Raw genomic sequence first — 42,450 nt, 5'->3', positions numbered from 1 at the left:
ACTCAGAAGTGAAACGCCGTAGCGCCGATGGTAGTGTGGGGTCTCCCCATGCGAGAGTAGGGAACTGCCAGGCATCAAATAAGAGAGAGCCCTTTGCGTATGCGAAGGGCTTTTTTCGTTGTGGCAAACCGCGATAAAACTCCCTCTGAAGAACGTATCTGTCTGTTTATTCATAACAGCAACAGGTCAGTAAGCATATTAAAGCGGCTGTTCAGTCCATAAAAAACCCGGCACCAGGCCGGGTAATGAGATAACTGAACGTCTGATCAGTGAATAACCTGCGATAAAAACGCCCGGGTACGCTCCGATTTTGGATTCGCAAAAAACTCCTGCGGTGGCGCGACTTCGACGATCTCTCCCCGATCCATAAAGATCACCCGGTCAGCCACCGTTCGGGCAAAGCCCATCTCATGGGTGACGCACAGCATGGTCATCCCATCCTCCGCCAGACCAATCATCGTATCCAGCACCTCTTTAACCATCTCAGGATCCAGCGCTGACGTGGGCTCATCAAACAGCATAATTTTGGGCTTCATACAGAGTGAGCGGGCGATGGCGACACGCTGCTGCTGTCCGCCAGAAAGCTGGCCCGGAAACTTATGTGCATGCTCGGCAATACGTACGCGTTGCAGATAGTGCATGGCCAGCTCATCAGCTTCCTTCTTTGGAATCTTTCTTACCCAGGAAGGTGCCAGCGTGCAGTTTTGCAGTACGGTCAGATGCGGAAAGAGATTGAAGTGCTGGAAGACCATACCGACTTCGGTGCGCACGCGCTCAATGTTACGAACGTCATCATTAAGATGGATACCGTCAACAACAATGCGGCCCTGCTGATGCTCTTCCAGATGGTTGATACAGCGGATCGTCGTCGATTTGCCGGAGCCGGAAGGTCCGCACAGTACGATGCGTTCACGGGGTTTAACCTGCAGGTTGATGTCTTTCAGTACATGGAATTGCCCGTACCATTTATTCACGTTCTCAAGCGAGATCATCAACGCGTCGGAAGAGTGTGTCATAGAGTCAGTCATGTAAAACCTCAGTGCGATGTACGCCCGGTGTGAAAGCGCTTTTCCAGATACTGGCTGTAGCGCGACATGCTAAAACAGAAGATCCAATAGACCAGTGCAGCAAAGACATAACCTTCGGTCGACATCCCCAGCCAGGTCGGATCGACCGTTGCCTGCTGGACGCTGCTGAACAGATCGAAAAGACCAATGATGATGACCAGGCTGGTATCTTTAAACAGTGCGATGATGGTATTGACCAGGCCGGGAATAGTGAGCTTCAGCGCCTGGGGCAGAATAACCAGCATCTGCGTCTTCCAGTAGCCCAGCGCCAGAGATTCGGCTGCTTCGTACTGACCTTTCGGCAGTGCCTGCAGGCCACCGCGAACCACCTCTGCCACATAGGCGGACTGGAACAGAATGACGCCGACCAGCGCGCGCACCAGCTTGTCGATGTTAGTGCCTTCAGACATAAACAGCGGCAGCATCACGGATGACATAAATAGCACGGTAATCAGCGGCACGCCGCGCCAGAACTCAATAAAGATAATCGACAGCGTGCGCACGACCGGCATGCGTGAGCGACGGCCCAGCGCCAGCAAAATACCCAGCGGCAGCGCACCGGCAATACCCACTGACGCAATAATCAGCGTCAGCGTTAATCCGCCCCATTGACGTGTTTCGACACGTTCCAGCCCCAGATAGCCGCCATACAGCAGAAACCAGACAATCACCGGATAGATGACAGCCCAGGCAGCAATGTAGCGTCCACGATACGGCAGGCTCTTCAGGAACATCGGCACAATCGACAACAGGCCGATCACCAGCGCCAGGTTAATACGCCAGCGCAATTCATGCGGGTAAAGCCCATACATGAACTGGCCGAAACGAGCATGGATAAAGACCCAACAGGCACCCTCTTTGGTGCAATCGGCGCGCGTGGTGCCGATCCAGTTTGCCTGAAAGACCAGCCAGTTCAGCGCGGGTGGAATGACGTGCCAGATAACCCAGATGCAAAACAGCGTCAGTAGCGTATTAAACCAGCTGGAAAACAGGTTTTTACGAGCCCAAAACCAGGCGCGACTGACCAGAGTCGTCGGGACGGGGGGCGTTTCATGCGTAGTCACAGACATAGTTATCCCGTTCTCTTAACGCTCAACCAGCGCAATTTTGCGGTTGTAGAAGTTCATAAGCATTGATATCAGCAGGCTGATAATCAGGTAAACGCCCATCGTGATAGCAATCGTCTCAATGGCCTGACCGGTCTGATTCAGTACCGATCCGGCGAACAGCGACACCATATCGGGATAACCGATAGCGGCGGCGAGTGAGGAGTTCTTCACGATGTTCAGATACTGGCTGGTTAGTGGCGGAATAATGACGCGCATGGCCTGCGGAATAATCACCTGGCGCAGCGTAACCGGATTAGGCAGCCCCAGCGACCGCGCTGCTTCATGCTGACCATAGGGGACCGACTGGATCCCGGAGCGGATCACTTCAGCAATAAACGACGACGTATAAATCGACAGTGCCAGCGTCAGGGCTGCCAGCTCCGGTATCATCACCGAGCCACCACGGAAATTGAAACCGCGCAGTTGTGGCACATCCCAGTGCGTGGCTGGGCCAAACCCAAGGTGTGCAAGCAAAGGAAAGAGAATCAGCATCGCAACGGCAGCGGGCCATGTGCGACGTAACTGACCGGTTTTCAGCTGATGTTTACGGTTAAAGCGGTACAGGCCATAGCTCACAGCCGCGGCCAGAAGCAGTGCAATAACAAACGGCCAGCTGCCTGCTGCATAGGTCGGCCATGGAACGTAGAGTCCGCGATTACTGACATATGCCAGGTCAAAAGCATTCAGCGCCTGACGTGGGCCCGGTAGATTGCGTAAGACTGCAAAGTACCAGAAGAAGATTTGCAGCAGGGGTGGGATATTACGGAAGGTTTCGATATAGATATTCGAGAGTTTCCGCAGCAGCCAGTTGTCAGAAAGGCGGGCAAGACCGACCGCGAATCCGAGAATCGAAGCGAAAACAATACAGAGTGCAGAGACCAGCAGCGTGTTGGTTAATCCGACCAGAAACACGCGCGCGTAGGTATCTCCCTCAGTGTACTCAATCAGATGCTGAACGATGCCGAAACCGGCAGTGCGCTCAAGAAATCCAAACCCCGATGTAATACCGCGATTAGCAAGGTTAATAATGGTGTTATGCACCAGATAACCCACCACACCAAGCACCGCGACGACGGCGATGAGCTGATAAATCCAGGCGCGAACCGTGGGATTACCAAATGAAAAATCCCTTTTCACGGTTGGGCGTTGTGACATGTTGAAACCTCAGTAACGAAAGCTGGGGTAGGGCACCACAGAATAGGGTGCCCGATTAGTGAGGTCTGTTAACGTACCGGTGGTGCGTACTGAATACCGCCCTGGTTCCACAACGCATTCTGACCACGTGCAATCTTCAGTGCGCTGTCTTTACCGACGTTACGGTCAAAGCTTTCCTGATAGTTACCCACCTGCTTGACGATGTTGTAGGCCCACTTGTTATCCAGCTTCAGATCCTTACCAAAATCACCTTCGGCGCCCAGGAAGTGTGCCATGTCTGGTGTGGTTGGCTTGGCCGTCATCTGGTCAACGTTCTTCGAGGAGATGCCCATCTCCTCCGCATTCAGCATGGCGTAGAGCGACCACTTCACGATGGTGAACCAGTCATCATCACCACGACGCACCAACGGCCCCAGCGGCTCTTTGGAGATCACTTCGGGCAGAACAATAAATTCGTCCGGTTTGCCCAGCTTAATGCGTAATGCGTAAAGCTGAGACTGGTCAGATGCCAGCGTATCGCAACGTCCGCTATCCAGCGCTTTAGCCGATTCATCAGAGCGGTCAAAGGTCACAGGCGTATATTGCATTTTGTTGGCTTTAAAGAAGTCCGCTACGTTCAGCTCGGTGTCGGTTCCCGCCTGAATACAGACAGTGGCACCATCCAGCTCTTTCGCACTTTTCAGGCCGGCCTTCTGGTGAGTCAGGAAGCCGATACCGTCGTAATAGTTCACGCCCGCAAACAGGAAGCCCATGCCGCCATCGCGCGATGAGGTCCAGGTGGTATTACGTGAAAGCACATCCACCTCGCCGGACTGCAGAGCGGTAAAACGCTCTTTCGCGGTCAGCGGGGTATATTTCACTTTGGTTGCATCACCAAACACAGCGGCAGCCGTCGCACGACACACATCCACATCGATACCGGTAAACTTGCCGCCAGCATCTGCATAGGAGAAGCCCGGCAAGCCGTCACTGATACCACATTGAACAAAACCTTTTTTCTTTATCGCATCCAGTGTGGTGCCTGCGTGTGCTTGCTGAGCAACGGCAACCAGCGAGGCAGCAGCGATCAGCGTAGAGAGCATCATCTTTTTCATAAAGCATCCTGTGTGGCGGGATCATGTTGTTATGTTTGCGCACTTTAGTGTGCGTTTTTCCTGTCTGTGGCGGTCAGCCATCCACGACTCTGCAAAGCTGATGCCAGGTTTGCAGGTTCCTGAATTCGTATGAAAGAACGGTTAATAATCGGAAGCACTTAGAAAGTTCCGCTAATATGGCGCACCAAAAGGAAGCAATGCGAGTCGACCCGATCACATTTAGTGCAAATAGTTTCACTATGTGGGAGCAGTGTGAGCATTCACTCAGGCAGAAATGTATTAAGAGATTGCGTTGCTTTTTAATGCGCAGAAAGTCACATACCCAGCAGTGGCGGGGATGTGAAGCAAGGTGAGGGTCAGGCAGGCACTAAGTCAAATCACAGCGGGCGAAAGCGAGAGGGTGAAATATCACGCCAGCGATTGCAACTACAGTTACCATATTATCGGAAACTGTTTCACTATCATTACTGTGGCTTTGTGCGTCGACGCACAAATAAAAACGCCAGCCCGAAGGCTGGCGTGATTTACAGACAGAACTAAAAATCAGTTCATGCCGTATTTTTTCAATTTCTTACGCAGCGTACCGCGGTTGATACCCATCATCAGGGCAGCACGGGTCTGATTGCCACGGGTATACTGCATCACCATGTCCAACAGAGGCTGCTCGACTTCAGCCAAAACCAGCTCATACAGGTCGCTCACATCCTGACCATTCAGTTGAGCAAAATAGTTCTTCAGTGCCTGTTTAACCGAATCACGCAAAGGTTTTTGAGTTACCTGATCCTGTGAGTTAACGGTTGAAACGGTCAGTACGTCAGAATTTACGCGTTGTTCGAACATAGTTCTTTCAGCTCTTTATTTCGTTACGCAAGATTTTCGAAGTATGCCTCCAACGCCTCCAGCTGTTCGCTGGCATCCTCAATGGCGTTGAATGTGCGCCGAAACTGGTCATTCGGGGCGTGCTCCTGCAGGTACCAGGAGACGTGCTTTCGCGCTATACGGTATCCCTTGCCTGAACCGTAAAAGTCGTGCAGCTCACGTATATGCGAAACAAGCAAGCGCTTGACCTCTGCCATCGGCAGCGGGGCAAGCAACTCCCCAGTGTCCAGATAATGCTGGATTTCCCGGAAGATCCACGGTCTTCCCTGAGCAGCACGTCCTATCATCAGAGCATCGGCCCCTGTATAGTCGAGCACCGCTCTGGCTTTATGCGGGTCAGTTATGTCTCCATTCGCGATAATCGGAATGGAGACACTCTGCTTAACTGTCCGAATGCTGTCATATTCAGCTTCTCCGTTGAACAGGCAGGCACGAGTGCGACCATGTATCGTCAGAGCCTGTATACCGCAGCGTTCAGCCAATTGGGCAATCGCGACACAGTTCCTGTTTTCAGGATCCCAGCCAGTACGAATTTTCAGCGTAACCGGCACATTCACTGCATTAACCACTGCGGAGAGAATTGACTCCACCACGGTGGGATATTGCAGCAAGGCTGAACCCGCCATTTTGCGGTTAACCTTCTTGGCAGGGCATCCCATATTAATGTCGATGACCTGTGCACCAGCCTCAACATTAATGCGTGCAGCTTGCGCCATTTCACTGGGATCGCAACCGGCAATTTGCACGGTGCGAATGCCTGGCTCATCGCTGTGAACCATACGTAATCGAGATTTGTCGCTAGCCCAGACTTCCGGGTTTGAAGACAACATCTCAGAAACTGCCATGCCTGCACCCATTTCGTGACACAGCGCCCTGAACGGCCTGTCGGTAATACCGGCCATCGGTGCTGCAATCAGTCGATTTCTCAGCTGGAGGTTTCCAATACGCATGAAGTCAGAATGGCCATACTGTGTCTGCAAGGCGGCGTATATTACGCATTTTTGCAGGAAGATGAAAGGCCAAACTTTGAACAATCAGCAAGAAAGATCAATGAAATCCGGGTCATGATCGATGCGCATATTTATTAAGCTTAAATATCAATGAGTTAACAATTTATGCTGAAATTGTGAGCAAAAGTTTTTCCAGAAAAGTACGTCAATTCGCCAGATAAAAAACGTCACATGCCGTGATTAACGATACAAGCATCCATTTCAAATCGGGAAAGCCCGCAACTTACGCTACGGGCTGGCTGAATGTTCTGTTAAGGCACTTTGTTCCGGGCAGAGCGATATCAGAGGCGGCAGACAGGCGCCATATTCAGGATTTAATCCCGGTTATCCGGCACCACTCCTCTTTAACCGCAACCGGGTCGAGCGTGAACTCGCTGACATACGCTTCGCAGACGCTCTCTGCCTGGCTCTCTAACACGCCCGAGAGGCCCAGATGACCGCCAGACTTCGGCAGTACGCTGATCAGCGGTGCCAGTTCACGTAGCGGGCCGGCCAGGATATTGGCCACCACCACATCAGCCTGCAGATTTTCGGGTTGCTGGTGGGGTAGATAGAGCGACAGGCGATCAGAGACGCCGTTGCGCTCAGCATTATCCCGGCTGGCCTGAATAGCCTGCGGATCGATATCAATCCCGATCGCCTGAGCCGCGCCCAGCTTCAGTGCGGCGATCGCCAGGATCCCCGAACCACAGCCGAAATCGATCACCGTTTTGCCCACCAGATCCAGCCCGTCAAGCCAGGTAAGGCAGAGTGAGGTGGTCGGATGCGTGCCGGTCCCAAACGCCAGGCCGGGATCGAGCATCACGTTGACGGCATCAGGATCCGGCACATCACGCCAGCTCGGACAGATCCAGAGCCGCTCACCGAAGCGCATCGGATGGAAGTTTTCCATCCATTCGCGCTCCCAGTCTTTATCTTCGATCTGCTCGATCCGGTGACGAAAACCGGCGCCCAGCAACGGATGCTGCGCCAGTTCGGCGGTAATCGCGGCCATATCAGTTTCTGCATCGAACAGGCCGATAACATCGGTATCGCCCCACAGGCGGGTTTCACCTGGCAGCGGCTCATACACCGGCGTGTCGTTGGTATCCTGAAAGGTCACTGAAACCGCACCGATGTCCATCAGCGCATCGCTCAGCGTTTCCGCGTGTTCACCTGAGCTATTAATTTTGATTTGAATCCACGGCATAACGTCTCTCTTTCCGTCAATGTTGCGGCGCGTCGACCGTTTGCGGCGCGCGTCCAAACAGGTTGCCCACTAAAAATGCCAGCAGGCTTAAAAGCAGTGAGGGCACAATGGGATGAAAACCCAGAATCTGCAGGTTCAGGCTCGCCAGAAAAGCGTAGCAGCCTCCACCCACCACCATGCCGGTGATGGCGCCTGCGGCATTAGCGCGTTCCCAGTAGAGACCCAGTACCAGCGGCCAGAGGAAAACCGCCTCAAGGCCGCCAAAGGCCAGCAGGTTGAGCCAGATAATCATATCGGGTGGATTCCAGGCCGCAATCAGCAGCAGGAGACCGAGTGCGAACGTAATGGTGCCAGATAACAGCCGCAGCCGCGTCTCATTTTCCATCTGCTGTGGGGCAACACGCAGATAGAGATCTTTGATCAGCGTAGCCGAAGCCTGTAACAGCTGGGCATTAATGGTCGACATAATGGCGGCCATGGGGGCTGCCAGAAACAGTCCGGCAGCTAACGGTGGCAGCACAGTGATCATCAGGGTGGGTATAACACTATCCGGCACGGTCAGATTCGGCAGTATCGCCCGGCCCAGCGCACCGGCCAGATGCATTCCCAGCATCAGGATCACCACCACAATGGTACCCAGAATAATGGCCCGATGGACTGCCTTGCTGTCTTTATAAGAGATGCAGCGCACCGCAGTATGCGGCAAGCCAATCACCCCAAAGCAGACCAGCACGACAAATGAACTGAGGAAGGTCGGCGTTATAATCTCACCCGGTCCCTGCGGCGACAGCAGAGCGGGATCAATGTCATGCAGTTTCTGCACGGCCGTGCTCAGGCCGCCAGCCTGATGAATCACCGCGAACAGCAGCAGAAATGTGCCAATCAGCATCACGATGCCCTGCATGGCGTCATTGAGAACGCTGGCACGGAACCCGCCAAAAGCGGTGTAGAGCGCAATAGTGCCGCCAAAAATCAGCAGACCCGTGTCATACGGGATGCCTGCGGCGGTTTCGAGCAGCCGCGCGCCGCCAATAAACTGCACCGTCATGGCACCGATAAAGGCAACCAGCAGGCTCAGACTTGCCAGCCAGATCAGCAGCGGGCTCTGATAGCGGGCGTAGAGCATGTCATTCAGCGTCACCGCATTATGCTTGCGCGCCAGGATGGCAAACTTTTTCCCCAGCACACCCAGCGAGAGCCAGACGGCGGGCACCTGCACCATCGCCAGCAATACCCATCCCAGCCCATATTTGTAGGCGGCACCGGGACCACCAATAAACGAGCTGGCGCTGATATAGGTGGTGGTGAGCGTCATCGCCAGCACAAATCCGCCCATGGAGCGGCTGCCAAGGAAATATTCAGTGAGGAAGCTACCCTCGCGCCTTTTGCGCACGGCAAACACCGACAGCGCGGCAATCAACACCAGATAAATCAGTAACGGCAGGATAATTTCACTGTTCATTTGTGTCCTCCAGCGGCATGTCGCGGAAAATTAACCGCACCATCATCCAGCACAGGAATATGAACAACAGGGGAGCAAACAGGCAGGAGAGTTCAAACCAGCGCGGCAGGCCGGTGATACCAATTTCACTGCCACCCAGCCAGGCTGAAAGCCCCCAGGCAGCAAGCCAGAGCAGGGTGAGGTAGAGCGACCAGCGCGCCTCTTTATGTGCCTGTATAAAACGAGCATCCATGATTCAACCTTAACGCCAGCGGCAAAAGAAAAAGGCCGGATTAACCGGCCTCTGACTGACTCAGCGTTGCGTTTACTTCTCGTGCAAGCCGAGTTTTTTCTCCAGATAGTGGATATTGGTTCCACCGTGCTGGAAGTTTTCGTCGGACATGATTTTCATCTGCAGTTCAACGTTGGTTTTGATACCGTCGATGATCAGTTCCGCCAGCGCATTCTTCATGCGGGCGATAGCCACGTCGCGCGTTTCGCCATAAGTGATCAGCTTACCGATCATGGAGTCGTAATACGGCGGTACGGTGTAGCCTGAGTAAATATGCGACTCCCAACGCACGCCAAAACCGCCTGGCGCATGGAAGCGGGTGATTTTACCCGGACTTGGCAGGAAGGTGACCGGATCTTCAGCGTTAATACGGCACTCGACCGCATGTCCGCGAATAACCACTTCGTCCTGTTTGATCGACAGTGGCTGACCCGCAGCAATGCGCAGCTGCTCTTTGATCAGATCCACACCAGTGATCATCTCGGTCACCGGATGTTCCACCTGAATACGGGTGTTCATCTCAATGAAGTAGAACTCACCGTTTTCGTACAGAAACTCGAAGGTACCTGCGCCACGATAGCCAATCTCAATACAGGCTTTGGCACAACGATTGCCGATAAAGCTGCGCTGTTCTTCAGTAATACCTGGGCCTGGCGCTTCTTCAACCACTTTCTGGTGACGACGCTGCATAGAGCAGTCACGTTCGCCCAGATAGATCGCGTTGCCCTGGCCGTCAGCCAGAACCTGAATCTCGATGTGGCGCGGATTCTCCAGATACTTCTCCATGTAAACCATGTCGTTGCTGAAAGCCGCTTTGGCTTCCGCTTTCGTCATGTTGATGGATTGTTCCAGATCTTTGTCGCTGCGCACAACGCGCATACCACGACCGCCGCCGCCGCCAGAGGCTTTGATGATGACCGGATAACCGATGCGCTTCGCAAAGGCACGGTTTTTTTCCATATCATCGGTCAGCGAACCGTCAGAACCGGGTACGGTTGGGACGCCTGCTTTCTTCATCGCATTAATCGCAGAGACTTTGTCGCCCATCAGACGAATGGTGTCTGCTTTCGGACCGATAAAGATAAAGCCGGAGCGCTCAACCTGCTCAGCAAAATCGGCATTCTCAGAGAGGAAGCCGTAGCCAGGGTGAATCGCCACCGCGCCGGTGATCTCTGCAGCAGAGATCAGCGCCGGGATGTTGAGGTAACTTTTAACTGACTGCGCCGGGCCGATGCAGACGGTTTCGTCTGCCAGCAGCACGTGCTTCAGGTCACGATCCGCGCTTGAGTGTACCGCAACAGTCTTGATGCCCAGTTCTTTACAGGCACGCAGAATGCGCAGCGCAATCTCACCACGGTTAGCAATAACAATTTTATCCAGCATGATCTGCCCCGTTACTCGATGATAACCAGTGGCTCGTCAAATTCGACCGGCTGACCGCTTTCAACCAGGATAGCTTTCACTACACCTGATTTGTCAGCTTCGATCTGGTTCATCATTTTCATGGCTTCGACGATGCACAAGGTATCGCCGGCATTCACTTTCTGGCCGACTTCCACAAAGGCTTTCGCATCCGGGCTCGGCGTACGGTAGAAGGTCCCTACCATTGGTGAACGCACGATGTGACCGCTGATTTCAGCCGGTGCCGCTTCGGCAACCGCTGCAACAGGAGCAACAGCTGTTGCCAGAGCAGGCTGTTGAACCGGCGCAGCGTAAGTCTGCTGCATCATCGGGTAACCCACGTTTGCAGGTGCACGGCTGATGCGAACGGACTCTTCACCTTCAGAAATTTCCAGCTCTGAAATGCCAGACTCTTCAACCAGTTCGATCAGTTTTTTAATTTTACGAATATCCATGAGTGGGGTTCCGTACTCAGTTTGATTAATTAGTTTGAGACAGGCGTTTTACTGCCGTTTGTAAAGCCCATGTGTAGCCGTCAGCGCCAAGCCCACAGATCACGCCAGCAGAGACATCAGAAAGATAGGAGTGATGGCGGAAGGGCTCGCGGGCATGCACGTTGGAGAGATGAACCTCGATAAACGGTATTTCTACCGCCAGCAGGGCATCACGTAGTGCGACACTGGTATGGGTAAACGCGGCAGGATTAATAATGATGTAATCCACATTGCCTTTGGCCTCATGAATGCGATCAATCAGCTGAAATTCAGCATTGGTTTGCAGGTGGCTCAATTCCACATTCAACTGGTCTGCCTGACGTGTCAAATCGTCAACGATCTGACGCAGCGTGGTATGACCATACTTCTCAGGTTCACGCGTTCCCAACAGGTTCAGGTTGGGCCCGTTTAAAAGCAGAATATGTAATTTATGCGCCATCGTGCTGCCATCTCCCGCAATCATTGAGGCATCGCGTAAAATACCTTGCGAATCTTCATTTGTCACCTTTGAGAATGAAAAAGAAGACCCGACGAGCAATAAAGCCGGGCATTATATCCGTTTCGTGTCATTTCGCAGCAAAATACTGGTCTTATCTGCGAAGATGATCGGATGTGGCCTGCGGGCCACATCTTTTATCAGAAAAGTGCAGAGGAAAACAACGGGTGAAGCGCTAGCGAGGCCACCATTTGAGAAATTTTTTGTAACGCCAGGCTAACAGTATTGCAGCAAGTAGTGCGTAGATAAGTGGCTGGGGTGACACGGTTTTCACTGACCAGATATAGTGAATCGGCACCAGAATGACCACCAGATAGACCGCGTTGTGCAGGGTTTGCCAGCGCTTACCGAGCTTGCGCTGAGCGCGCTGAAACGACGTCAGCGCCAGGGCCAGTAATATCAGCCAGCTGATAATCCCCAGTGTCAGATAGGGACGGGAAATCAGCTCGCTGCCCAGCAGACGCAGATTGTCAGCGCCCAGCTCCAGCAGGTAATAGCTCAGCAGATGAAGAGAAGCCCAGACAAACGTCCAGATGCCAAGCAGACGCCGGGTGCGGATTAACAGCGGTTGCCTGCCATAACGTGCCAGCGGTGAGACCAGCAGCGTACCCAGCAGCAGTTTCAGCGCCATGCGGCCGGTAAAATGCTGAATATCTTTTGCCGGATCCGCACTCAGGCCGCCCTGCATCGCGGCAAGAACCAGATAAACCAACGGCAACAGGGCCGCCAGATGCAGAATCACCTTAAGCCAGGTGATCTGTTTTATCGACAGGCGTACCACCTAGTAATTCCCCCGTAAATCCAGGCCACGATAGAGCGACGCAACCTGTTCGGCATAGCCGTTAAACAGCAGCGTTGGCTGACGTTCGACCTTCAGACTGCCGCCCGGGCCAATAAATCGCTCAGTGGCCTGCGACCAGCGTGGATGATTAACATGCGGATTCACATTGGCATAAAAACCATATTCATCTGCGGCGATCTGGTTCCAGGTCGTTGGTGGCTGATTTGCGGTCAGGGTGATTTTGACAATCGACTTAATGCCCTTAAAACCATATTTCCACGGCACCGTCAGGCGAATCGGCGCGCCATTCTGCGGCGGCAGCGCTTTGCCATAGACGCCGGTAGTCAGAATGGTCAGCGGATGCATGGCTTCATCCAGACGTAAACCTTCGACATAGGGATAATTGAGTCCGCCGCCAATAAAGCGATCTTTCTGACCTGGCATCTGCTCAGGATCGTACAGCGTCTGGAAGGCGACAAAACGCGCTTTGCTGGTGGGTTCCGCCAGAGAGATAAGCTTATTCAGCTCGAAGCCTATCCAGGGCACTACCATCGACCAGGCCTCCACGCAGCGCATGCGATAGATTCGCTGCTCCATGGCAAACCGTTTAAAGATGTCATCCATATCCAGGGTCACGGGCTTAGCCACTTCGCCATCAATGGTCAGTTTCCAGGGCTCTGTTTTCAGCGTACCGGCATTGGCGGCCGGATCGGCCTTATCCAGCCCGAACTCATAGAAGTTGTTATAGCCGGAAACTTTATCCGCAGGCGTTAAGGTCAGATCGGCCTGATATTGCGCTGGTTTGGTAAAGTCCAGCGGCCGGCCTGCTGGCGCGGGTGGGCGATCGTTGCCTTTGAACCAGCTGAGAATATCGGCTTGCGCCACGCCCGGCATACCCATCGCCGCTGCGCTCAGTCCCAGCGTTTTCAGCACCTGGCGGCGCTTCATGTTAAAAATGCTTTCCGGCGTTACGTCGGCTTCGGTCAGACGGGGTGTGCGTTTCATGGTGCCTTCTCCAGACAGGATGTCATTAACCAGCATGATGACTATTACTGATATCAGCCAGTTTCGCCCTGAAAATGTGAAATTTCCTGGCTGGCCGGTACGATGAGAATGCACCGAAAAGTGCCAGGATCAACGTCAGCGATGATATCCCGACGATATACTTCGGCTTCATACGTCCCGGCGCTGTCGGCAACGGCAAATTATGCTATTTTTGCTCGCGTTTTCGTCAGGCTGACGGTACAAGGTTGGGTGATCCGGTTATCACCGCAGTAATACAGGCACAGGGATGCGATTAACCACAAAATTATCTGCGTTTATTACCTTTTTAAGCCTGCTGGCCATGTCGTTGATGCTGGCAGGCTGTGCATTCAGTGTTTTCTGGTTCAGTCATCAGCGGGTTGAACATCGGGCGCAGATACTGGCGACCGAAGTGGATCAGGCGATGTTCACCCAGACGCCGGCAGAGCTGCATGTCTGGCTCACGCGTATGATGCCGATAATGAATGCCGAGCAGATTTCTCTTCACAACGGCAGGCAGACTTTCCTTACCCTCTCCCGACACGAAAACCAGATGCTGGAAGACGAGCCTAATCGTTTTATCCAGGTCGATGTGCCTTTGATGCACCAGACGGGGTTAGAGCTGCGGGTCGTCACCCTTGATCCTGCCAAAACCTGGCTGCGCTCCATTACCGGCACCTCTACGCTGGGCATCCTGTTTACCGTCATGCTGGTGATGAGTCTGGTGCTGCTGCTGATGCATCGCTGGCTCAGTCGGCAGTGGCGCGGTATGGAGCATCTTGAAGTACGGGCAGAGGCGATTATCAGCGGTGAGCGCGGCGTAATGCCGAAACGCGGTGCGGATGAGTGGCCACCGAGAGCGAGCCGCGCACTGGATGTGTTGCTGGCGGATCTGCAGGAGGCGGGCGAGCAGCGTCTGCGTATCGACACGCTGATCCGCACCTTTGCTGCGCAGGATGGACGCACCGGTCTCAACAACCGGCTGTTCTTTGATAACCAGCTCGCCACCCTGCTGGAGGATCAGGAAGCTGTCGGCACCCATGGTGTGGTTATGATGGTGCGCCTGCCCGATCTGGACACGCTGAAGGATTCGCTGGAGCCGGGGCTGGTTGAGGAGTACCTCTTCAATTTCGTCAACATGCTTTCCACCTTTGTGCTGCGCTATCCTGGCGCCCTGCTGGCACGCTATTTCCGCAGTGATTTTGCCGTGCTACTGCCGCATCGGAGTCTTAAAGAGGCAAACAGTATTGCGGATCAGCTGATCAATGCTGTTGATTCTCTGCCGCCGATGCGGCTGGTTAATCGTGATGATCTCATCCATATCGGCATCAGCGCCTGGCACAGCGGGCAGACTGTGCCGCAGGTGATGGAAAATGCCGAAATGGCTACCCGACGTGCGGCACTGCTGGGCGGCAACAACTGGACCAATGGTGCCGGAAATCCGCAGGACGCCGGGCGGGGTAGTGTGCGCTGGCGAACCTTGCTGGAGAACACGCTTAGCCGTGGCGGCCCGCGGCTCTATCATAAACCCACCGTCAATATTGAGGGTAAGGTACAGCACCGGGTGATGCTGACCCGCATCTTCGACGGCGATAAAGAAGTGCTGGCCGCAGAATATATGCCCCTGGTACAGCAGCTCGGCATGGCTGATGGCTGGGATCGCCAGTTAATGACTCGCATTGCGGCACTCTCTGAACTCTGGCCAGAAGAGACGCTGGTGATCCCGGTGACGATTACCTCGCTTCTGCAGCGCTCTTTTGTCCTCTGGCTGCAGAACATGCTGCTGCAGTGCCCGAAAGCGCAAAGAAAACGATTTTTATTTGAACTTGCCGAGGCAGATGTTTGTCAACACATCAACCGTTTAACGCCAGTTTTCCGCGCACTTAAGGCTTTTGGCTGTCGGGTTGCGGTAAATCAGGCGGGTTTAACCGTGGTAAGCAGCGCCTACATACGACAGCTGCCGCTGGAACTGATCAAGCTTGATGCCGGTCTGGTACGCAATATTGAGCGCCGGACTGAAAATCAGCTGTTTGTGCAGAGTCTGCTGGAAGTCTGTAAATGTACGGGCATTCAGGTGTTTGCTACCGGTGTCCGCACTAAAGCGGAGTGGCAAACCTTAGTCACGTTGGGCGTAGCAGGTGGGCAGGGCGACTTTTTTGCTCCCTCGCTTCCGGTTAACAGTAACGTGAAGAAGTATTCACAACGTTACCGTATTTAATGAATTGCGGTCGTACTGACGGAAATTTACGGTCTTTTTTAATGTTTATCCGCGTCTGAACCTCTGAACTTACTGCCGGAAATGTTAGATTTTATGTCGGACAGGGCAAGGGGAAATAGCGTGAAATGCAGTGCTGATGGCGTCTGGTCGCCATTCTGCTGTTGTGGATCGCCAGTTCAGATGACTTAAACGCAATCAGGCGTCTTTTTTCACCGAAGCAGAACGTTTTTGCGCCTTGTGGCAGCTTCGTGTGGTTGGTAAAGTAAGCGGATTTTATTTTCCGCCCCCAGCTTGCAGGATTACCCCTTAGTATGTTTAAAAAATTTCGTGGCATGTTTTCCAACGACTTGTCCATTGACCTGGGTACCGCGAATACCCTGATTTACGTGAAAGGACAGGGCATCGTACTGAACGAGCCCTCCGTCGTCGCTATTCGACAGGATCGTGCCGGTTCACCGAAAAGTGTTGCGGCCGTGGGTCATGAGGCCAAACAGATGCTTGGCCGTACGCCAGGCAATATCGCAGCGATTCGTCCGATGAAAGATGGCGTTATCGCTGACTTCTTCGTGACCGAAAAGATGCTGCAACACTTCATCAAGCAGGTTCACAGCAACAGTTTTATGCGTCCCAGCCCGCGTGTGCTGGTCTGCGTACCCGTCGGGGCAACACAGGTTGAACGCCGCGCGATTCGTGAATCCGCTCAGGGCGCAGGCGCGCGTGAAGTGTTTCTGATTGAAGAGCCGATGGCTGCAGCAATTGGTGCGGGTCTGCCCGTTTCAGAAGCGACCGGCTCAATGGTGGTGGATATTGGTGGCGGTACCACAGAAGTGGCGGTGATCTCGCTGAACGGTGTGGTCTACTCCTCGTCAGTGCGTATTGGTGGCGATCGTTTCGATGAAGCTATTATTAATTATGTGCGTCGTAACTACGGTTCATTGATCGGCGAAGCGACCGCAGAACGTATTAAGCATGAGATCGGTTCAGCCTATCCGGGTGATGAAGTCCGTGAGATCGAAGTGCGTGGTCGTAACCTGGCAGAAGGTGTACCGCGCGGCTTTACACTGAACTCTAATGAAATTCTGGAAGCGCTGCAGGAGCCATTAACCGGCATCGTTAGCGCGGTGATGGTTGCCCTTGAGCAGTGTCCGCCTGAGCTGGCTTCAGATATTTCGGAGCGCGGCATGGTGCTGACCGGCGGTGGTGCGTTACTGCGCAACCTGGATCGTCTGCTGATGGAAGAGACGGGCATTCCGGTTGTGGTTGCTGAGGATCCACTGACCTGTGTGGCTCGCGGTGGCGGCAAAGCGCTGGAAATGATCGACATGCATGGCGGCGATTTGTTCAGCGAAGAATAATTGCCTCAACCGGCTAAGAACGCAATGATCATGCGAGGGAGTGGCATGTGAACCGGCGCAATCTGTGCCGGTGCAGTGCGTTCAGCCCAGGGAAGCACGGTGTTACGCCGTCGCTTCCTCTCCTGTTGTCGAGGATCACGCAGATTATATGAAGCCGATTTTTAGCAGGGGACCTTCCCTGCAGTTGCGTCTATTCCTGGCGGTTATCGTGGCGATTGCCATTATCATTGCCGACAGCCGTGTGGGTTCTTTCACCCAAATACGCAACTATCTGGATACGTCGGTCAGTCCGTTTTACTTCCTGGCCAATGGGCCACGTCAGTTGCTGGATGGCGTGTCAGAGTCGCTGGCGTCACGTCAGCAACTCGAGCAGGAAAACAAAGCGTTACGTCGTGAGCTCTTCCTGAAAAACAGTAACCTGCTAATGCTGGGGCAATATAAGCAGGAAAACGCACGCCTGCGTGAACTGCTGGGTTCACCGCTGCGTCAGGATGAGCAAAAGATGGTGACACAGGTCATTTCTACCGGCACCGATCCTTACACCGACCAGGTGGTAATCGACAAAGGCAGCGTTAACGGCGTCTATGAAGGCCAGCCGGTCATCAGTGATAAAGGGGTAGTCGGTCAGGTCATCGCTGTCGGACAACTCACCAGCCGTGTTCTGCTCATCTGCGATGCGTCACATGCCCTGCCGATTCAGGTGCTGCGTAATGATATTCGTGTCATTGCCGCAGGTAACGGTTGTACTGAAGATCTTCAGCTTGAGCATCTGCCGGGTAATACGGACATTCGGGTCGGCGATGTGCTGGTGACTTCAGGTATCGGTGGCCGATTCCCTGAAGGCTATCCGGTGGGTGTGGTTTCCTCGGTAAAAGTGGATACCCAACGCGCCTATACGGTGATTCAGGCGCATCCGACCGCGGGTCTGCAGCGTCTGCGTTACCTGCTGCTGCTGTGGGGTGCCGATCGCAATGGTGATATGCCGCTGCCGCAGGATGAAGTTCATCGCGTTGCGAACGAGCGTCTGATGCAGATGATGCCGCAGGTCTTACCGCCTGCGGGAGAAATGGGCCCGCCTGCGCCTGCCGTACAGATGGGACCGCCTGCACCGTCAGCTACCAGCAGCAGTGGACAAAGCAACTCCTCGCGTTCACGCGGGGGGCAGCCTTGAGTCGATATCGCAGCCAGGGACGTTGGGTCATCTGGCTCTCCTTCCTGGTTGCGCTTGTCCTGCAGATCATGCCCTGGCCGGATGAAATTTATATGTTCCGGCCCTCATGGCTACTGTTGATCCTTATCTATTGGGTGCTCGCACTGCCGCATCGGGTCAATGTCGGTAGCGGATTTGTGCTGGGTGCCATCATGGATCTGATTGCGGGTTCCACACTCGGCGTGCGTGCGCTGGCGCTCAGTATCATCGCCTACCTGATTGCCTTTAAGTTCCAGTTATTCCGCAACTTAGCGTTGTGGCAGCAAGCGTTAATGGTTATGGTGCTGTCGCTGGCGATGGATGTGATTGTCTTCTGGGCTGAATTCCTGGTAATCAACGTTTCATTCCGACCTGAAATTTTCTGGAGCAGTGTCGTCGACGGTATTCTCTGGCCCTGGCTATTCTTATTAATGAGAAAAATTCGTCGTCAGTTCGCTGTTCAATAAGGAAATTTATGGTAACCCTCTATCTTGCTTCCGGTTCACCGCGTCGTCGTGAGCTGTTAACTCAACTTGGGCTGACATTCGAGCGCATCGTGACTGACGTTGAAGAGCAGCGTCAGCCGAACGAAGCGGCGGAAATCTATGTCCGCCGTCTGGCCAATGATAAAGCGCAGGCGGGTGTCAAACTGGCCGCGCAGGATCTGCCGGTACTGGGCGCGGATACGATTGTGGTGCTGAATGGCGAAGTGCTGGAAAAGCCGCGCGATGCCGCTGATGCCCGCGCGATGCTGTGCAAACTCTCTGGTCATACGCATCAGGTGATGACGGCGGTAGCGCTGGCCGACAGTCAGCAGGCGCTGGATTGCGTCGTAACCACTGATGTGACATTCCGCACCTTAACCGCCACCGACATCGACGACTATATCGCGACCGGCGAGCCAATGGATAAAGCGGGTGCATACGGTATTCAGGGCAGGGGAGGAAACTTTGTCCGCAAAATTAATGGAAGCTACCATGCAGTGGTCGGATTACCCTTGGTTGAGACAGGGGAGTTGATCAGCCATTTCGAGTCACTGCGTGCCGTAAGGGGTCAACATGACGGCTGAATTACTGGTAAACGTGACGCCTTCTGAAACACGTGTTGCCTATATCGACGGCGGCATACTGCAGGAAATTCACATTGAGCGTGAGGCGCGGCGCGGCATCGTTGGCAATATTTATAAAGGCCGTGTAAGCCGTGTTCTGCCCGGCATGCAGGCCGCCTTTGTTGATATCGGTCTGGAGAAAGCGGCCTTTCTGCACGCCTCAGATATCATGCCGCATACTGAATGTGTGGCGGGCGACGAAAAGAAAAACTTTATCGTGCGGGATATCGCCGAGCTGGTGCGGCAGGGACAGGATCTGGTGGTTCAGGTCGTCAAAGATCCGCTTGGCACCAAAGGTGCCCGGCTGACCACTGACATCACGCTGCCTTCGCGTTACCTGGTCTTTATGCCAGGCGCATCGCATGTGGGTGTCTCTCAGCGTATTGAGAGCGAGAAAGAGCGCGATCGGCTTAAAGCGGTCGTGGCTGACTACTGCGACGATCTGGGCGGCTTTATTATCCGTACCGCCGCAGAAGGCATCGGGGAAGAGGAGCTGGCGCAGGACGCGGCTTTTCTCAAACGACTCTGGACCAAAGTCAGCGAGCGTAAAAAGCGCAATCAGACCCGCTGCCTGCTCTACGGTGAGCTGGCTCTGGCCCAGCGTATTCTGCGTGATTTTGCGGGCGCGGCGCTGGATCGCATCCGGGTCGACTCCCGCCTGACCTGCGATATGCTGGTGGAATTTACCGGTGAATATATCCCGGAAATGGCCGGTAAGCTGGAGCTCTACAACGGTAAACAGCCTATTTTCGACCTGTTTGACGTCGAAAATGAGATTCAGCGCTCGCTGGATCGCAAAGTTGAACTAAAGTCAGGCGGATATCTGATCATCGATCAGACCGAAGCGATGACCACCATCGATATCAACACCGGTGCGTTTGTCGGCCATCGTAACCTTGATGAGACGATCTTTAATACCAATGTTGAAGCCACTCAGGCGATCGCACGTCAGCTGCGACTGCGTAATCTTGGTGGCATCATCATTATCGACTTCATCGATATGAGCAACGAAGACCATCGCCGCCGGGTATTGCATTCGCTGGAAAGCGCGCTCAGTAAAGATCGGGTTAAAACCGGTATTAATGGTTTCTCGGCGCTGGGTCTGGTGGAGATGACGCGTAAGCGTACCCGTGAAAGCATTGAGCACGTTTTGTGTCAGGACTGCCCGGTCTGCAAAGGGCGCGGCACGCTGAAAACCGTTGAAACGGTCTGCTATGAAATCATGCGTGAGATTGTCCGGGTTCATCACGCTTATGATTCTGACCGCTTTCTGGTCTATGTTTCACCGACGGTGGGTGAGGCGTTAAAAACTGACGAGTCTCATGCACTGGCTGAAGTCGAAATCTTTGTCGGCAAGCAGGTTAAAGTTCATGTCGAAGCGCTCTACACTCAGGAGCAGTTCGACGTAGTGATGATGTAACGCCAGCCCGGTCACCGGTTTCTTCGGATATCGGGCTGAAAAATCGCCCTTGTTTGAGATAAAATGCGCGTTTTAACGCTTTTATCGGGAGACGGTCGGGTATGAGAACCAACTATCCGTCGTTTACGGAACACAAGGAGAGGCGTGAGTGAGGCAGTTGCCGAGGATTTTGTTACTGCTGGTCGCGGCAATCATCGTGATTGTCGCGCTGCTGGTCAGCGGATTGCGTCTGGTGATGCCGCATCTCGACAGCTATCGCAGCAACCTTCTGCAATACATCTCCGACAGCAGCGGCGTGCCGGTCAACGCCAGCCAGTTACAGGGTAAATGGGAGAATTTTGGCCCAACCCTGCAGGTTCGCGATCTTAGCGTCGATCTGCATGAGAACGGCAAACTCACTATCAAACGCATCAATCTGGCTCTCGACGTCTGGCAGTCCCTGCTGCACTGGCGGTGGCAGTTTCGCGATCTGACCTTCTGGCAGTTGCACCTCGATACTAATCGCCCGCTGCTGGATAACGACAAAGAGAAAAACAGCTTCCGTCCGGCGCAGATAAACGAACTCTTCCTGCGTCAGTTTGACCACTTTGACCTGCGTGACAGCACCATCCGTTTCCGCACCCCTTCCGGTCAGCATGCTGAGCTGGCGATCCCGCGACTCACCTGGGTCAATGAAGATAACCGCCACCGGGCCGAAGGCGAAGTCAGTCTGTCGAGCTTCACCGGCCAGCACGGCGTGGTCCAGGTGCGGCTTGATCTTAACGACAGCAACGGTTTACTCAATGATGGCCGCATCTGGATGCAGGCCGACGACGTCGACATGCGCCCGTGGCTGGGCCGTTGGGTGCGTGACAATACCCGGCTGGATAGCGCACGATTTAGCCTGGCGGCCTGGGTTAACCTGCGCGATGGCGACATCTACGCCGGTGATCTGCTGCTGCGCAAGGGCGGAGCCAGCTGGCAGGGCGAGACCGGACGACACCGCATTGAGGTCGATGGGCTGACCGCGCATCTGTCACGTTTCCAGAATGGCTGGGTGGTCAATGTGCCACAAACCCGGCTCAGCACCGACGGCCACGCCTGGCCCGCCGGTCACTTCTCTCTGTTATGGCGTCCTGAAGATAAGCAGATGCTGGGACCGGATGGTCAGCCGGAAGTGCGCGTTCGCGCCACACAGCTGGTGCTGAGTCATATTGCGCCGATCGTTCCGCTGTTTGCGCCGCTCTCTCCGGCACTGTTTGAAAACTGGCAGACGCTGCAGCCACAGGGCACCATCGATGGCCTGGCGCTGGATATTCCGTTACAGCAGCCTGAAAAAACCCGCGTACAGGTGAAGTGGCGTGATTTCAGCTGGCAGCACTGGAAACTGTTGCCGGGCATCAGCCATTTAAGCGGGGAAGCGCGCGGCAGCCTGAGCAATGGTCAGGTCAGTGTGGATATGGGGGCGGCGACCGTTCCCTATGGCGACATGTTCCAGGCTCCGTTAGAGATTAAGCGGGTGACCGGTGCGCTGCGCTGGCTGAATGATGATCATGGCCTTACGCTGGCGGGCGAAAATCTTGACCTGGAGGCACGCTCGCTCTGGGCGCGCGGCGACTTCAGCTACCAGCAGAATAGCGGCGGTGAGCCTCGTCTGGATATTCTGGCCGGTATCCGGCTTACCGATGCGGGCGATGCCTGGCGCTACTTCCCGGTACCGCTGTTGGGTAACAGCCTGACGCACTATCTGAGTGGGGCAGTGAAGGGTGGCAAGGTGGACAACGCCACACTGCTGTTTGCCGGTAATCCGGCGCTGTTCCCGTTCAAGCATAATGATGGCATGTTCCAGGTCTGGGTGCCGCTTCGCCAGGCAACCTATGCGTTTCAGCCCAAATGGCCAGCGTTAAGCAATCTCGATATCGACCTTAACTTCCTGAATGACGGTCTCTGGATGAAAGCGCCGGTGGCGAAACTGGGCGAGGTGGACGCGCGCAACGTCACTGCGGTCATCCCCGACTACCTGAAAGAAAAACTGATCATTGAGGGTGATATCAGTGGTGAAGGCCAGCAGATCGCGGACTATTTCGGGCAGACTCCGCTGAAACCTTCACTGGGTGCCGCGCTGGAACAACTGGAAATCAAAGGCCGCGTCGGCGGCCACCTGAATCTGGATATCCCGCTGGATGGTGAGCAGGTTCATGCCCGTGGCAATGTGGACCTGAACAATAATTCGCTGTTTATCAAACCGTTAAAAACCACCATTAACAATCTCTCCGGGCGCTTCCGTTACGACAACGGCAATCTGGCCAGTCAGGATCTGCGTGCGAACTGGTTTGGTCAGCCGATGGGCGTGCGTTTCAGCACCAAAGAGAATCCGGACGACTTTGGCGTGAACGTCAAACTTCAGGGCGACTGGCAGCCTGCTAAAATCAGCCAGCTTCCTGCAGCCGTCAGCAAGCAGCTGGGCGGAAATCTGCCGTGGCAGGGCGACGTCAATATTACGCTGCCCCATCATGGCGGCGCGCGTTATGACGTGACGCTGAACGGTAATGCAAAAGAAGTAAGTAGTCACTTACCTGCACCGCTCAATAAGAAAGCCGGTGAGGCGATGCCAGTCGCAATCAAGGCCAGTGGCGACCTGCACCATTTCGATCTCAGTGGCAGCGTCGATGCAAACCATCGCTTTAACAGCCGCTGGTTGCTGGAGCCGACGCTGCGCGTCGATCGTGGCATCTGGCTGAATGATGCGCAGAAAACACCTGCTCTGCCCGATCATCCCGGCATGGTACTGAACCTGCCCGCGCTGGATGGCGAGGCCTGGGTGGCGATGATGGCCGCAGGGGGAGCATCCGGGGGCAGCGAGTCAGGCGGCGGCCTCAAAACGGGTGGCGTCACGCTGCCCGGCAATATCACTCTTCGTAGCCCGGCGGTCACCCTGGCCGGGCAGCAATGGCATGAGGTTGAAGCGACACTGGCTCAGAGTGCGGGCGGCAAGGGCCAGGTCGGCGTCAGGGCTAAAGAGCTGCGTGGTGCGCTGGCAATGGCACCGAAAGCACCGTGGCAGGTGAACCTGGATTACCTTTACTACAATCCGCAGTGGGATAACGGTGAAGGCAAAGGCGGCAAAGCGCCACCTCAAAAAGCCACGAACATTAACTTCAGCCAGTGGCCCGCTTTACAGTTGCGCTGTAAAGAGTGCTGGGTGCTGGGTCAGAAATATGGTCAGGTCTCCGCGATGCTGCAACCCCGCGGAGATACGTTAGCGCTTACTAACGGAAAAGTGGATACTGGCAGCTCACAGCTGAAAATCAACGGGGAATGGGTTAACCGCCCGGACGACCAGCGCACTTCGCTGAAGGGCACGCTGAAAGGCCCGAATATTAATAACGCGACCAACTGGTTTGGGGTCAACACGCCGCTGCGCGATGCGCCATTTGATATTGCGTATGACCTGCACTGGCGCTCTGCCCCCTGGCAGCCCTCGGCAGAGACGCTGAGCGGCACCCTGAAGACCCACTTTGGCAAAGGCCAGATCGCCGATGTGAATACCGGTGCCGCCGGGAAAATTCTGCGGCTGGTGAGCTTTGATGCGCTACTGCGCAAGCTGCGCTTCGACTTCAGCGACACCTTCACCAATTCTTTCTACTTCGACTCGATTAACGGCACCGCCTGGATCGAAAACGGCATGATGCGCACCGATAATCTGCTGGTGGATGGCCTGGAAGCGGACATTGCGATGCAGGGTAATCTCGATCTGGTGAAGCGTCAGATCGACATGGAAGCGGTGGTTGCGCCGGAAATATCCGCCTCGGTCGGTGTGGCGACAGCTTTTGCCATCAATCCGGTAATTGGCGCGGCGGTGTTTGCCGCCAGTAAAGTTCTGGGACCCCTGTGGAACAAGATATCGCTGCTGCGTTATCACATCAGTGGCCCGCTGGATAAACCAGAAATCAATGAAGTGCTGCGTAAACCGCGTGAAACTGACAACAAGTGAATTTGACGCCGTACCGGAATTACCGCAGGCTATGATTATCTGAGCACATAATGAGTGAGAAACGATGACTCTGAACCTGGTAAGTGAGCAGTTACTGACTGCTAACGGCATTAATCAGCAGGACCTATTTTCCCTGTTAGGGCAGCTTTCAGAACGTCGTCTGGATTATGCCGATCTCTATTTTCAGTCCAGCTTTCACGAATCCTGGGTGCTGGAAGACAAAATCATTAAAGATGGCTCCTACCATATCGATCAGGGTGTGGGCGTGCGTGCGGTCAGCGGGGAGAAAACCGGCTTCGCCTATGCAGACCAGATCACGCTGAATGCACTGCGTCTCTCCTCTGAAGCCGCACGCAGCATCGTACGCGAACAGGGAAATGGCAAGGCACACACGCTCTCTGCCGTGATGAACCGTTCGCTCTATCAGGCTATCGATCCGCTGAGCAGCCTGACACGTGAAGACAAAATTGCCCTGCTGCATCGCGTTGATAAAGTGGCTCGTGCGGCTGATCCGCGCGTGCAGGAAGTCAATGCCAGCCTGACCGGCGTTTACGAGCAGGTATTGGTAGCCGCGACTGACGGCACGCTGGCGGCAGATGTCCGTCCGCTGGTTCGCCTCTCTATTAGTGTCCAGGTGGAAGATCAGGGCAAACGTGAACGCGGCGCAAGCGGCGGCGGTGCGCGTACCGGTTATGCGTTTTTCCTGGCAGATGAAGATGGCGAAGTCCGCGCTGACGCCTGGGCGCGTGAAGCAGTGCGTATGGCGCTGGTGAATCTCTCCGCCGTGGCCGCACCTGCTGGTGCGTTGCCAGTGGTACTGGGTGCGGGTTGGCCGGGCGTGCTGCTGCATGAAGCGGTCGGTCACGGTCTGGAAGGCGACTTCAATCGCCGTGGCACCTCGGTGTTCAGCGGTAAAATTGGTCAGCAGGTTGCGTCTGACCTCTGTACCGTGGTGGATGACGGCACCCTTGAAGGGCTGCGCGGTTCACTGGCAGTAGATGATGAGGGCGTTCCCGGTCAGTACAACATGCTGATTGAGAATGGTGTACTGAAAGGCTACATGCAGGACAAGCTGAATGCGCGACTGATGGGGGTTAGCCCTACCGGTAATGGACGTCGTGAATCCTACGCGCATCTGCCGATGCCGCGCATGACCAACACCTATATGCTGGCTGGCAAGTCATCGCCGCAGGATATTATTGAAAGCGTTGAGTATGGCCTCTATGCGCCGAACTTTGGTGGCGGTCAGGTGGATATCACCTCCGGCAAATTTGTCTTCTCAACCTCAGAGGCTTATCTGATTGAGAACGGCAAAATCACCAAACCGGTTAAAGGCGCAACGCTGATTGGTTCCGGCATCGAAGCGATGCAGCAGATCTCGATGGTGGGTAATGACCTGGCGCTGGATAAAGGCGTCGGCGTCTGTGGTAAAGAGGGACAGAGCATGCCGGTCGGTGTCGGTCAGCCGACCCTGAAGCTGGATAAACTGACCATCGGCGGCACCGCCTGATGTGACCCCAACAACCCGCCGCCCGGCGGGTTGTCAGAATGCTGACAAATCCATAGCCGGATGAACCTGGCAGCAATGCAATAGCTGAAAGCGCAGGGAACACGGGCAGAGGAGGAAAGCGTCCCGCGCCACGGATGGCGCGGGCCGAGCGTGTCAGGGATGACGGATTTTGCGTCTTTCCGATCTGACCGTGTTCCCTTCGCTGGCTGGGTCTTACAGCTGGTCGGGACAGATGTTGTCAACAATTTATTGTTAGCTTTTACGGTGCTGCTGATACTGCTCAGCCACCTGTTCAAAATAGCCGGTCAGATAATCGATACAGACCTGCACCTTAAGCGGTAACTTATCCTTCTCGGTATAGAGCGCGTAGACCGGGCGCGGATCGGACTGATACTGCGGAAACAGAATATCGATCTCGCCTGCGGTGATCTCATCAATCACCCACATCATCGGCACATAGGCGATGCCATTGCCCGACTTCAGCCAGCAAATCAGCGTCAGGGAATCATTGGTCACAAAACGTCCCTGGGGTGCCAGGCGTGTCACTAATCCTTCCGGCGCAATCAGTTCGAAATTGTTGTCGGGCCGTACGCTATATTCCAGCCAGGAAAAATTATCGATATCACCCGGCTTCTCCGGCGTACCATGCTGCGCCAGATAGCTTTTTGCGGCGCACACCACCATCGGCATCGCACCCAGGCGACGCGAAAATAAGCTGGAATCTTTTAACGCTCCCACCCGAATCACCAGATCCAGACCATCCGCGATCAGATCCGGGGCCGGAACGCCGGTGACCAGATTCACACTCAGCCCCGGATATTCCCGCAGCATATCGCTGGTCATGCCGGCTAACACGTTCTGCGCCATGGTAGAGGAGCTGCCAATTCGCAGTACGCCAATGGGCGTATTGTTAAAAGCGTAAAGTTGTTCATGCACCTGCGTCGCTTCGGCCAGCATACGGCGACAGCCCTGATAATAGATTTTGCCCGCTTCGGTCAGCCCGATACTGCGGGTACTGCGATTCAGCAGTTTCACCTGCAATGCATCTTCCAGTTTCGCGACGATCTGGCTGATTGATGAGACGCTCAGATGAAGCTGACGCGCCGCAGCGGTAAACGAACCCAGTTCCACCACTTTAGCGAAGACAGACATGCCTTTCAGTCGTTCCATTATTTACTCTGACTTAAAAGTGATTTAGATCACATTCTGTAGAAAACTTATAGTCAGGCGCGTTATTATAAGCGCGCCGGGGTATTTCCCGGTGATTCTTCATTGCCTGATACCCTTCGATGATACGCTATTATTAAGCCAGCTGCGGTTCGGATAACGCTTCCAGAGGGTTTTCCTGCGACATCTGAAGAGGCATGAGTATCCCGGCAAGGTCGAACTAAGGATTTGTGATGAGTGTGCTTCCGGTATTTGTCATGTTTGGGCTCTCTTTTCCGCCCATTTTCATCGAACTTATTATTTCACTGATGCTGTTCTGGTTAGTGAAACGCGTGCTTACGCCGAGCGGTATCTACGATCTTGTCTGGCATCCGGCACTTTTTAATACAGCGCTTTACTGCTGTGTGTTTTACCTTGTCTCCCGTTTATTAGTCTGAGGTTTAAGTGAAAGCACTCATAAGAAAAATCGCGCGCTACGCGATTACTATCCTGCTGGTCATCATCGCAGTGGTCATTATTTTCCGTGCCTGGGTCTTCTATACCGAATCGCCCTGGACCCGTGATGCGCGTTTCGCCGCTGACGTGGTGGCGATCTCCCCTGACGTCACCGGCCTGATTACCGAGGTTCCGGTACACGACAACCAGCTGGTGAAGAAGGGCGATACGCTGTTTGTGGTTGACCGGCCGCGCTATCAAAAAGCGCTCGATCAGGCGCAGGCGGATGTTGAATATTACCAGGCACTGGTCAGTGAGAAACGTCGCGAAGCCGGGCGCCGTAACCAGCTGGGCACCTCCGCCATGTCGCGCGAGGCTATCGAGCAATCCAATAACGATCTGCAAACCAGCGAACATCAGCTGGCGAAATCGGTGGCGACACGCGATCTGGCGAAGATTGACCTTGAGCGCACCACGGTGAAAGCGCCATCCGATGGCTGGGTCACCAACCTGAATGTCTACCAGGGTGAGTTTATTACCCGTGGTTCGGTTGCCGTGGCGCTGGTTCAGCAGCACTCTTTCTATGTGCTGGCTTACCTGGAAGAGACCAAACTGCACGGCGTGGAGAAGGGCTTCCGCGCGGAAGTCACCCCACTTGGCAGCAACATCGTGTTGCGTGGCACCGTAGACAGTGTGGCGGCTGGCGTCACCAATAGCAGCAGCTCGGTCGACAGCAAAGGCATGGCCACAGTAGATTCCAATCTGGAGTGGGTCCGTCTGGCGCAGCGTGTGCCGGTGCGCATCCGGCTTGATCAGCAGCCCGGCAATCGCTTCCCGGCGGGCACGACAGCGACAGTGGTGATCACCGGTCAGGCCGATCGTCAGCCTGAACAGGTTTCCCCGATGGTCCGACTGTTTAATCGCCTGCGTGAGTTTGGTTAAGAGGGCGATATGATCGAGTTCCTGCGGTTCCCGGTAAAGCTCACCTTTGCGCTGGTATTAGCGCTGATGGTGGGTTTTCACTTTAACCTTGAAACGCCGCGCTGGGCGGTGATGACCGCCGGTATCGTGGCCGGCGGCACCGCGTTTGCGGCCGGGGGTGACCCCTATTCAGGGGCGCTGCGCTATCGCGGCGTTTTGCGTATTATCGGGACATTTATTGGCTGTATCGCCGCGCTGACCATCATGATTGCCACCGTGCGTGCACCGGTCGTGATGCTGCTGCTGTGCTGCATCTGGGCAGGACTCTGCGTCTGGCTCTCTTCGCTGATCAAGGTAGAAAACTCTTACGCGCTCGGACTGGCGGGCTACACCGCGCTGATTATTGTGGTGACGGCTAATGCCAGCGGCGGTCTGACGCTGGTGCCACAATATGCGGTAGAGCGCTGCAGTGAAATCGTACTCGGCATCCTGTGCGCCATTCTGGCCGACATGATTTTCTCACCCCGTTCGATTAAAAAAGTGATCGACGCTGAGGTCGATTCGCTGCTGGTAGCACACTATAACCTGCTGCAACTCTGCGTCGCTCACGGTGATAAAGAAGAGGTCGACAAGGCCTGGAGCGCGCTGGTAAGGCGCACCACGGCATTGAACAGCATGCGCAGCCAGCTGATGATGGAATCCTCACGCTGGAAGAACAGCAATCGCCGTTTGCAGATGCTCAATACGCTGTCACTGACGCTGATTACACAGGCAGCCGAAACCTTTCTGATCCAGAATTCCCGTCCTGATTACATTCCGCCCCAGTATCGTCTGATGGTTGAAAAACCAGCCTCGACCGTTGAAGAGGTGCATAAGCGGATGAAAGTGATGCGGCGGGTGATTGGTGCCAGCGGCAAATCAACGCCGGTCACGCTGGCCAGCTGGGTAGGCACTGCTACCGAATATCTGCTGCTACTGAAAGGGATCAAAAGTAATAGCCGGATCACCTCGCTGGAAGAGGAGATTCTGCAGCGCGAGGTGGTGATCCAGGCGCGTTCCGCTGAAACGCATCATGCGATGATCAATGGTATCCGTACCTTTGTGGCGACCGCGCTGGGTTCGCTGTTCTGGCTCTATACCGGCTGGACCTCTGGCAGTGGCTGCATGGTCATGCTGGCTGTCATCACCGCACTGGCGATGCGCATGCCCAACCCGCTGATGATGGCAAAGGACTTTCTCTACGGCATGACGGTCGCGGTTCCGCTGGGGGCGCTCTACTTTATGTATGTTCTCCCGGCGACGCAGCAGAGCGCGCTGCTGCTCTGCATCGCAATCGGCCTGCTCGGTTTTATCGGTGGTATCTTCATTCAGCGGCGTCAGCTCGGCACGCTGGGGGCATTGATTGGCACCCTTAACGTTCTGGTGCTGGATAATCCGATGGAATTCCACATTAACGTCTTTCTCGATAACGTTCTGGGCCAGGTCATCGGCTGCTTCGTGGCGATGATGGTGATCCTGCTGATTCGTGATAAATCAAAAGCGCGCACCGGCCGCAAGCTGCTGAACCGCTTTATGTATGCGGCTGTCTCTGCCATGACGACCAATCAGGCGCGCCGGCGTGAAAACCATCTGCCAGCGCTCTATCAGCAACTGTTTCTGCTGCTGAACCTGTTTCCGGGCGATATCAACAAATATCGCATCGCCCTGACGCTGATCATCGGTCATCAGCGGTTACGCGACGCAGAAGTGCCGGTGAATGCCGACCTCTCTGCTTATCACCGGCAGTTGCGTTACACCGCTGACCGGGTGATCTCCGCCAGCAGCGATGACAAGCGGCGTTACTACTTTGAACGTCTGCTGAAAGAGCTGGATGTCTATCAGGAAAAACTGGCCCATTACGAGGCTCCCGCCAGCGTAACGGAACCGGTAAAACGACTGGCTATGATGCTGGATAAGTACCAGAACACGCTCATCCAAATCTGAATCTGGCCGCTGTGACCTGCAGCGGCCTGCGCAATCCCCACCCATCACAAAATCTGTCGCTTTTGCCAACTATACTCTCCAGACGGAAGAGCAAAACTGACAGGAGCGAATCAATGAAATCACTGCAAGAGAGCGAACTGTTCCGGACCGGCTATTTAGCGGACGGCCAGTGGCATCAGGCGGCTTCTACCTTTGACGTGACCAATCCGGCGACCGGTGAGGTGATTGCACAGGTGGCAAAAGCGGGTAAAGCTGAAACGGAACAGGCTATCGCCGCAGCGGAGCGCGCATTTCCCGCCTGGCGGGCGCAGACTGCAAAAGCGCGAGCTGAAATTCTCACTCGCTGGTACCAGCTGATCATTGAGAACAAGCGCTGGCTGGGACAGCTGATGACGACCGAACAGGGCAAGCCCCTGAAAGAGGCGGAAGGGGAAGTAGAATACGCCGCCAGTTTTATTCAGTGGTTCGCCGAGCAGGCGAAACGGACCAATGGTGAAATTATTCCGCCAGCTAAACCCGGCTCCCGTATTCTGGCAACCCGCGAACCGATTGGCGTTGTGGCTGCCATTACGCCGTGGAATTTCCCGATGGCGATGCTGACCCGCAAACTGGGGCCAGCTCTGGCTGCCGGCTGCACCGGCATTATTAAACCTGCCAATAACACGCCACTCTCCGCCTTTGCCCTGCTGGCGCTGGCGAAGGAGGCAGGCGTGCCTGATGGTGTACTGAATGCGGTAGCCGGTGATACCCATGCTATCAGCGATGCCATCATGGCCAGCAAAGCGGTACGTAAAATCTCGTTCACCGGCTCCACCCAGGTGGGCAAGCTGCTGATGCGTAATGCTGCCGAAACCATGAAAAAAGTGTCGATGGAGCTGGGGGGTAATGCCCCTTATATCGTGTTTGACGATGCCAATATTGATGCCGCCGTGCAGGGCGCCATTGCCAACAAATTCCGTAATGCGGGCCAGGTGTGCGTCAGCGTAAACCGCTTCTACATTCATAATGCAATCTATGATCGTTTCACTCAGCAGCTGGCTGCCGAAGTGAACAAGCTGAAGGTGGGCAACGGCATGGAAGAGGGCGTGATTGTCGGGCCATTGATTGAGGCATCGGCGGTGGAAAAGGTTGAGCAGCACGTCAATGATGCGGTAGCAAAAGGTGGCAAATTACTGGCGGGTGGCGAGCGACATGCGCTGGGTGGCAACTTCTGGCAGCCCACTGTGATTACTGAGGCGCACGAAGGGATGCAGCTCGCGCAGGAGGAGACCTTTGGTCCGGTGGCTGCCTGTTTCCGCTTTGATGATGAAGATGACGTCATCCGCCGTGCTAACGATACGCCGTTCGGCCTTGCCGCATATTTTTACACGCAGAATCTGCAGCGGGTATTCCGTGTTTCAGCCGCGCTGGAAAGCGGCATGATCGGCATTAATGAATGTGCCGTATCAACCGAGCTGGCGCCGTTTGGTGGTGTGAAAGAGTCGGGGCTGGGCCGCGAAGGTTCGGTACTCGGCATGGAAGAGTATCTGGAGGTCAAAGCGCTGCACCTGGGCGGTTTGAGCTAGCGGACAGTAACGGGCGGCGCAGGTCGCCCGCAGACGGAGCATGGGAGCCGTCAGCATGAAAATCGAGCGTTTTGATTTTAATGAAATTGTCGATCAGGCCCATTTCTTCCGCCAGTTCAGCGAGCGATTTGCGCTGGAGGAGCACCGCATCTGCGATCTGGATGGATTATGGGATGTGGTGACGGGCGATCTGTTACCGCTGCCGCTGGAGATTGAGTTTGTTAATCTGGGCAGGGGACAGCGACGGCGTTATGGCGCGCTGATTCTGTTATTTGATGAAGCGGAAGAGGAGCTGGAAGGTCAGCTTCACTTTAATGTCAGATAAAACGTCAGATGAAAAAAGGCCCCGGCGAGCGGGGCCAAAGGGTTCGTCATACATCTGACGAGGAATTACTTATAAAGCTGTGCGGTGATGTGATAGTTATCACCGGTGCGCGCCTCAATAACTTTATAGGCGCTGGCACCCTGTTCATCCGCTTTCTGAGAAAGCTCAGCGCGGTAATCCATTGGCGATCCCGCGGTTCCACTGATGGTCACGGTGCCCGCAGGCTGCAGGTTCTGCGTCTGATCGCCGGTGACCAGCTGTGCGGCTGATGCGCCGAACGCCATAACGGAAAGCAGACTGACTGTAGCGATGGTTGTTTTGATATTCATGATTATCTCCTCAATACTTTCAACAACCTGCGGTTACTCGTAAAGGCGGGTCGTCGATATCTTCTGACGCCCTTCAGGCGTCATCACGGTTAATTATTTATAAAGCTCAGCGGTGACATGCCAGGTGTTATCCTGGTTGTTTTCGATGATGCGATAGTGGCTTGCGCCCTGGGCATCCGCTTTCTCTGACAGCACCTGACGGATATGCGTCTGGTCGCCATTTCGTCCACCAATGCTGATGGTCTGATTCATTGGCTGCAGACCCTGTGCCTGTTCATTGGACACCAGGCTGGCGGCGTTAGCACCCACTGAGAACAGGGATGCCAGACTCAGTGCAGCGATAGCTAATTTCATTTTCATGGTCAACTCTCCTGAAATTTCTGCTTCAGCTCTCCGGAGCGCAAAAGGGCGCGTCAGACAGAGAGCAGATGGCATTATCGGTTACGCCTTAGTTATACAGTGCGGCGGTAGCGTGATAGTTGCCGTTGTTGTATGCCTCAATCACGCGATAGGCTTTTGCGCCCTGCTGATCGGCTTTGTCGCTGAGTTTCTGTTTGATATCCATCGGTGAACCCGCCACGCCGCTGACACTGATGGTGCCGACAGCCTGCAGATCCTGTGCCTGTGACGCATCAATAGATTCTGCTGCCACAGCACCAAATGAGAGGGCGGAGAGAATGCTCAGGGTAGCAATAGTAGTTTTTACGTTCATAGATTTTTCCTCGTCGTCTATTTTTATCTTTTTATTTAGTGTGATTTGCATCACGAAAAGAAGTATAGAACTAATAACGTCAGAAATTAATACCCCGCTAATAATGTTTTTTTGTGATTCTTTATCCTTATGGCTACTTTTAATAACTTAACGTTATAAAAAAAGGGCAAAAAGTAACCTTTAAGCCACTTTTAATTGCAAAAACAGTGAGATAGATCACTTTAACTTTTAGTGCGAAAGTCGGGCGTGCATCGGGCTGGAGTTTGATCTGGATCCGGGCAATGGTGCCGGTTCAGTGATGTAAAGCAGTGTAAAATAGCGCAGAAAGTGAAGCAGAGTTATCGATCTGACCAACAGCCGGGCGTGTTAAAGCAGGCTTATTACTTATCCAGAGCGGGTAATTGTTGTGGAAAGGGGTGAGCAGAGAGAACGAACTGACGATCTGGCGCATGATGGCCGGTCGTCAGTCCGCGATCAGAGTTCCTGTTCAAACAGGGTGAGGATGGCGCCGTGCAGCTGCTTAACGGTGAAGTCGCGCGCGCGGGTAATAAAGATTGTGTCATCGCCAGCGATGGTACCCAGAATCCCGTGCGACTTACCCAGTGAATCCAGCATACGTGCAATCAGCTGCGCTGCGCCGGGACTGGTATGAATCACTACCAGGGCATCGTTGTAGTCGATATCCAGTACCAGGTTTTTTAACGGGCTGGTGGTGGTCGGCACACCCAGCTCAGCGGGCAGGCAATAGACCATCTCCATCCTGGCATTCCGGGTGCGCACTGCGCCAAACTTGGTCAGCATCCGCGAGACTTTGGACTGATTGATATTTTCAAAGCCCTCGTCCTGAAGCGCCTGAACAATTTCGCCCTGGGAACTGAATTTTTCTTCTTTTAATAAGGCTTTGAAAGCCTTAACCAGATCGTCTTGTTTCGATGGGTTTCGCATAGGTTACCAATAAATAGAGAGAATAACCGCGCATCCGCCCGCGGCAGAGTGGTGATTATGCATTTATATGCATTTTTATGCAATCGTTCGATTGATGAGCAGCGTCCGGGCGGCTAGCGGGCGGCGATAATAGCAAATAAATCCGCTCAGACCAAAACACGCGTCACAGCCCCGGAAGGCGAAGGTTGCAAAGTTGTTATATTATTGGTGGTGTAGTAACAGAAAACGCACGTAGCCGTTCTCTGTCTGACGACGGCAAAGTTGTCGGTCATTCAGGTGCAATGATAAGTAACTTTTGAATCCGGAGATTAAGTGTGAAAACACGTAGAATTAACAACGGATATTTATCATCGCCTGAGCAGTTGATTAAGGTCTGACACAGATAGAATTTCGGCCCATCTCTGCCCCACCTTAATAAGGAGTTAAGAATGAAAGTTGCCGTTCTCGGTGCCGCTGGCGGCATAGGCCAGGCGCTCGCACTTCTGCTCAAAACCCAGCTTCCCGCAGGTTCAGAACTCTCGCTGTATGACATCGCGCCGGTTACGCCGGGTGTTGCCGTTGATCTCAGCCATATTCCTACCGCAGTGGCTATTCAGGGATTCAGTGGAGAAGACGCCACGCCTGCCTTACAGGGTGCCGATGTGGTACTGATTTCCGCTGGTGTCGCACGTAAGCCCGGTATGGATCGCGCCGACCTGTTTAACGTTAACGCAGGTATCGTCCGTAATCTGATCGAACAGGTTGCCACAACGGCACCTAAAGCGTTGATTGGTGTCATCACCAATCCGGTCAATACCACCGTGGCCATTGCGGCAGAAGTGCTGAAAAAGCACGGTGTTTACGACAAAAATCGGCTGTTCGGCGTGACCACGCTGGATATCATTCGCGCCAATACTTTTGTGGCTGCATTGAAAGGCAAGCAGCCTGACCAGGTGGAAGTCCCGGTCATTGGTGGCCACTCTGGCGTAACCATTCTGCCGCTGCTGTCGCAGGTTAAAGGCGTCAGCTTCAGCGATCAGGAAGTGGCCGATCTGACCAAACGCATCCAGAACGCCGGCACCGAAGTGGTGGAAGCCAAAGCGGGTGGCGGCTCGGCCACGCTGTCGATGGGCCAGGCAGCCGCACGTTTCGGTTTGTCACTGGTACGCGCGCTGAAGGGTGAAGCTAATGTGGTGGAGTGTGCTTACGTAGAAGGCGAGGGTGAACATGCGCGCTTCTTCTCCCAGCCGCTGCTGCTGGGTAAAAACGGTGTGGCTGAACGCAGGCCGATTGGTACCCTCAGCGCTTACGAACAGCAGGCGCTGTCAGGCATGCTGGATACGCTGAAGAAAGATATCGCCCAGGGCGAAGAGTTCGTTAAGCAGTAACTGACGGCTCAGACTTGCAATAACGCCCGGCTTTGCCGGGCGTTTTGCATTACAGTCCGCCAGACTTATAGGCGCGGGCAGCGGGTGTACCGTTGCTGGCAGGCAGCTTCTTACCCAGGGTTTCCATACGCATCTGGAACGGCGGGAACGGCATCTCAATACCGTGCTGATCAAATCCGCTCAGAATCAACTGATGCAGTTCGTGACGCAGCGGCATACGGTGTCCCATCTCAGCAGCATGCACACGAAGTTCAAATAACTGAATGCCCTGCTGCAGATCGACCAGGAAGGCTTCCGGTTGCGGCGTGTCCAGGACATAGCTGCAGCGCTCAGCCGCCTGGATCAGAATGGTGGTCACCTGTTCACTGCTGACTTTCGCCGGAGCCGGAATGGTGAGCACCACGCGCGTCACGGAATCGGACAGCGACCAGTTAATAAACTGCTCGGTGATAAAGGCCTTGTTCGGCACGATGATCTCTTTGCGGTCCCAGTCGGTAATAGTGGTCGCGCGGGTATTAATTCGCGTGATACTGCCGGTCAGATCGCGGATCGTCACGGTATCGCCGATACGAATCGGCTTTTCGAACAGGATAATCAGACCTGAGATAAAGTTGGCAAAAATCTCCTGCAAACCAAACCCCAGTCCCACACCCAGCGCGGCAACCAGCCACTGCAGCTTTGACCACTCAATACCAATCATTGAGAAACCAATCAGCCCGCCAATCAACAGCAGCAGATATTTGGTCAGTGTGGTGATGGCGTAACCCGTACCTGGCGTCAGATTAAGATGCTGCAACAGCGCCAGCTCAAGCAGCGCGGGCATATTGCGCACCAGCTGGGTGGTGATAATAAACACCAGAATGGCGATCAGCACCGACCCCAGGGTGATGGGCTGAATCGACTCTACGCCCTGCACTGAGGTACTGACGTCCCACAGCTGAATATTCTCCAGGAAGCCAAAGGCCGAATGGATTTCTGACCACAGCACAATCACGGAGACCAGGGCGATAAGCATCAGGATAGAGCGTACCAGCCGCAGCGACTGCGCACTGATCGCATCCAGGTCAATTACCGGCTCTTCAATTTCAATCGCATCAGTGTTCAGAGAGCCTTGCTCCTTCTCCTCTTCACTGCGCGCACGGTTAGCCAGCATATCGGCACGGCGCTGACGGGCGCGATCAAAGCCAAGACGGCGACGCTGAATAAGCATCCAGCGCCGGATAATGTGATAGATAACCAGCAGCAGGAACCAGATGGCGACAGAGGTTTCCAGTCGCGCCAGCAGCGCCTGCGCGGTAGCCAGATAACCCACAGCGGAGGCGAGAGCCGCCATCAGCGGCATAGCGATCATCAGGTTCCACAGCATCCGGTTCACCATGTTCTCGCCATTTCCCTCTTTATCGAGATAGAGCGGAATCCCGGAACGCTTCAGGCTGACGGTCACAATGCTGATTGCCCCGCAGATCAGGATGAAACAGAGACGACCCAGCGACGAGGAGAACTGCCGATCTTCCAGATTACCAAAGGCGATCAGCAACATAATCAGCGGCACAATTAATCCGATGCTCAGCGAGTAGTAGCGCATGGCGCGCGCCACCCGGTTTTGCGGCCAGCGGAAATGCACAATGAACAGGCCGTTAGGACGGGCAAAGGCAGCGCTGATCATAAACGCCCACAGCAGCGGCAGCGTGGCGGTAATGCCATCACCAATCGCTACGGCGATAGGGTAGGGCCAGGCGTTCTGCAGGCCATAACCCAGCGCACCCCATAACACCGGCAGCGGCAGCGCCACCAGGATCGACCAGAACAGGGTACGGATAGTCAGGCGGAAACGATCCTGCGTGACCTTGCCGACTTTGCTGGCGGAACGGTCAAGGAAAGCATTGAAGTGGCGGCGCGAACTGATGCTGAAGCCGACCAGCAGCAACGCACCAATAATCGGCAGCACCGAGTTGCGGCTGGTAAACATCATCGCCATCGCTTTGCCGAGCTGACCCAGCGTATCCAGCGACAGCAGACGGGAAAGATCTTTGGCCAGATCCAGCGGATAACTCAAACCAATCGGGTTAACGTCGGCGGTCCAGAACAGATAGCGGTGCGTCGCCTCTTTGACTTCCGTCAGCGCATCCTGCAACTGCGTGTTGCCAACCTTGAGCTTGGTGATCTCCAGAATCAGCGTGTCACAGCCGGAGATCAGCGAATTGAGCAGTTCCCTCTGAGTGCGTAGCTGCGCATCAAGAATACGCTTCTGGTCTGCGGTGAAGGGCTGACCATCGGCCTGCCGTCCCTTGCGCAGCGCCTCCTGGCGCTCCAGCAGATCTTCATAATTGAGACGCTGCACGCGAAGCTGTGCCATCTCATTATCAATCTGCTGCGACTTGGGCATCTCCGGCAGACGCGCGACCTGCGCCCGTAGCGCTTCGCCCAGCAGATTAGAGGCACCCAGCCACTGCGACTGTTCACGCAGGGTAGAGAGCGCCTGACGGACCTGAATAATCTGGTTGGTGGCCAGTCGCTGCTGCGACGCCACCAGATCCATGCGCTGCGCCTGCTGATTCAGGGCAACCGAGAGTTCGCGGTTAACCCGAAACTGATCGCTGATCTCTGGCGGAAGATCGCCACTGTTTTCTGCCAGTTGCTCGGTGCGGGCCAGCGCGACTTCGGCTTCACGTTGCCGCTGATCGTTGAGCTGGTTGCGCAGCGCCTGAAGATAGTTATCGAGCTGAGTTGCTTTGCGCTGGTGGGCTTCAGCCCGCATCCGCGCCAGTTCCTGACGGTTGTTGGCAGAGAGCTGTGCCAGCTCAAGTTCATCGACCAGCGCTTTATTCGCGGCGCTTTCCGCCTGGCGAGCCGCCAGCTGCAGCTGCCCCTGTGGCGAACTGCTGCTGACGCTCTGCAAACGGCGTTCACTCTCCGTCATCGCCCGGCGTGCTTCAGTCTGCTGCTGCGGCAGTTGCGACAGCGAATCACTGATTTCCCGCGCCCGATCCTGCTCCTGCCGTGCCTGACGCCCCTCTTCCAGCAGCTGGCTGCTGACCTGCAGGATCTCCTGATCCAGCTCGGCGCTGCTCATGTTGTTGCGCACGGTTTTCCCGCTGTCACTCAGCGCGGCGATCTGCTGACGCAGTTCGCGCGCCAGACGCGGAAAATCATCAATAACCTGCTGATATTGCGCCGCGCGCTCCAGCGATTCATCGCGTTCAGAGAGAAAGTTTAAGGCGGCTTCAATCGTCTGGATCTGTTCAGCCTGCGAGGGTGAACTTTTGGCCGATTTTATCTCTTCCAGCTGCTGTTTGAGCTGGCTGGCATCAGGAAGGCTGGCCGCGAAGGCCGGGCTGCTGAGCCACAGGCTCAGCAGCAGGAGGAGAATCGAACGCACAGAGGACACTCAATTTAATCGACGATGACGTCGGAAATGTCTGTCGCGACCGGCAGCGCAATCGCCAGCGGTTGACCCAGACGGGTTTTGCTTTCTGCTTCCAGGCTTTCAGCCAGTTTGACGCGGCCAGGTGCGAACAGATTGATGACGGTAGAGCCAAGCTTGAAGCGGCCCATTTCCTGGCCTTTCAACAGCACCACGGCGCTTTCATCATCCGCTGCCGGATAGTGCCAGCGCTTGATCACGCCTTCACGCGGTGGCGTGATGGTGCCAGCCCAGACGGTTTCGATGCTGCCGACAATGGTGGCCCCCACCAGGATCTGCACCATCGGCCCGATATCGGTTTCGAAGTAGCAGATGACGCGCTCGTTACGGGCGAACAGGTTGGGAATATTACGCGCGGTCAGCGGGTTGACGGAGTAGAGGTCGCCAGGCACATAAATCATCTCACGCAGGATGCCGTTGCACGGCATATGGACGCGGTGATAATCACGGGGCGCCAGATAGGTGGTGACGAACTCGCCATCAACAAATTGGGCCGCCATCCGCTCATCACCTGCCAGCAGGGCGTCAATGGTGTAGTGATGACCTTTAGCCTGGAAAATCTGATCGCCATCAATGTGGCCGAGCTGGCTGATAGCGCCATCCGCGGGCAGGGCGATGAGATTGGCATCGGCATCCACCGGACGCGCATCGTCTTTCAGCGGACGAACGAAAAAGTCATTAAAGGTGCGATAGCTGGCGGTATCGGGCTTACGCGCTTCCGCCATGTCGACTTTGTAAAACCAGACAAAGATGTCAATGACCAGTTTGGTCAACCAACCACCGCGGCGACTGGCGCCCCAACCGGCAAGTTCAGTCAGCCATTTCTTCGGGAGAATATGATTCAAGCCGAGTTTTAAACGATCAAACACCTTAGCCTCCTGGCTATTTTATGACGTTGTAAAAAAGGGGGCGGATTGTAGCAGCGCCCCGTTCAGATGGCGACTATACCCGAATTCCGGCACGCTGCACGGTCTGGACGCGCGACTGGAATGCACCTCGCAAAATGCCCCGGCTTATCCGTTCAGACGCGGTTATACCGGTTAACTTTCACCATCAGGGAAATTTTTACGCGTTTTTACCTGCGCCATGCTCTCCAGGATACGGTGGTAGTTATCAAAACGGGACCTGTTGATTTTGCCCTGTTCGACCGCTTCGCGAATGGCACAGCCGGGATCGCTGCCGTGTTTACAATCGCGGAATTTGCAATCGCCAAGGAATGCGCGGAATTCGACAAATCCGCGGGTAATTTGTTCCGGCTCAAGATGCCATAAACCGAACTCACGCACGCCAGGTGAATCGATCACATCGCCGCCGTCCGGGAAGTGATAAAGGCGCGATGCGGTGGTGGTGTGCTGGCCTAAGCCTGAGCCATCCGAAACCTCGTTAGTCAGAATAGCGACCTGCTCTTCTTTGTCGAAGCCGAGCAGGGCATTCAGCAGACTCGATTTGCCGACGCCAGACTGACCGGCAAAGATACTGATGCGGTCGGTCAGCGCCGCTTTCAGGTCGTCCATGCCGTTTTTCGCCCGGCTGGAGACCATCACCACGCGATAGCCAATATTGCGATAGATATCCATCTGCTTATCGACAAAGGCGCGCGCCTTGTCATCCAGCAGATCGGTTTTGTTCAGTACCAGCAACGGTTCAATATCCAGCGTTTCGCTGGCAACCAGATAGCGGTCGATGATGTTTAACGACAGTTCAGGCAGGATTGCGGAGACGACGATGATCTGGTCGATATTCGCCGCCATCGGCTTCACGCCGTCGTAAAAATCGGGGCGGGTTAATACGCTGGTGCGCTCATGCACCGCTTCAACAATACCTTTGTTGCCGCTGGTTGCCGGACGCCACAGCACCCGGTCGCCAGTGACCAGCGAACGAATGGTACGGCGGATATTGCAGCGGTGGGCGACGCCTGCGCTATCCTCAACATCAGCGTGCATGCCAAAACGGCTGACAACGACCCCATCTGCAGCTTCACCAAACAGGTTGTCATCCGCTTCCGGACGCTCTCTGCGTTGGTTGAGACGGCGATCGTGGTTAGCGCTTACGCGGCGTTGTTGGCCCTTCGACAGTTTATTTTTACTCACTCACCCTCACAGCGTTAGCCAGATTTCGCCCGGCTGGGCAAAACGTCTATGATACACCTTATTCATCGTAAATGACGACTACAGCAACCGCAGGAAACAGCATGGCTACTGGAAATGAACAGAATCTGATCTGGATTGATCTTGAGATGACCGGACTTGATCCGACGCACGATCGCATTATTGAAATTGCGACCCTGGTGACTGACGCCAACCTGAACATTCTGGCGGAAGGGCCGGTCATGGCCGTTCATCAGTCCGATGCGCAGCTGGCGCTGATGGATGAGTGGAATGTCCGCACCCACACCAACAGCGGTCTGGTTGCGCGGGTGAAGGAGAGTCAGATTGACGATCGCGCAGCAGAGCTGGCGACCATTGAGTTCCTGAAACAGTGGGTTCCGGCGAACACCTCGCCTATCTGCGGCAACAGCATCGGGCAGGATCGTCGTTTCCTGTTTAAGTACATGCCTGAGCTGGAAGCGTATTTCCACTATCGTTATCTGGATGTCAGTACCCTGAAAGAGCTGGCTCGTCGCTGGAAACCCGATATCCTTCCTGGCTTCAAAAAAGGGGGGACGCACCAGGCTCTGGATGATATCCGTGAGTCCGTGGCGGAGCTGGCGTACTACCGCGAACACTTTTTGCAGCTTTAATCGGCGACGGGTGCGCATGAAATCACCAGGTTGCTGATTTAATCAGCAAACGCGCTGAAAGCGAAAATTTTTGCTTTCAGACGCTTGCAGCAGCAACGATTTCTCGTATAATGCGCACCCCGTACCGGTGAAGAATTCATTAACGGTACAAGGCGCGGGAATAGCTCAGTTGGTAGAGCACGACCTTGCCAAGGTCGGGGTCGCGAGTTCGAGTCTCGTTTCCCGCTCCAGTTTTAAAATGTAAGCAGTACCCTCTTTGCGGGAATAGCTCAGTTGGTAGAGCACGACCTTGCCAAGGTCGGGGTCGCGAGTTCGAGTCTCGTTTCCCGCTCC

37 protein-coding genes and 2 tRNA genes are annotated in these 42,450 nt (G+C 54.8%); 17 read left to right on the top strand and 22 right to left on the bottom strand.

All coding sequences use genetic code 11. The features are described 5' to 3' along the window. Positions 1-266: 266 nt before the first annotated feature. From HFD87_RS22315 to msrP, 14 genes are all read right to left on the bottom strand, one after another. Positions 267-1,028: an amino acid ABC transporter ATP-binding protein gene (locus tag HFD87_RS22315; RefSeq protein ID WP_010699823.1), complete on the bottom strand. Its 762-nt coding sequence runs from the start codon at positions 1,026-1,028 to the stop codon at positions 267-269. A gap of 8 nt (positions 1,029-1,036) precedes the next feature. Further along, positions 1,037-2,137 carry an amino acid ABC transporter permease gene (locus HFD87_RS22310; protein WP_010255980.1) on the bottom strand — a complete coding sequence of 367 codons (1,101 nt, stop codon included), beginning with the start codon at positions 2,135-2,137 and terminating at the stop codon, positions 1,037-1,039. A gap of 15 nt (positions 2,138-2,152) precedes the next feature. Continuing rightward, complete coding sequence (locus HFD87_RS22305; RefSeq protein ID WP_010255982.1) at positions 2,153-3,331, bottom strand: amino acid ABC transporter permease; 1,179 nt, start codon at positions 3,329-3,331, stop codon at positions 2,153-2,155. A 68-nt stretch (positions 3,332-3,399) separates the two neighbouring features. Then, positions 3,400-4,425, bottom strand: a complete 1,026-nt coding sequence (locus HFD87_RS22300; protein WP_010255984.1) for an amino acid ABC transporter substrate-binding protein — start codon at positions 4,423-4,425, stop codon at positions 3,400-3,402. A 543-nt stretch (positions 4,426-4,968) separates the two neighbouring features. Beyond that, the gene (fis, locus tag HFD87_RS22295) at positions 4,969-5,265 is read right to left on the bottom strand and encodes a DNA-binding transcriptional regulator Fis (protein ID WP_003855228.1); all 297 of its coding nucleotides are present in this window, start codon (positions 5,263-5,265) and stop codon (positions 4,969-4,971) included. A gap of 23 nt (positions 5,266-5,288) precedes the next feature. Beyond that, positions 5,289-6,254 carry a tRNA dihydrouridine synthase DusB gene (gene dusB, locus HFD87_RS22290; protein ID WP_167423946.1) on the bottom strand — a complete coding sequence of 322 codons (966 nt, stop codon included), beginning with the start codon at positions 6,252-6,254 and terminating at the stop codon, positions 5,289-5,291. Between the two features lie 367 nt (positions 6,255-6,621). Next, positions 6,622-7,503 (bottom strand): 50S ribosomal protein L11 methyltransferase, encoded by an 882-nt coding sequence (gene prmA / locus HFD87_RS22285; protein WP_010699821.1) that lies wholly within the window; start codon positions 7,501-7,503, stop codon positions 6,622-6,624. 16 nt (positions 7,504-7,519) lie between these two features. Continuing rightward, a complete protein-coding gene (gene panF, locus HFD87_RS22280) occupies positions 7,520-8,965 on the bottom strand; it encodes a sodium/pantothenate symporter (RefSeq protein WP_010256003.1) in 1,446 nt (481 codons plus the stop codon). Beyond that, positions 8,955-9,197, bottom strand: coding sequence for a YhdT family protein (locus HFD87_RS22275; protein WP_010256005.1), 243 nt, complete (start codon positions 9,195-9,197; stop codon positions 8,955-8,957). The genes panF and HFD87_RS22275 overlap by 11 nt, the downstream gene beginning before the upstream one ends. Positions 9,198-9,269: 72 nt before the next feature. Next, positions 9,270-10,619 carry an acetyl-CoA carboxylase biotin carboxylase subunit gene (gene accC / locus HFD87_RS22270; RefSeq protein WP_010256007.1) on the bottom strand — a complete coding sequence of 450 codons (1,350 nt, stop codon included), beginning with the start codon at positions 10,617-10,619 and terminating at the stop codon, positions 9,270-9,272. Between the two features lie 11 nt (positions 10,620-10,630). After that, positions 10,631-11,092: an acetyl-CoA carboxylase biotin carboxyl carrier protein gene (gene accB, locus HFD87_RS22265; RefSeq protein WP_010256009.1), complete on the bottom strand. Its 462-nt coding sequence runs from the start codon at positions 11,090-11,092 to the stop codon at positions 10,631-10,633. Between the two features lie 25 nt (positions 11,093-11,117). Continuing rightward, positions 11,118-11,570: a type II 3-dehydroquinate dehydratase gene (aroQ, locus tag HFD87_RS22260; RefSeq protein ID WP_010256011.1), complete on the bottom strand. Its 453-nt coding sequence runs from the start codon at positions 11,568-11,570 to the stop codon at positions 11,118-11,120. A 232-nt stretch (positions 11,571-11,802) separates the two neighbouring features. Next, a complete protein-coding gene (msrQ, locus tag HFD87_RS22255) occupies positions 11,803-12,408 on the bottom strand; it encodes a protein-methionine-sulfoxide reductase heme-binding subunit MsrQ (RefSeq protein WP_167423945.1) in 606 nt (201 codons plus the stop codon). Further along, positions 12,409-13,413 carry a protein-methionine-sulfoxide reductase catalytic subunit MsrP gene (gene msrP, locus HFD87_RS22250; protein WP_033787988.1) on the bottom strand — a complete coding sequence of 335 codons (1,005 nt, stop codon included), beginning with the start codon at positions 13,411-13,413 and terminating at the stop codon, positions 12,409-12,411. It lies immediately after the preceding gene. 286 nt (positions 13,414-13,699) lie between these two features. Between msrP and csrD the strand changes: the two genes are divergently transcribed. From csrD to tldD, 8 genes are all read left to right on the top strand, one after another. After that, entirely contained in the window at positions 13,700-15,649 is a 1,950-nt protein-coding gene (gene csrD, locus HFD87_RS22245) for an RNase E specificity factor CsrD (protein ID WP_122457621.1), read from the top strand. A 311-nt stretch (positions 15,650-15,960) separates the two neighbouring features. After that, positions 15,961-17,004: a rod shape-determining protein MreB gene (mreB, locus tag HFD87_RS22240; RefSeq protein WP_004385136.1), complete on the top strand. Its 1,044-nt coding sequence runs from the start codon at positions 15,961-15,963 to the stop codon at positions 17,002-17,004. A 148-nt stretch (positions 17,005-17,152) separates the two neighbouring features. After that, positions 17,153-18,175: a rod shape-determining protein MreC gene (gene mreC / locus HFD87_RS22235; RefSeq protein ID WP_010256043.1), complete on the top strand. Its 1,023-nt coding sequence runs from the start codon at positions 17,153-17,155 to the stop codon at positions 18,173-18,175. After that, complete coding sequence (gene mreD / locus HFD87_RS22230) at positions 18,172-18,660, top strand: rod shape-determining protein MreD (protein WP_010256045.1); 489 nt, start codon at positions 18,172-18,174, stop codon at positions 18,658-18,660. The genes mreC and mreD overlap by 4 nt, the downstream gene beginning before the upstream one ends. Positions 18,661-18,668: 8 nt before the next feature. After that, positions 18,669-19,262 (top strand): nucleoside triphosphate pyrophosphatase, encoded by a 594-nt coding sequence (locus HFD87_RS22225; protein WP_010256046.1) that lies wholly within the window; start codon positions 18,669-18,671, stop codon positions 19,260-19,262. Further along, a complete protein-coding gene (rng, locus tag HFD87_RS22220) occupies positions 19,252-20,721 on the top strand; it encodes a ribonuclease G (RefSeq protein ID WP_003855268.1) in 1,470 nt (489 codons plus the stop codon). The genes HFD87_RS22225 and rng overlap by 11 nt, the downstream gene beginning before the upstream one ends. A 148-nt stretch (positions 20,722-20,869) precedes the next feature. After that, the gene (yhdP, locus tag HFD87_RS22215) at positions 20,870-24,694 is read left to right on the top strand and encodes an AsmA2 domain-containing protein YhdP (RefSeq protein WP_167423944.1); all 3,825 of its coding nucleotides are present in this window, start codon (positions 20,870-20,872) and stop codon (positions 24,692-24,694) included. Positions 24,695-24,758: 64 nt separating this feature from the next. After that, positions 24,759-26,204, top strand: coding sequence for a metalloprotease TldD (gene tldD, locus HFD87_RS22210; RefSeq protein ID WP_167423943.1), 1,446 nt, complete (start codon positions 24,759-24,761; stop codon positions 26,202-26,204). A 252-nt stretch (positions 26,205-26,456) separates the two neighbouring features. On the opposite strand, the gene aaeR is transcribed toward tldD, so the two are convergent. Further along, entirely contained in the window at positions 26,457-27,374 is a 918-nt protein-coding gene (aaeR, locus tag HFD87_RS22205; RefSeq protein ID WP_167423942.1) for an HTH-type transcriptional activator AaeR, read from the bottom strand. A gap of 230 nt (positions 27,375-27,604) precedes the next feature. Between aaeR and aaeX the strand changes: the two genes are divergently transcribed. The 5 genes from aaeX to HFD87_RS22180 all read left to right on the top strand — a co-directional run bounded on the left by aaeX (position 27,605) and on the right by HFD87_RS22180 (position 32,600). Further along, entirely contained in the window at positions 27,605-27,808 is a 204-nt protein-coding gene (gene aaeX / locus HFD87_RS22200) for a p-hydroxybenzoic acid efflux pump operon protein AaeX (RefSeq protein WP_010256058.1), read from the top strand. A gap of 7 nt (positions 27,809-27,815) precedes the next feature. Continuing rightward, the gene (aaeA, locus tag HFD87_RS22195) at positions 27,816-28,748 is read left to right on the top strand and encodes a p-hydroxybenzoic acid efflux pump subunit AaeA (protein ID WP_010256061.1); all 933 of its coding nucleotides are present in this window, start codon (positions 27,816-27,818) and stop codon (positions 28,746-28,748) included. A gap of 9 nt (positions 28,749-28,757) precedes the next feature. Further along, positions 28,758-30,710, top strand: a complete 1,953-nt coding sequence (aaeB, locus tag HFD87_RS22190; RefSeq protein ID WP_010256064.1) for a p-hydroxybenzoic acid efflux pump subunit AaeB — start codon at positions 28,758-28,760, stop codon at positions 30,708-30,710. 113 nt (positions 30,711-30,823) lie between these two features. Beyond that, complete coding sequence (locus HFD87_RS22185) at positions 30,824-32,275, top strand: NAD-dependent succinate-semialdehyde dehydrogenase (RefSeq protein ID WP_167423941.1); 1,452 nt, start codon at positions 30,824-30,826, stop codon at positions 32,273-32,275. 55 nt (positions 32,276-32,330) lie between these two features. Then, positions 32,331-32,600, top strand: a complete 270-nt coding sequence (locus HFD87_RS22180; protein WP_167423940.1) for a barstar family protein — start codon at positions 32,331-32,333, stop codon at positions 32,598-32,600. A 65-nt stretch (positions 32,601-32,665) separates the two neighbouring features. Here the strand turns inward: HFD87_RS22180 and yhcN (HFD87_RS22175) are convergent, their stop codons facing one another. The 4 genes from yhcN (HFD87_RS22175) to argR all read right to left on the bottom strand — a co-directional run bounded on the left by yhcN (HFD87_RS22175) (position 32,666) and on the right by argR (position 34,586). After that, positions 32,666-32,929, bottom strand: coding sequence for a peroxide/acid stress response protein YhcN (gene yhcN / locus HFD87_RS22175; RefSeq protein WP_010256072.1), 264 nt, complete (start codon positions 32,927-32,929; stop codon positions 32,666-32,668). Between the two features lie 93 nt (positions 32,930-33,022). Further along, complete coding sequence (locus HFD87_RS22170; protein WP_010256074.1) at positions 33,023-33,289, bottom strand: YdgH/BhsA/McbA-like domain containing protein; 267 nt, start codon at positions 33,287-33,289, stop codon at positions 33,023-33,025. A gap of 88 nt (positions 33,290-33,377) precedes the next feature. Continuing rightward, positions 33,378-33,641 (bottom strand): peroxide/acid stress response protein YhcN, encoded by a 264-nt coding sequence (yhcN, locus tag HFD87_RS22165; protein ID WP_010256077.1) that lies wholly within the window; start codon positions 33,639-33,641, stop codon positions 33,378-33,380. A gap of 474 nt (positions 33,642-34,115) precedes the next feature. Further along, positions 34,116-34,586, bottom strand: a complete 471-nt coding sequence (gene argR / locus HFD87_RS22160; RefSeq protein ID WP_010256080.1) for a transcriptional regulator ArgR — start codon at positions 34,584-34,586, stop codon at positions 34,116-34,118. A 428-nt stretch (positions 34,587-35,014) separates the two neighbouring features. Between argR and mdh the strand changes: the two genes are divergently transcribed. Beyond that, entirely contained in the window at positions 35,015-35,953 is a 939-nt protein-coding gene (mdh, locus tag HFD87_RS22155) for a malate dehydrogenase (protein ID WP_010699812.1), read from the top strand. A 49-nt stretch (positions 35,954-36,002) separates the two neighbouring features. On the opposite strand, the gene mscM is transcribed toward mdh, so the two are convergent. From mscM to rsgA, 3 genes are all read right to left on the bottom strand, one after another. Then, complete coding sequence (mscM, locus tag HFD87_RS22150; RefSeq protein ID WP_010256086.1) at positions 36,003-39,332, bottom strand: miniconductance mechanosensitive channel MscM; 3,330 nt, start codon at positions 39,330-39,332, stop codon at positions 36,003-36,005. A 14-nt stretch (positions 39,333-39,346) separates the two neighbouring features. Next, a complete protein-coding gene (gene asd, locus HFD87_RS22145; protein ID WP_010256089.1) occupies positions 39,347-40,246 on the bottom strand; it encodes an archaetidylserine decarboxylase in 900 nt (299 codons plus the stop codon). Positions 40,247-40,417: 171 nt separating this feature from the next. Further along, positions 40,418-41,467: a small ribosomal subunit biogenesis GTPase RsgA gene (gene rsgA / locus HFD87_RS22140; RefSeq protein WP_010256092.1), complete on the bottom strand. Its 1,050-nt coding sequence runs from the start codon at positions 41,465-41,467 to the stop codon at positions 40,418-40,420. A gap of 101 nt (positions 41,468-41,568) precedes the next feature. On the opposite strand from rsgA, the gene orn reads away from it, so the two are divergent. The 3 genes from orn to HFD87_RS22125 all read left to right on the top strand — a co-directional run bounded on the left by orn (position 41,569) and on the right by HFD87_RS22125 (position 42,448). Continuing rightward, on the top strand, positions 41,569-42,117 hold the full coding sequence (gene orn, locus HFD87_RS22135) for an oligoribonuclease (protein ID WP_010256094.1): 549 nt from the start codon (positions 41,569-41,571) through the stop codon (positions 42,115-42,117). Between the two features lie 154 nt (positions 42,118-42,271). Continuing rightward, positions 42,272-42,347, top strand: a tRNA-Gly gene (locus tag HFD87_RS22130). Between the two features lie 28 nt (positions 42,348-42,375). Next, positions 42,376-42,448: transfer RNA gene (locus HFD87_RS22125), tRNA-Gly, on the top strand. Positions 42,449-42,450: the final 2 nt, after the last annotated feature.

The sequence above is a fragment of the Pantoea sp. EKM21T genome, from assembly GCF_011800405.1.
In the GTDB taxonomy this organism is placed as follows: domain Bacteria; phylum Pseudomonadota; class Gammaproteobacteria; order Enterobacterales; family Enterobacteriaceae; genus Pantoea; species Pantoea agglomerans.
The sequence above is the reverse complement of the archived record's forward strand: the minus strand, read 5'-3'. Positions and strand labels throughout refer to the sequence as shown.

Excerpts from the sequence above, each read along its gene's own strand:
- HFD87_RS22315 (WP_010699823.1), bottom strand. The coding sequence starts at position 1,028 with ATGACTGACTCTATGACACACTCTTCCGACGCGTTGATGATCTCGCTT.
- HFD87_RS22310 (WP_010255980.1), bottom strand. The coding sequence starts at position 2,137 with ATGTCTGTGACTACGCATGAAACGCCCCCCGTCCCGACGACTCTGGTC.
- HFD87_RS22305 (WP_010255982.1), bottom strand. The coding sequence starts at position 3,331 with ATGTCACAACGCCCAACCGTGAAAAGGGATTTTTCATTTGGTAATCCC.
- HFD87_RS22300 (WP_010255984.1), bottom strand. The coding sequence starts at position 4,425 with ATGAAAAAGATGATGCTCTCTACGCTGATCGCTGCTGCCTCGCTGGTT.
- fis (WP_003855228.1), bottom strand. The coding sequence starts at position 5,265 with ATGTTCGAACAACGCGTAAATTCTGACGTACTGACCGTTTCAACCGTT.
- dusB (WP_167423946.1), bottom strand. The coding sequence starts at position 6,254 with ATGCGTATTGGAAACCTCCAGCTGAGAAATCGACTGATTGCAGCACCG.
- prmA (WP_010699821.1), bottom strand. The coding sequence starts at position 7,503 with ATGCCGTGGATTCAAATCAAAATTAATAGCTCAGGTGAACACGCGGAA.
- panF (WP_010256003.1), bottom strand. The coding sequence starts at position 8,965 with ATGAACAGTGAAATTATCCTGCCGTTACTGATTTATCTGGTGTTGATT.
- HFD87_RS22275 (WP_010256005.1), bottom strand. The coding sequence starts at position 9,197 with ATGGATGCTCGTTTTATACAGGCACATAAAGAGGCGCGCTGGTCGCTC.
- accC (WP_010256007.1), bottom strand. The coding sequence starts at position 10,619 with ATGCTGGATAAAATTGTTATTGCTAACCGTGGTGAGATTGCGCTGCGC.
- accB (WP_010256009.1), bottom strand. The coding sequence starts at position 11,092 with ATGGATATTCGTAAAATTAAAAAACTGATCGAACTGGTTGAAGAGTCT.
- aroQ (WP_010256011.1), bottom strand. The coding sequence starts at position 11,570 with ATGGCGCATAAATTACATATTCTGCTTTTAAACGGGCCCAACCTGAAC.
- msrP (WP_033787988.1), bottom strand. The coding sequence starts at position 13,413 with ATGAAACGCACACCCCGTCTGACCGAAGCCGACGTAACGCCGGAAAGC.
- csrD (WP_122457621.1), top strand. The coding sequence starts at position 13,700 with ATGCGATTAACCACAAAATTATCTGCGTTTATTACCTTTTTAAGCCTG.
- mreB (WP_004385136.1), top strand. The coding sequence starts at position 15,961 with ATGTTTAAAAAATTTCGTGGCATGTTTTCCAACGACTTGTCCATTGAC.
- mreC (WP_010256043.1), top strand. The coding sequence starts at position 17,153 with ATGAAGCCGATTTTTAGCAGGGGACCTTCCCTGCAGTTGCGTCTATTC.
- HFD87_RS22225 (WP_010256046.1), top strand. The coding sequence starts at position 18,669 with ATGGTAACCCTCTATCTTGCTTCCGGTTCACCGCGTCGTCGTGAGCTG.
- rng (WP_003855268.1), top strand. The coding sequence starts at position 19,252 with ATGACGGCTGAATTACTGGTAAACGTGACGCCTTCTGAAACACGTGTT.
- tldD (WP_167423943.1), top strand. The coding sequence starts at position 24,759 with ATGACTCTGAACCTGGTAAGTGAGCAGTTACTGACTGCTAACGGCATT.
- aaeR (WP_167423942.1), bottom strand. The coding sequence starts at position 27,374 with ATGGAACGACTGAAAGGCATGTCTGTCTTCGCTAAAGTGGTGGAACTG.
- aaeX (WP_010256058.1), top strand. The coding sequence starts at position 27,605 with ATGAGTGTGCTTCCGGTATTTGTCATGTTTGGGCTCTCTTTTCCGCCC.
- aaeB (WP_010256064.1), top strand. The coding sequence starts at position 28,758 with ATGATCGAGTTCCTGCGGTTCCCGGTAAAGCTCACCTTTGCGCTGGTA.
- HFD87_RS22185 (WP_167423941.1), top strand. The coding sequence starts at position 30,824 with ATGAAATCACTGCAAGAGAGCGAACTGTTCCGGACCGGCTATTTAGCG.
- HFD87_RS22180 (WP_167423940.1), top strand. The coding sequence starts at position 32,331 with ATGAAAATCGAGCGTTTTGATTTTAATGAAATTGTCGATCAGGCCCAT.
- yhcN (WP_010256072.1), bottom strand. The coding sequence starts at position 32,929 with ATGAATATCAAAACAACCATCGCTACAGTCAGTCTGCTTTCCGTTATG.
- HFD87_RS22170 (WP_010256074.1), bottom strand. The coding sequence starts at position 33,289 with ATGAAAATGAAATTAGCTATCGCTGCACTGAGTCTGGCATCCCTGTTC.
- yhcN (WP_010256077.1), bottom strand. The coding sequence starts at position 33,641 with ATGAACGTAAAAACTACTATTGCTACCCTGAGCATTCTCTCCGCCCTC.
- argR (WP_010256080.1), bottom strand. The coding sequence starts at position 34,586 with ATGCGAAACCCATCGAAACAAGACGATCTGGTTAAGGCTTTCAAAGCC.
- mdh (WP_010699812.1), top strand. The coding sequence starts at position 35,015 with ATGAAAGTTGCCGTTCTCGGTGCCGCTGGCGGCATAGGCCAGGCGCTC.
- orn (WP_010256094.1), top strand. The coding sequence starts at position 41,569 with ATGGCTACTGGAAATGAACAGAATCTGATCTGGATTGATCTTGAGATG.